46 protein-coding genes and 1 riboswitch (2 of these 47 running past the window's edge) are annotated in these 57,671 nt (G+C 29.9%); of the genes, 41 read left to right on the top strand and 5 right to left on the bottom strand.

Annotated elements, in window-relative coordinates; translation table 11 throughout:
• From brnQ to KQI89_RS05225, 4 genes are all read left to right on the top strand, one after another.
• Positions 1–600 carry the 3' end of a branched-chain amino acid transport system II carrier protein gene (brnQ, locus tag KQI89_RS05240; RefSeq protein WP_216456181.1) on the top strand. It extends 738 nt beyond the left edge of the window, so 600 of the gene's 1,338 nt are visible here — the last part of the coding sequence; its start codon lies off the left edge, out of view; it ends in the stop codon at positions 598–600.
• 86 nt (positions 601–686) lie between these two features.
• Positions 687–842, top strand: a complete 156-nt coding sequence (locus tag KQI89_RS05235; protein ID WP_216456180.1) for a hypothetical protein — start codon at positions 687–689, stop codon at positions 840–842.
• Between the two features lie 282 nt (positions 843–1,124).
• Complete coding sequence (locus KQI89_RS05230; RefSeq protein ID WP_216456179.1) at positions 1,125–1,820, top strand: response regulator transcription factor; 696 nt, start codon at positions 1,125–1,127, stop codon at positions 1,818–1,820.
• On the top strand, positions 1,795–4,047 hold the full coding sequence (locus KQI89_RS05225; protein WP_216456178.1) for a HAMP domain-containing sensor histidine kinase: 2,253 nt from the start codon (positions 1,795–1,797) through the stop codon (positions 4,045–4,047). Before KQI89_RS05230 ends, KQI89_RS05225 begins: the two co-directional genes overlap by 26 nt.
• A gap of 90 nt (positions 4,048–4,137) precedes the next feature.
• Here KQI89_RS05225 and KQI89_RS05220 read toward each other — a convergent pair whose 3' ends face one another.
• The gene (locus KQI89_RS05220) at positions 4,138–4,404 is read right to left on the bottom strand and encodes a DUF1294 domain-containing protein (RefSeq protein WP_216456177.1); all 267 of its coding nucleotides are present in this window, start codon (positions 4,402–4,404) and stop codon (positions 4,138–4,140) included.
• A 193-nt stretch (positions 4,405–4,597) separates the two neighbouring features.
• Here KQI89_RS05220 and KQI89_RS05215 point away from each other — a divergent pair, with 193 nt between their 5' ends.
• The 11 genes from KQI89_RS05215 to KQI89_RS05165 all read left to right on the top strand — a co-directional run bounded on the left by KQI89_RS05215 (position 4,598) and on the right by KQI89_RS05165 (position 20,476).
• On the top strand, positions 4,598–6,634 hold the full coding sequence (locus tag KQI89_RS05215; protein ID WP_216456176.1) for a methyl-accepting chemotaxis protein: 2,037 nt from the start codon (positions 4,598–4,600) through the stop codon (positions 6,632–6,634).
• Between the two features lie 86 nt (positions 6,635–6,720).
• Positions 6,721–6,903, top strand: a riboswitch (cobalamin riboswitch).
• A gap of 191 nt (positions 6,904–7,094) precedes the next feature.
• Positions 7,095–9,407 carry an anaerobic ribonucleoside triphosphate reductase gene (locus KQI89_RS05210; RefSeq protein ID WP_216456175.1) on the top strand — a complete coding sequence of 771 codons (2,313 nt, stop codon included), beginning with the start codon at positions 7,095–7,097 and terminating at the stop codon, positions 9,405–9,407.
• Positions 9,408–9,479: 72 nt separating this feature from the next.
• Positions 9,480–9,989, top strand: coding sequence for an anaerobic ribonucleoside-triphosphate reductase activating protein (gene nrdG, locus KQI89_RS05205; RefSeq protein ID WP_216456174.1), 510 nt, complete (start codon positions 9,480–9,482; stop codon positions 9,987–9,989).
• A 205-nt stretch (positions 9,990–10,194) separates the two neighbouring features.
• Complete coding sequence (locus KQI89_RS05200; protein WP_216456173.1) at positions 10,195–11,217, top strand: N-acetylmuramoyl-L-alanine amidase; 1,023 nt, start codon at positions 10,195–10,197, stop codon at positions 11,215–11,217.
• A gap of 224 nt (positions 11,218–11,441) precedes the next feature.
• Positions 11,442–12,836, top strand: a complete 1,395-nt coding sequence (locus tag KQI89_RS05195; RefSeq protein WP_246582955.1) for an MATE family efflux transporter — start codon at positions 11,442–11,444, stop codon at positions 12,834–12,836.
• A 400-nt stretch (positions 12,837–13,236) separates the two neighbouring features.
• Complete coding sequence (locus KQI89_RS05190; protein ID WP_216456172.1) at positions 13,237–14,172, top strand: carbohydrate ABC transporter permease; 936 nt, start codon at positions 13,237–13,239, stop codon at positions 14,170–14,172.
• Positions 14,172–14,993: a carbohydrate ABC transporter permease gene (locus KQI89_RS05185; RefSeq protein WP_216456171.1), complete on the top strand. Its 822-nt coding sequence runs from the start codon at positions 14,172–14,174 to the stop codon at positions 14,991–14,993. The genes KQI89_RS05190 and KQI89_RS05185 overlap by 1 nt, the downstream gene beginning before the upstream one ends.
• A 79-nt stretch (positions 14,994–15,072) precedes the next feature.
• Positions 15,073–16,422 (top strand): ABC transporter substrate-binding protein, encoded by a 1,350-nt coding sequence (locus tag KQI89_RS05180; protein ID WP_216456170.1) that lies wholly within the window; start codon positions 15,073–15,075, stop codon positions 16,420–16,422.
• A gap of 335 nt (positions 16,423–16,757) precedes the next feature.
• Complete coding sequence (locus KQI89_RS05175) at positions 16,758–18,494, top strand: phosphoenolpyruvate carboxykinase (ATP) (RefSeq protein WP_216456169.1); 1,737 nt, start codon at positions 16,758–16,760, stop codon at positions 18,492–18,494.
• Positions 18,495–18,808: 314 nt separating this feature from the next.
• Positions 18,809–20,167: an MATE family efflux transporter gene (locus KQI89_RS05170; protein WP_216456168.1), complete on the top strand. Its 1,359-nt coding sequence runs from the start codon at positions 18,809–18,811 to the stop codon at positions 20,165–20,167.
• 135 nt (positions 20,168–20,302) lie between these two features.
• The gene (locus tag KQI89_RS05165; protein ID WP_216456167.1) at positions 20,303–20,476 is read left to right on the top strand and encodes an aspartyl-phosphate phosphatase Spo0E family protein; all 174 of its coding nucleotides are present in this window, start codon (positions 20,303–20,305) and stop codon (positions 20,474–20,476) included.
• Positions 20,477–20,796: 320 nt separating this feature from the next.
• Here KQI89_RS05165 and KQI89_RS05160 read toward each other — a convergent pair whose 3' ends face one another.
• The gene (locus tag KQI89_RS05160) at positions 20,797–21,048 is read right to left on the bottom strand and encodes a hypothetical protein (RefSeq protein WP_216456166.1); all 252 of its coding nucleotides are present in this window, start codon (positions 21,046–21,048) and stop codon (positions 20,797–20,799) included.
• Positions 21,049–21,325: 277 nt separating this feature from the next.
• Between KQI89_RS05160 and chbG the strand changes: the two genes are divergently transcribed.
• Both chbG and KQI89_RS05150 read left to right on the top strand, forming a co-directional pair.
• The gene (chbG, locus tag KQI89_RS05155; protein WP_216456165.1) at positions 21,326–22,075 is read left to right on the top strand and encodes a chitin disaccharide deacetylase; all 750 of its coding nucleotides are present in this window, start codon (positions 21,326–21,328) and stop codon (positions 22,073–22,075) included.
• A 167-nt stretch (positions 22,076–22,242) separates the two neighbouring features.
• The gene (locus tag KQI89_RS05150; RefSeq protein ID WP_032122065.1) at positions 22,243–22,506 is read left to right on the top strand and encodes a hypothetical protein; all 264 of its coding nucleotides are present in this window, start codon (positions 22,243–22,245) and stop codon (positions 22,504–22,506) included.
• Positions 22,507–22,738: 232 nt separating this feature from the next.
• Here KQI89_RS05150 and KQI89_RS05145 read toward each other — a convergent pair whose 3' ends face one another.
• A complete protein-coding gene (locus KQI89_RS05145) occupies positions 22,739–23,440 on the bottom strand; it encodes a TraX family protein (protein ID WP_246582954.1) in 702 nt (233 codons plus the stop codon).
• Between the two features lie 144 nt (positions 23,441–23,584).
• Between KQI89_RS05145 and KQI89_RS05140 the strand changes: the two genes are divergently transcribed.
• The 3 genes from KQI89_RS05140 to KQI89_RS05130 all read left to right on the top strand — a co-directional run bounded on the left by KQI89_RS05140 (position 23,585) and on the right by KQI89_RS05130 (position 28,068).
• Positions 23,585–25,402, top strand: coding sequence for a glycerophosphodiester phosphodiesterase (locus tag KQI89_RS05140; RefSeq protein ID WP_216456164.1), 1,818 nt, complete (start codon positions 23,585–23,587; stop codon positions 25,400–25,402).
• Between the two features lie 237 nt (positions 25,403–25,639).
• Positions 25,640–25,849, top strand: a complete 210-nt coding sequence (locus tag KQI89_RS05135) for an aspartyl-phosphate phosphatase Spo0E family protein (RefSeq protein ID WP_032122063.1) — start codon at positions 25,640–25,642, stop codon at positions 25,847–25,849.
• A gap of 341 nt (positions 25,850–26,190) precedes the next feature.
• Positions 26,191–28,068, top strand: coding sequence for a sensor domain-containing protein (locus KQI89_RS05130; protein WP_216456163.1), 1,878 nt, complete (start codon positions 26,191–26,193; stop codon positions 28,066–28,068).
• Positions 28,069–28,092: 24 nt separating this feature from the next.
• Here KQI89_RS05130 and KQI89_RS05125 read toward each other — a convergent pair whose 3' ends face one another.
• Entirely contained in the window at positions 28,093–28,383 is a 291-nt protein-coding gene (locus KQI89_RS05125; RefSeq protein WP_216456162.1) for a hypothetical protein, read from the bottom strand.
• Positions 28,384–28,432: 49 nt separating this feature from the next.
• On the opposite strand from KQI89_RS05125, the gene KQI89_RS05120 reads away from it, so the two are divergent.
• The 6 genes from KQI89_RS05120 (at position 28,433) to KQI89_RS05095 (ending at position 36,385) form a co-directional block, all read left to right on the top strand.
• Positions 28,433–28,900, top strand: a complete 468-nt coding sequence (locus tag KQI89_RS05120) for a hypothetical protein (RefSeq protein ID WP_216456161.1) — start codon at positions 28,433–28,435, stop codon at positions 28,898–28,900.
• A 229-nt stretch (positions 28,901–29,129) separates the two neighbouring features.
• Entirely contained in the window at positions 29,130–30,176 is a 1,047-nt protein-coding gene (gene mnmH / locus KQI89_RS05115; protein ID WP_216456160.1) for a tRNA 2-selenouridine(34) synthase MnmH, read from the top strand.
• A gap of 1 nt (position 30,177) precedes the next feature.
• Positions 30,178–32,133 carry a DNA gyrase/topoisomerase IV subunit B gene (locus KQI89_RS05110; protein WP_216456159.1) on the top strand — a complete coding sequence of 652 codons (1,956 nt, stop codon included), beginning with the start codon at positions 30,178–30,180 and terminating at the stop codon, positions 32,131–32,133.
• Between the two features lie 84 nt (positions 32,134–32,217).
• A complete protein-coding gene (locus KQI89_RS05105; RefSeq protein WP_216456158.1) occupies positions 32,218–35,151 on the top strand; it encodes a DNA topoisomerase IV subunit A in 2,934 nt (977 codons plus the stop codon).
• Between the two features lie 16 nt (positions 35,152–35,167).
• Complete coding sequence (locus KQI89_RS05100; RefSeq protein ID WP_032122056.1) at positions 35,168–35,746, top strand: glycerol-3-phosphate responsive antiterminator; 579 nt, start codon at positions 35,168–35,170, stop codon at positions 35,744–35,746.
• Positions 35,747–35,827: 81 nt separating this feature from the next.
• Positions 35,828–36,385, top strand: a complete 558-nt coding sequence (locus tag KQI89_RS05095; RefSeq protein WP_032122055.1) for a DJ-1 family glyoxalase III — start codon at positions 35,828–35,830, stop codon at positions 36,383–36,385.
• A 97-nt stretch (positions 36,386–36,482) separates the two neighbouring features.
• On the opposite strand, the gene KQI89_RS05090 is transcribed toward KQI89_RS05095, so the two are convergent.
• Complete coding sequence (locus tag KQI89_RS05090) at positions 36,483–36,899, bottom strand: GtrA family protein (RefSeq protein WP_216456157.1); 417 nt, start codon at positions 36,897–36,899, stop codon at positions 36,483–36,485.
• Between the two features lie 91 nt (positions 36,900–36,990).
• Between KQI89_RS05090 and recJ the strand changes: the two genes are divergently transcribed.
• The 15 genes from recJ to KQI89_RS05015 all read left to right on the top strand — a co-directional run.
• The gene (gene recJ, locus KQI89_RS05085) at positions 36,991–38,754 is read left to right on the top strand and encodes a single-stranded-DNA-specific exonuclease RecJ (RefSeq protein WP_216456156.1); all 1,764 of its coding nucleotides are present in this window, start codon (positions 36,991–36,993) and stop codon (positions 38,752–38,754) included.
• Positions 38,755–38,966: 212 nt separating this feature from the next.
• Positions 38,967–41,033: a PAS domain-containing sensor histidine kinase gene (locus KQI89_RS05080; RefSeq protein ID WP_216456155.1), complete on the top strand. Its 2,067-nt coding sequence runs from the start codon at positions 38,967–38,969 to the stop codon at positions 41,031–41,033.
• A gap of 154 nt (positions 41,034–41,187) precedes the next feature.
• Positions 41,188–42,264, top strand: coding sequence for an undecaprenyldiphospho-muramoylpentapeptide beta-N-acetylglucosaminyltransferase (locus tag KQI89_RS05075; RefSeq protein WP_216456154.1), 1,077 nt, complete (start codon positions 41,188–41,190; stop codon positions 42,262–42,264).
• Between the two features lie 179 nt (positions 42,265–42,443).
• Entirely contained in the window at positions 42,444–43,970 is a 1,527-nt protein-coding gene (locus tag KQI89_RS05070; RefSeq protein ID WP_216456667.1) for an MBL fold metallo-hydrolase RNA specificity domain-containing protein, read from the top strand.
• A gap of 265 nt (positions 43,971–44,235) precedes the next feature.
• Positions 44,236–44,661 (top strand): flavodoxin, encoded by a 426-nt coding sequence (locus tag KQI89_RS05065; RefSeq protein WP_032122016.1) that lies wholly within the window; start codon positions 44,236–44,238, stop codon positions 44,659–44,661.
• A gap of 174 nt (positions 44,662–44,835) precedes the next feature.
• Complete coding sequence (nifJ, locus tag KQI89_RS05060; RefSeq protein ID WP_216456153.1) at positions 44,836–48,354, top strand: pyruvate:ferredoxin (flavodoxin) oxidoreductase; 3,519 nt, start codon at positions 44,836–44,838, stop codon at positions 48,352–48,354.
• A gap of 310 nt (positions 48,355–48,664) precedes the next feature.
• The gene (locus KQI89_RS05055) at positions 48,665–49,048 is read left to right on the top strand and encodes a DUF1292 domain-containing protein (protein ID WP_032122014.1); all 384 of its coding nucleotides are present in this window, start codon (positions 48,665–48,667) and stop codon (positions 49,046–49,048) included.
• A 130-nt stretch (positions 49,049–49,178) separates the two neighbouring features.
• The gene (locus KQI89_RS05050) at positions 49,179–49,820 is read left to right on the top strand and encodes an HAD-IB family hydrolase (RefSeq protein ID WP_216456666.1); all 642 of its coding nucleotides are present in this window, start codon (positions 49,179–49,181) and stop codon (positions 49,818–49,820) included.
• A 19-nt stretch (positions 49,821–49,839) separates the two neighbouring features.
• Positions 49,840–50,664, top strand: a complete 825-nt coding sequence (locus KQI89_RS05045; RefSeq protein WP_216456152.1) for an aminotransferase class IV — start codon at positions 49,840–49,842, stop codon at positions 50,662–50,664.
• A gap of 181 nt (positions 50,665–50,845) precedes the next feature.
• The gene (locus tag KQI89_RS05040; RefSeq protein WP_216456151.1) at positions 50,846–52,783 is read left to right on the top strand and encodes a flagellar assembly protein A; all 1,938 of its coding nucleotides are present in this window, start codon (positions 50,846–50,848) and stop codon (positions 52,781–52,783) included.
• A 14-nt stretch (positions 52,784–52,797) separates the two neighbouring features.
• Positions 52,798–53,247 carry a chemotaxis protein CheW gene (locus KQI89_RS05035; protein WP_032122011.1) on the top strand — a complete coding sequence of 150 codons (450 nt, stop codon included), beginning with the start codon at positions 52,798–52,800 and terminating at the stop codon, positions 53,245–53,247.
• A gap of 10 nt (positions 53,248–53,257) precedes the next feature.
• Positions 53,258–53,746: a chemotaxis protein CheD gene (locus KQI89_RS05030; RefSeq protein WP_216456150.1), complete on the top strand. Its 489-nt coding sequence runs from the start codon at positions 53,258–53,260 to the stop codon at positions 53,744–53,746.
• Positions 53,747–53,761: 15 nt separating this feature from the next.
• On the top strand, positions 53,762–54,862 hold the full coding sequence (locus KQI89_RS05025) for a protein-glutamate methylesterase/protein-glutamine glutaminase (protein WP_216456149.1): 1,101 nt from the start codon (positions 53,762–53,764) through the stop codon (positions 54,860–54,862).
• 2 nt (positions 54,863–54,864) lie between these two features.
• Positions 54,865–55,632: a CheR family methyltransferase gene (locus KQI89_RS05020; protein ID WP_216456148.1), complete on the top strand. Its 768-nt coding sequence runs from the start codon at positions 54,865–54,867 to the stop codon at positions 55,630–55,632.
• A gap of 12 nt (positions 55,633–55,644) precedes the next feature.
• Positions 55,645–57,671: the 5' portion of a chemotaxis protein CheA gene (locus KQI89_RS05015; RefSeq protein ID WP_216456147.1), read on the top strand. 64 nt of this gene lie beyond the right edge of the window; the window shows 2,027 of its 2,091 coding nt (coding positions 1–2,027); its start codon is at positions 55,645–55,647; the stop codon falls past the right edge of the window.

Below are 57,671 nucleotides of genomic sequence, written 5' to 3'. Positions count from 1 at the left end.
ATGCTAGCATATTTAGGAGCCGTAAGCCAGGTTAAGTTTGGTGAAGCTACAAATGGGGCAGTGGCATTAACCAATATGGTTTTATACTTATTTGGAAAACCTGGAGCTATACTTTTAGGGGTAATATTTTCATTAGCTTGTTTGACAACATCCGTTGGACTTATTACATCCTGCAGTGAATATTTTACATCATTAAATTCAAAGGTTTCTTATAAAACTTGGGTAATTATATTAAGTGTGTCAAGCATGACTTTGGCAAATATGGGACTAACTAAAATTCTTAAGATATCTGTACCTATTTTAACAGCTATTTATCCAATGGCTATTACGCTTATTTTGCTTTCATTTACTAATAAATTTTTAAAAGATAAATCAAATGTATATTTGTTTAGCATAATATCAGTATCTATAATTAGTGTCACAAAATCTCTCGAACAATTTGGGTTGAAATTAGATTTTATGACCAATTTGTTCAAATATTTACCTTTTTATTCTATAGGCCTTGAATGGATTACGCCTGCTATAACAGGAGCTATTATAGGATTTGTTTTTTCCTCTAATAAAATAGAGGAGATGGAATATGATTCTAATTATGTGTAAACAAAATTAGTTAGATTATTTACCTAAAAAACATCCATACTATTAATGAGTACTTTAATATATTAAAAACTAGGGGTGATAATAGTATGAAGAAAAAGAATAAAAGAGAATGGTCTAAAGAAAATTATTTAGCTAACGGGCATAAAACTCAAAATCAGTGGGCAAAGAATAGACTGCCTACTACTGTAGAAGAGCCTGGAATAAATGACAGTGGAATGGAAGCAAAGAGAAGAGGATATTAGTACTAGATAATATTAATTTTAAAAAGTCGCTAGATAGAAGGTGTTTTAATTACCTTTTATCTAGCACTTTATTTTTTAGGATATATTAGGGTAATAAATTTTACAGGGTGTTTTACAGTAATATTTAAAAGTTTAAGTTAAAACTATGTAAAAGGTTAACCTTGTAAGGAAATTTTAATAATTACAAAGAGGGATTTGTAAGATTTTATTTATATAATTAAAAGGAGATAAAGGAAAAAGGGGATGGTATAATATCTATAGTAGGAAAAGGGGGATAAACATATGGAGCAGTATAACATATTAGTAGTAGATGATGAAAAGGAGATAACAGATGCTATAGAAATTTACCTTAAAAATGAAGGGCTTAAAGTTTTTAAAGCCTATGATGGTATAGAAGCTTTAGATATTTTAAATTGTGAGGAAATCCATTTAATATTAATGGATATAATGATGCCTAAAATGGATGGAATGAGGACAACTATGAAGATCAGAGAGAAAAAGAACATTCCTATAATAATGCTTTCAGCAAAGTCTGAAGATACGGATAAAATTCTTGGACTCAATATGGGAGCTGATGATTACATTACAAAACCTTTTAATCCATTAGAACTTATAGCTAGAGTAAAGTCTCAACTTAGAAGATATGTAAATTTAGGTAATTATAAGGGTACTACAAATGAAATCATAACAGTGGGAAGCCTAAGTTTAAATGAAATTACTAAGGAAGTTTCTGTTGATGGAGAGTTGGTTAAGATAACTCCTTTAGAGTATAAAATATTGAAATTATTAATGACCTACCCAGGTAGGGTTTTTTCTATTGATGAAATTTATGAAAAAGTTTGGAATGAACCTTCTTATAATACGGATACTGTAACGGTTCATATAAGAAGAATAAGAGAAAAAATTGAGATAAATCCAAGTGAACCAAGATATTTGAAGGTGGTGTGGGGAATTGGCTACAAAATTGAAAAGCAGTAAAATATTAAGATTTATAGCTGTTGTTATTTTAACTGCAAGCTTAATTTTATCAGGAATAATTGGGAAAGATCTAGTAAAAAATTATGACAATATAAAAAGAGAAAGTTTTTACGAAACCTATAGATTTAAAAACATTCTTAAGGAACTAAATAATGCATTGATAAATAATTTTACTATTTATAAAGGTGAGGAAGAAATAAAAAACTTAACAGGAGTACCAGAAGCAGAGATTAAAAGAAGGACACAGGAAAACTTAAGGCAATATGAACAAGCGATTAATAATATAGAGGAGCGCTTTAAAGGTGAAATAAGATGGGCTAAAGAGTCTGATGATAAAGAAGAATTAGATTCTCTTTTAAAGTCAAAAGAGAGTGATATAGGAAAAGTTAAAAAAAACATTTTAAAAAGTGAAGATGATATAAAATCCGATATAATAAATGAAAGAATGAGAGAATACAATAATAACTTAAGTGTAATAAATAACCTTTCTAATATAAAGTATGTCATAGTAGATAATGAGGACAATAGAACGAAAACTAATATAGAAGATACATTAAGTGAGGAAGCTATTAATTCACTAAAAGAGAAGAGCGATTTTTACTTAATACTAAAAGGTGGAAATAATAAAAATATAGTTGATAATACAGAGTCAACTTTTACGAAAGAAGAGCTAAAGGTTTTATATGATGGGTATTTTGGTGATGGTTATGGAGAGGAAATTAATAAAAACTTGAGTATTTCTTATTTTATTCCAAAGGATTACTTTTATTATGATAATATTAAAATAGCCAAGTCCCAGTATGAAAGTGTAAAAGAAAGTGTTGCTATAAAATTAACTATCCTTGGAGCTTGTTTTGTATCATCGATTTTATCGTTGATTTATTTAAGAATCTACAGAAAGAATGAAAATGTAGATAAAGGATTTTTAGAGAAGTTATATGGAAAGCTTTGGATCGAAATTCAATTGGGCTTAATATTGTTAGGAGGAACTCTAGTTCTTGTAGCTGCATATCAATCTTTGAGGGAGATAGAAGTCACTATTTTATTAGGAATAGCTATAGTTTTTGAGTATTACTTACTATTCTTTACTTATAAATCTTTCAAAGAAGTAAAAGAAGATCAGTTTAAGGAATGGATAAAGAGAAAAAGTTTAATTTATAAAATAATAAATTTTATAATAAACAAAATGCTTTATAAGATAATAGATTTAATAAAAGGGTCTTTTCTTATAAAATCTACAGGTTTTAAGATAGGTGCATTTTTAATTTTTACCTTTATATTTATGTGTTCCATGGTCTTTTTACATGGTTCCAGCGGCTTTGGAACTTTTGTTTTAATGATATATATATTGACCTATATAGGAGGGGTTACATTATATATCATAAAGTTTGCTACTTATTTGAATAAGATAGTCATTGGAAGCTCTAAGATAGCTAAGGGAGATTTAAACTATACTATTGAAGAACAGGATAAAGGCATATTAAAAACTTTAGCTTATAATATTAACAATATGAAGATTGGACTAAAAAAATCTTTGAATAATGAGATGAAAAGTGAAAGAATGAAAACAGAACTTATAACTAACGTATCCCACGATTTAAAGACGCCATTAACTTCCATAATAAACTATGTGGATTTAATTAAAAATGAGGATTTAACTCCAGAAGAAAGAAATGAGTATATTCAAATTTTAGAAAGAAAATCTCAAAGACTAAAAGTTCTTATAGAAGATTTGTTTGAAGCATCAAAGGCAGCCAGTGGAGAGGTAGAACTTAATATTGAGAGAGTAGATATAGTGGCTTTATTAAAGCAATCCTTAGCAGAATTTGAAGAGAAGATAAAGGTAAGCACTTTAGACTTTAGGGTTAAGGTGCCAGAGGAAAAGCTATATGTAATGGTAGATGGGAAAAAGACATGGAGGATATTAGAAAACCAAATTACTAATATATTAAAATACACTTTAAACAACACAAGAGTTTACATTACTGTTGAAGATATAGAGGATAAGGTGGTTATAACAATGAAAAACATCTCAGCTTTTGAGATAGATTTTCATGAGGAAGAAATATTAGAAAGGTTTAAAAGAGGAGATCAATCTAGAAACACTGAAGGTTCTGGATTGGGGTTAGCTATCTCAAGTAATCTAACAAAACTGCAAGGCGGGGAGTTTAAAGTAAACACCGATGGAGATCTATTTAAAGTTACTATAGAATTTCCTAAAAGTTAATAACTTATAAATTTATATAAAACCATTAATAATTATAAAACTTTAGAACATCACTGGTAAAAAGAGAGGGAAATTCCTCTCTTTTTGCTTTTATCTACAAACTAATAAATAGATAACTATTAATTGAATCAAAATAATGAGGGGAATTCCGTATTTAAATTTATTATGTCTTGTTTTATGTCTAAGAAGTTTCATACCTAAATAAGAACCAATACTTCCTCCAAGGGCTGAGATAAGTAAGAGGGAGCTTTCTTTTATTCTCCATTTAGATCTTTTAGCTCTGGATTTATCTATATACATAGATGAGAAGCCTAATACATTTAAAAATATAACATAAAGCAATATAAGTTCTTTCATAAATATTCTCCAAAATATTATAATAGATTTTTTTATAAAGTTATTATATCACTAATGTTTAATATAAAAAATATTGTGTTTAATATTAAGTAGCAATTTTATTGAAATATAAAACAAAATATGACATACTTATATTAATTTAAAAGTAATTTTAATAATTATGTTAATTTAATTAAAAATGGAGGGAAATGGTATGTCTATAAAAAAGAAGATTTCTATATTAACGGTAGTTTCTGTGCTAGTATCTATTTTATTTGCTAGCGTAATTACTTATATATTTACAAGTAAATCTATCAATACACTATCTAAAGATGATATGAAGGCTTTATCATATAGTGCCAAAAATTCTATTGAACTAGTAGTTGAAAAGGAAAAGGCTAATGTTGCTAGATTATCTAGTCATAAGATGGTATACGACTTTTTTAATTATTATGGAGATAAAAATAGCCAAGAGTATAAGACATTAGGACTTTCTCTTAATAATTTACTAAAGGATCATACCTTAAAGCAAGGAAATCTTGAACATACTTTTATAGTAGATAATAAAGGTATAATAGTGGCAGATGATGATGAAGCACTAATAGGAAAAGATATAAATGATAGATCTTATAGTAAGGCTACATTAGAAAGTAATGGAGCCCAAATAGTAAGTGAAACAATGATTTCAAAATCAACTAATGCCCCTATTGTAGTATTTACATCTCCTATAATGTCTGATGGAAAAATTTTAGGTTACGTAGGTGCAGCTGTTAAAGGAGAAACTTTAAATGGATATTTAAAAGATGTTAAGGTTTCAAGCAGTCCCTCTAGCTATACATATTTAGTTGATGAGAAAGGTAATATTATTTATCACCCCATTAAAGAAAAAATTTCAAAACCTGTAGAAAATGATAAAATAAAAGCTTTAGTAGGGAAGAAAGAAAAAGATATGGAAGGCTTAGATAATATAGTTAATTATGTTTTTAAAGGAAATAAAAAAATAGCAGTTTATGATATAGTTCCTTCAACTAATTGGATATTAGTTATAAGTGCAGATGTAGAAGAAGTTAACAAACCGGTTTTAGTTTTAGAAAAGATACTGTTAGGTGCAAATGTGTTTATAGTTATTATTGTTGTTTTGATTGGGTTAATGGTATCTACCAAAATATCTAAGCCTATATTAGAAATATCAAAATTAGTGGATAATACAGCTAAATTAGATTTAAGCTACAAAAAAGAATATGATAAGTATTTAGGTAGAAAAGATGAAATCGGATTGATGTTTAATGCTATTGCTAACATGAGGACATCCTTAAGTGAAATAATAAACAACTTATTAAAAGCATCTAACTCAATAAATTCAAATGCTATATTAGTAAAAGATTTAACTGATGTATTAAAGAGAGAGGCTGATAAGACAGCAGAAGAAACTGAACAATTATCGGCAGGAATGGAAGAGAGTGCCGCCACAATTGAAGAGATATCTGCCTCTTCAGGGGAAATGGAACTTGCAGTGGTTACCATGGCTGATAAGGCAAATGAGGGCGCTGAAAAAACAAATAGTATTTCAGAAAGAGCAAATGGACTAAAGGTAGAGACTATAAACTCAAAGAAACATTCTTCAGAAATTTATCATAAGGTGAAGGATGACTTAGAAAAGGCTATGGAAGGATCTAAGGCTGTAGGTCAAATAGAAGTATTATCTAAAGCAATTCTAGAAATAAGTAGCCAGACTAATCTTTTAGCTTTAAATGCAGCTATAGAGGCAGCAAGAGCTGGAGAGGCAGGAAAAGGTTTTGCTGTAGTTGCTGATGAAGTAAGAAGGCTAGCAGAGGAGTCAACAAGGATAGTTGGAAATATTCAAAGTGTAGTAGAAAATGTAACAAGATCCGTGGAAAATTTGAATATAAGTTCAATTCAGATGCTAAAGTATATAGATGAAGAGGTAAGAGAGGATTATAATAAATTTATTGGTGTGGGTGATAAGTATAATGAGGATGCAGACCACTTAAATAAGTTTATGATGGATTTCAGTTCTCTATCGGAGGAGTTAAATGCATCTATAAGTGGAATAGTGAAGGCTATAGGAGAAATGGCAAATACAATAAATGAAGGTGCAACAGGTGTTACTACTATATCAACTAAGACAATGGATATAGTAGAGAGTATACAGGGGATAAAAAATAGTGCAGAGGATAATCTAAATAGTGCAGAAATCCTTAAATCTATAACAGAAAAATTTATATTATAAAGAAATATTTTAATAAAGTCTACTACAAAGTGGTAGACTTTATTTTATTTGACACAACATATGGTATATGGTAAAATTTCTATAACTAAATATTGTATCATATAGGTGATTGCATTAAGTATGCAGTTTAAAAGGGAAGCAGGTGAAAGTCCTGAACGGTCCCGCCGCTGTAATGGGGAGAGGTTTTACTATTACCACTGGTTTCTCGGGAAGGTGTAAAACATTTATGATCCTAAGTCAGAAGACCTGCCTATAGGTATACACCGTTAACTCTACGAAGGATAGGGGGTGTGACAAGGGTATAATTTCGTATTTTATGCATTATCCTTCTGTTGCTGTGCTCGGAAGGATTTATTTATTTTATAGGGTATTGATTTAATTTGTGAAATGATTTATCCTATGAAAGTTGATAATTTGAAATAGGATAATATAAATGCTCTAGTGGAAGGGAGAAATTTTTATGATTACTAAGATTAAGAAAAGGGATGGAAGGGAAGTTCCCTTTAATATAGAAAAGATTGCTAATGCTATATTTAAAGCTTCAAATTCTATAGGTGAGTATGATTATAATAGGGCTTTAAACTTAGCTAGCCAGGCTATAAATACTTTAGAGAAGAATACTGAGGATTTTATACCTACAGTTGAAGATATACAGGATATTGTTGAAAAAATTCTTATAGAAAATGGATATGTTAAAACTGCCAAGGCGTATATATTATACAGAGCCGAAAGAACAAGGGTAAGAGAGATGAATACAAGGCTCATGAAGGTATATGAAGATTTGACTTTTAAGGAAGCTAAGGATAATGATATCAAACGTGAAAATGCAAATATAGATGGAAATACTGCCATGGGAACAATGCTTAAATATGGTTCAGAAGGATCAAAAGAGTTTTATGAGATGTTTGTTTTAAATCCAAAACATTCAAAGGCTCATAAATCAGGAGACTTCCATATACATGATTTGGACTTTTTAACCCTTACTACTACCTGCTGCCAAATAGATATTGTTAAGTTATTTAAGAATGGATTTAGTACAGGTCATGGTTTTTTAAGAGAGCCTAAGGATATTCAAAGTTACTCTGCTTTGGCCTGTATTGCCATCCAATCCAATCAAAATGACCAACATGGAGGACAAAGTATTCCAAACTTTGATTATGGTATGGCAAAAGGTGTAGCTAAAACCTATGCAAGACTCTATAGAAAAAACCTTATTAGTGCACTAGAATTATTAACTTCTAAAGAAGGAATATCAGATTTTGTAGAAGAAATGTTTAGGGTTATCGAGAAGGATTATGATATCATACCTTCTTTAGATAATCATGAAAAATATATTCACATTGAAAAGCAACATTTATTAAAGAATATAGAGTCTATTGAATTAATAGAAAAAGCCCAAGACTTTGCTTTAGAAAAAGCTTATATTGAAACAGATAGAAGTACCTACCAGGCTATGGAAGCTTTTATACATAATTTAAACACCATGCATAGTAGGGCTGGAGCACAGGTGCCTTTTAGTTCAATTAACTATGGTACAGATACCTCAGCTGAAGGTAGAATGGTAGTAAAAAATCTTTTATTATCTACGGAAAAAGGGCTTGGAAATGGTGAAACACCTATATTCCCTATTCAAATATTTAAAGTAAAGGAAGGAATAAATTATAATCCAGAAGATCCTAATTATGATTTATTTAAACTTTCTTTTAGGGTTAGTTCCAAAAGGTTATTTCCTAACTATTCTTTTATAGATGCGCCTTTTAATCTTAAGTATTATAAAGAAGGGCATCCAGAAACAGAAATAGCCTACATGGGATGTAGAACTAGGGTTATTGGTAATGTACATGATCCATCAAGAGAAGTAGTTTATGGAAGGGGTAATCTAAGCTTTACTACTATAAATCTTCCTAGAATAGCCTTAAAAAGTAATGGAGATATAAAAGTATTTTTTAGTGAATTAGATAAACAAGTGGATCTTGTTATAGAGCAACTAAATGAAAGATTCGAAATTCAAGCAAGAAAAAAAGTAAAAAATTATCCGTTCCTTATGGGGCAAGGTGTGTGGATAGATTCTGATAAGCTCAACTTAGAAGATGAAGTTTATGAAGTGCTTAAACATGGAACTTTAACAGCAGGATTTATAGGGCTTGCTGAGTGTCTTAAGGCACTTGTAGGTAAGCATCATGGAGAATCAAAAGAGTCTCAAGAATTAGGGATTAATATTATTTCACATATGAGAAAACGAATGGATGAGGCGGCAGAAAAATATAAGTTGAACTTCTCTCTTATTGCTACTCCAGCAGAAGGTACAGCTGGTCGTTTTGTAAAAATTGATAGAGAGGCCTTTGGATCTATTGAAGGAGTTACAGATAGGGATTATTACACTAATAGTTTCCATATACCTGTTTACTATGAAATAAGTGCTTTTAGTAAAATAAATCTTGAAGCTCCTTACCATGAACTTACAAATGCTGGACATATAACTTATGTTGAATTAGATGGAGATCCAAGTCAAAATCTTCAAGCTTTTGAAAAGGTAGTTAGAACTATGAAGGAAAGTGGTATAGGTTATGGATCTATAAATCATCCACTAGACAGGGATCCAGTTTGCGGATATACAGGTATAATAGGTAATGAGTGTCCATCCTGTGGTAGAAAAGAAGAAGGCGTTAAATTCGAAAGAATTCGTAGAATAACAGGCTATCTTGTAGGAACTTTAGAAAGATTTAATGATGCAAAAAAAGCAGAAGAAAAGGATAGAGTTAAACACTTATAATTCTGGTGTAAGCTATAATTAAAGTTATGGATTGTGTGTTAGAAATGATTTTGTTATAAAGGAAGGGTATATATGAGTAGTAAGTTAAGAATTGCAGGAATAATAAAAGAATCTATTGTAGATGGTCCTGGCATAAGGCTTGTGGTTTTTGCTCAAGGGTGCAAACATAACTGTAAGGGATGTCATAATCCACATACTCATTCCTTTCAAGGTGGGGAACTTGTAGAAGTAAAAGATATTATAGAAGAATTGAAAGGTAATCCATTATTAGATGGCATAACATTAAGTGGAGGAGAACCTTTTGAACAAGCCAAAGCCTTTAGAGAACTTGCAAAAAAGGCAAAGGCCTTAGGCTATAATATAATCACATATACAGGTTATACTTATGAATATATCTTAAATAAAGGTAAAAAAACAGAAGAATGGTTAAGATTTCTTGAAGAAATAGATATACTTATAGATGGAAAATTTGAGATTTCTAAAAAGAATTTATTATTAAAATATAGAGGTTCAGAAAATCAGCGAATAATTGATGTTAAAGAAAGTCTCATTAAAAACAACATAGTATTAGAAGATATTTAATAAAATAAAAATATCATAATCATTAAAAAAAGGTTAGGTTTAATATAAGATTTAAGCCTAACCTTTTTGTATATTAATAATAGTTGAATATTTATATTTACTGCATATTATAGCATTGAGACAATTATTTATCCAAAGATAAGTTAATAGAAAATTAACTATAGATATAAAAAACTTTTAAAAATTTAAAGTGGGAGATGATTTTATGGTAATATTACCAGTAGGATCAATAATAAGCGGAGATGCAGGTCATAATTGCAGTCCAGATGTTGGAGCTGTGGGATATAGAAAAGAAGATGATTTAACCAAAGAGGTATGGCTTTTAGTTAAGTCAAAGCTTAAAAGTGCAAAATATACTGTAGTTGATTGTACACCCTATGGAGTAAAATTTAATAGTGTTAATGGCTCTCTAGCCTATAGAGTTAAAATAGCAAACAGTAGTGGATCCAAATTTCACCTATGTATTCACTTTAATGTTTATAATGGTACTGCTAATGGAGTTGAAAGTTGGATAAGTGGCTTAGGTGGGTTAGCAGAAGTTATAGGCAAAAGTTTATGTAATGAGATAGAAAAACTAGGTTTTGTAAATAGGGGAGTTAAAGTAGGAAAGCTTTATGTACCTTTATATACTAATATGCCTTGTGTTCTTTTAGAGTGTTGTTTTTGTGACTCTAAGGTAGACATGAGTATCTATGAAAAAAACAAGATGGCAGATGCTATAGTAGGTGCTTTAGTAGGATTTACTATCCCTTCAACACCCACTACTCCTGAGAAGCCAGATGTGGATATAACACCACCTGAAAACACTGAAATAGTAGCTAATGCAAAGGTAGTTAATGATTGGTTTTATGTAAGAGATGCAGTAGGAAATATAATAGATGGAAGAATAGATATAGGTGATGGGATAGAAGTGCTTGATATTAGTTACTCAAAACAATTAGTTTTAGTTAAATATCCAACGCCTAATGGTACTAGGACTGAGTATATAAAAAATGTACCAAGTCTTATAAAGTATTTATATGCCTACCAATATGAAAATGGATCAACCAGTGAGACCATATATCAAGATTCTACTTGCACCCAGATAATAGGTTATTTAAATCCTCATGAAAAAGCCACGCCTTTATATAGGAGGAATGGAATACTTCATGTAGCCTATGATACAACTTTAGGAAAGCATACAAAAAGCGGCTATGTGAAATATAAAGGTAATTTTACTAAGTTTTAATTAAATACAGTAAGACTTTAATATAAGAAATTAATTTTGACATGATTTATTAATGCTGATATAATACTTTTTAGGTTATTTTAATGATGTTTAAATTTAATAGTATGTTTTTATAGTCATTTAATTCATGATTATAAAAGCCAAGTGTTTGATAATCCACTTTGAAAAAACTCAGAGGGGATTATCTTTTTTGTTTGAATTTTAATATTAAGGAGGAAGTTAATTTGAACATTAGTACAAGATTTAAAGAAATATTTTCTGATAGAGGTTTTTATAAGGGAGTCTTTATCTTGGCTTTACCTATAGTTCTGCAGTATCTTATTGCATCATCACTTAATATGCTTGATACTGTAATGATAGGTATGGTAGGGGAAGTAGAGCTTGCTTCTGTTGGAATAGCAAATCAGTATTATTTTTTATTTAGTCTAATTGCTATGGGAATAAGTTCAGGTTGCTCTGTAATTATAGCTCAATTGTGGGGTAAAAAAGATGAAGAAAATATAAGAAAAGTTTTAGGGATAGGATTAATAAGTGGAATACTTGTAACCTTCATATTTACAATAATAGCTGCAATATCACCGGAAAGTATAATGTCTATATTCAATAAAGATAAAAATGTTATAGCTATTGGAAGTGAATATCTTAGGATAGTTTGTATAAGTTATATATTTACCACAATTACATTTAACTTTTCTTCAGCTTCTAGAAGTATAGAAAATACATTACTTCCTATGATAGCTAGTCTTGTTGGACTTATAACTAATGGAGTTTTAAATTATATTCTTATATTTGGAAAGCTTGGATTTACAGCTATGGGAGTTAAAGGTGCTGCTTTAGCTACTTTAGTAGCAAGAATTTTAGAATGTGTTGTACTTTTATCTTATATATATATTTCAAAGGGTATATTAGCGGCAAGATTAAAGGACTTTATTGGGGCTTCTAAAAAGCTAATATCAAGCGTTTATTATATCGTAATTCCAGTGGTTTTAAATGAAGCTTGCTGGGGTTTAGGTAATATAACTTATGCAATTATATATGGAAGAATAGGAACAAAAGCTTCAGCTGCAATACAAATATGTACTACAGTACTTAATTTATTTATGATAATAACTTTTGGACTAGCTAATGCCTCTGTGGTAGTTGTAGGAAAAGAAATAGGAGCTGGAAATGAAGAGAATGGTAAGCTTTATGCTAGAAGGCTATGCATGATTTCACTTGGGGTAGGGATGTTATTATCTGTAGTTTTATTTGCTACAACTCCTTTAATATTATCAGTGTTTAATGTTTCTGCTGAAGTAAGTAAGGATGCTAAATATATACTATATATCTATGCTTTATTTATGATGATAAAGGTCTATAATGCTATGGTTATAGTAGGAATACTTAGAGGTGGCGGAGATGCTAAATTTGGAGTAATAGTCCAAGGAATAACTCTATGGCTAATAGGTATACCGGCGGCTTTCTTGGGAGCCTTTGTTTTTAAACTGCCAGTATATATGGTTGCGCTTATTTCTTCTATAGAAGAAATAGTAAAAGTATTTATACTTATAAAAAGATTTACATCAGGTAAATGGATAAATAATATGGTTGAAGATTTAGAGGTTCAGGTTGGTGCTTAATGGAAGATTTGCCCCATTACTAGCATTGCTAATGCTCTTTTAAAGAAACTTACCTTCTAAAGGCTTTTATAAGTTTAACTAACCTTGATGCGGAGTTACAAAATCCACATCAAGGTTAGTTTTATTTTATAGATTAATCTGTGATAAGAATAACCTTATGGTAAGAATCAAACTATAACATAAAATTTACAATAAAAGTAATTTTATGTTTCAAAACTTTATTTTAATATGTTATAATTTAGTTAAAATTATTAATATTTACAAAATTAGGTTAATATTCTTAAGCTTTTAGTGACTTACACATAAGGATAGGCTATAACTATAATTAATGAATATTAAATCAAGTCAGTGCCAGTACCTTTTCATAAGAAAATATTTAAATGGTATTAGGAGGTTAATTATGCAAGACTCAATTGATTCTATTAACTCTAAGGTAGCTGAAAATATTACTCACAAGGATCTAATTTATGTAAAACCCAAACAAAAGTTTTTAATAGAACCCTATCTATATTTAATTCCATGTCTTTTAATTTTTGGAGTTTTTGTTTATTTTCCATTTTTTAAAACCTTATTCTTAAGTTTCACATTGACTAATGCTAGAGGCAAGTTTGTAGAGATGGTAGGGTTTCAAAACTATGTTGATATCTTTAAATCACCAGAGTTTATTAATAGCCTTAAAGTAACTCTTAAATTTGTACCTATGATAGCTATTCCTGCAATTATTGTTGGGTTTATTTTAGCTTTATTGGCTAATCAAAAATTAAAGGCTAGTAGGATTTACGAAATCATGTTTTCTATGCCTATGGCAGTTGCATCAGCTCCAGCAGCTATTATATGGTCTATGTTATTTCATCCCACTATAGGTTTTATGAACTATATATTAGGTACAAACATAGGGTGGCTTACAGATGAAAGATGGGCTTTAATTTCTGTGGCTATAGTAACGGTTTGGCTAAATATAGGAATTAACTTTATATTCCTTACTACAGGTCTTAAGAATATACCAGAAGAGCTAAATGAAAGTGCTGCCATAGATGGAGCAAATTTCTTCCAAAGGTTGTTTAAGATAACTATACCTATGGTTTCACCTACATTGTTTTTTGTCATACTTATTAACGTAATTAACGCTTTCCAATCTTTTGGACAAGTTAAGTTGATGACAGCTGGAGGACCAGGACAAGCTACCAATGTTTTAGTTCATTCTATTTACAGAGAAGCCTTTTTTAACAATAGGTTTGAGATGGCTTGTACTCAGTCTATAATTTTATTTTTAATAATGCTTACAATTACACTAATTCAGTTTAAATATGAGAGGAAGGGAGTGCACTATCAATAATGATTAATAAGAGACAAAGAAAAATTCTATATATAGTAAATGTTCTAATAGGTTTAATTATTATATTCCCACTAATTTATGCTTTATTTTTAAGCTTTATGAATCAGGGAGAAATATTTCAATATCCTCCTAAGATATTTCCAGAATCATTTCAACTTTCTAATTATAAGAGCGTTATAAGTTCTGTGCCTATATTTAGATTTATATTAAACAGCTTTATAGTTGCTACCACAGTAACCATAGGTCAAATCATCACGGCTAGTCTTGCAGCCTACTCCTTTGCCTTTTACGAATTTAAGGGTAAAAAGTTTTTGTTTATAGCTATACTTTCCACCATGATGATTCCAGGAGAAGCTATAATAATTGCAAATTATCTAACCATGACTTCTTGGCAGTGGCTAGATAGCTATAGGGGACTAATTGTGCCTTATTTGACTTCTGCTATGGGGATATTTTTAATGAGACAATTTTATATGACTATTCCAAAGGAACTTAGAGAGGCTTCCATTATAGACGGATGCAATAGTTTTCAATTTTTGATTAGAGTTGTTATGCCTATATCAAAACCAGCTATTGGAGCATTAGGTGTGTATGTGTTTTTATCCACTTGGAATCAATATATGTGGCCTTTATTAATCACTAATGCTCCTGAAAAGAGAACTGTACAAATAGGTATAAGTATGCTCCAGTTTGCTGAGTCACAATCTTATGGAGTAATACTTGCAGGTATTGTGATGATATTACTACCCTCTATATTAATATTTATACTTGGACAAAAACAGCTAATAAAAGGTATGACCTCTGGAGCTGTAAAGGGCTAGACATTTACTGATTAGTTTAATAAATGTTTGTAATTATCATTTTATTATAAATTATGGTTCATAGAAAGGAGTTTTATAATTGAAGAAAAAAGTTATTGCAAGCTTAATTTTAACAACTTTAGTTTCCTCTTTATTTGTAGGTTGTAGCAAAGAAAAGGATACAAGCGCTTCGGCAGGCGGGAAGACTACAGAAATTGTATTTTGGCATTCTATGGGGGGAGTAGGGGGCGAATCCATTAACAAAATGGTAGAAGACTTTAATAATTCCCAAAGCAACATAAAGGTAACATCTCAATATCAAGGTTCCTATGATGATGCTATTAATAAAATGAAGAGTGCTCAACAAGGGAATGCAGGGCCAGATGTTATGCAACTTTATGATATAGGAACGAGATGGATGATAGATAGTACCTATGCAACTCCTATTCAAAAGTTTATAGATGCAGAAAAATTTGATATTTCAAGTCTTGAACCAAATTTATTAGGCTATTACACTGTGAATGATAAGCTATACTCTATGCCTTTTAACTCTTCAACACCAATTTTATATTATAACAAGGATGCTTTTAAGGAGTCAGGTTTAGATCCAGAAAAGCCACCTAAAACCTTTGATGAAATTAAAGAAATCTCTCAAAGGCTTACTAAAAAAGATGCTGATGGAAAAGTAAGTCAATATGGTTATTCTATGGCTATATACGGGTGGTTTGTGGAACAATTAATAGCCAAACAAGGACAAACCTATGCAAACAACGAAAATGGAAGAAAAGACAAGGCTACTAATGTAGATTTTGATAAGAATGGATCAGCAGTTAAGGTGTTTAAGCTGTGGAAAGAGTTATTTGACTCCGGAAACTTTGGAAATTTTGGAAGGAAAACTTCTGATACACAAAATGCATTTATAGCTGGAAAAACTGCTATAATGATAGATTCTACTTCTGTTTTGAATTCTGTGATGAAAGGTATAAATGGTAATTTTGAAGTTGGCACTGCATTTCTTCCTAAGTTAAGTGAAGGGGATAAAGGAGGAGTTTCCATAGGAGGAGGATCTCTTTGGATAATGGATAAGAAAGATGAAGCAAAACAAAAATCTGCATTTGAATTTGTAAAGTTTATGGTATCTTCAGAGCAACAAGTTTTCTGGAATAAAAGTACAGGCTATTTCCCGGTGACCAAGAAAGCTTATGATAGTGCAGAACTTAAGGAAACCTTAACTAAATATCCTCAGTTCCAAACAGCTATAGATCAATTACATGAATCACCATTAGAATCAAGAGGTGCGTTACTTGGTGTATTCCCAGAAGCAAGGCAAACTATAGAGACCAATATAGAAAGTATGCTTCAAGGAAAAATGAGTCCAGAAGAAGCCGTTGAAAATTCAGCTAAGACTATAAATGCAGCCATTGAAAAATATAATAAGACTAATAAGTAATAGCTTTAAAGTATAATAGATAATTTGAGATTAAAAGATTATTATGTAAAAGATTAAAGATTTTTAAACATAATAATCTTTTTTATTTAAAGCAATATCAAAGGAATAAAAACCAGTGGCTAGGTGTAGGATAAAAATTTTATGTTTATTTAAAGATAGAATTATTGATAGTAATAAATAATCAAGAGAATACTATTTACAATATAGGTTTAAAGGTTTACTTTTTGAAATATGAAAGTTTGATAGAAAGAATAATTCAAATACGTGTGATATAATTATAAAAAGATGATTTAAATGAAGGAAATACTATTATAAATTTCAGATTGAGGTGTGATATGCAAAAAGAATTTTCATTAAGTAACGGAAAAGCTATGATTAACTTTACTGCTAAATATTGTAATACCACAGAATCATTATTAGATAGTTATGGTTTTAAAACTGTACTTCAGCATTACTTAGATAATATCAGGAAAAAGGAAAGCAACATATATAGGTATATAGTAAAGAGTTTAGAAAACTATGAAGAAGTATGTAAAGATTTAATAAAGGTTTTTAAATTTCTTATGGTTTTAAAAGTTGAAGAAATAATAAATATAGACATAAAATATGAAAAACTTTTAGAGGATAGAGATAAGTTCATAGCCTTTATAGAAGATTTATATAACTTTTGGAGAAAGATAGAAAGATATACTATAGTTCAAAATAACAAAATAGGAGAAGGTCTTCAAAGTGTAAACTTTATAGACGCTAATAATGATTTTTCAAAACTTATATTAAACACTTATAGAAAAATAGAGGAGAATGTTCTAGGGGTTAAACCTAAAATATATAGACAATTACCTGCAGGAGGAAATGCAGGGCTTATATTAAACCATGTTAGTTGGCCCCATGGAAAAAGCTATGAGGTTCTAGCAAATATACCTTTTATAGAATCTATAGTCTTAGATCCTCCTTTTATAACCTATCCTAAAAAAAATACAAGAGATGGTATGTTTACAAAAACTGATGAAGATCCACTTAAATCATGCTCCATAAATGTTAATCATTGGTTTTGTTATCCTGCAAAGGTTGGAAGTCTTTTAGCTTATATCTATTTTCATAGAGACTTCATGGCTCATGGAGTAACTTTATGTAATCTATTTGAAATAGCAAAAGAGGAAGAATGTAGAGATAAAAAGCCGGACTTGATTTATGTGTTTGGAGCTAGAGATAATGAGGAAAAGGTAAAAACAGTATTCTATGAAGATAAAGAAAATGATATTATGCTAGGATATGTAAACTATCATGAAGATATAGATTATTTTGGTTATATGAAAAAAATGACATTAACTCTTCATAATTTAATAATGATAAAAAGAGGAAATCTTCCTGTGCATGGTGCTATGGTTAATATAGTTACAAAAGATAATAAGGTGGCTAATGTAGTTATAATGGGTGATAGTGGAGCTGGAAAGTCCGAAAGTCTTGAGGCTTTAAGAGAGCTTGGAGAAGATTATATAAGTGATATGACCGTAATATTTGATGATATGGGAGTGGTAAAACTAAATCCTAAGGGTAAGCCACTAGGTTATGGAACGGAAATAGGAGCCTTTGTAAGACTGGATGACTTAGATACGGGATATGCTTTTAAACAGATAGATAGAAGTATATTTATGAATCCGGATAAAATAAATGCAAGATTAGTTATGCCTGTAGCTAATTATAAAGAGATTACCTCAGGTTATGAAATAGATTTATTTTTATATGCTAACAACTACGAAGATGGAGAAGAGTTAGAATTCTTTAATACTCCAGAGGAATCAATAGAGGTGTTTAGAGAAGGAGCTAGAATGGCAAAAGGTACCACTACAGAAAAAGGACTTGTAAAATCATACTTTGCAAACCCCTTTGGACCTGCTCAAAAGAAAGAGGAGATGGATAAACTTATTCCACAATATTTTAAAGAATTCTTTAATAAAGGAGTAAAGGTAGGTCAACTAAGAACAGGTCTTGGTATAAGTGGCAAAGAAAAGGAAGGACCTAAAAAAGCAGCTATAAAATTATTAGAAGTTATCAAAAACTTATCTAAATAATTTTAGATACTAAAAGACTAAGGAGTTTTTTAATTGTTCTTCATAGGGGATAGATTTTAATCTATAACTACGGATTCTAACACCCCTTCAAAATTAAACTGGTATTTATAAGTTCAGATGAGTAAAAGACTATGACCAAATCTATGGTTTGGCCATAGTCTTTTAATAATTATTATAAGTAATATTAAGCTTTTTACTATAATTTTTCACACCTGTACTGTACCAGATTATATTTAATATTGTATTTTAATAGAGGATTAAATGGTATAATTTATTTGTTATATTTTTAAGAGGATGACACTAGGGGGAGTTTCATGAATTCAAAAGAAAAAAGAAATCTTATACTTAATGGTGATTTATACAAAGTAATAATCACACTATCCTTACCTATTATGATAAATAACCTAATTCAAACACTTTATAATTTGGCAGATGGAGTTTGGGTAAGTAAAATAGGTTCTGTTCAATTTGCTGCCACTTCTTTTGTATGGCCAGTAAATTTTTTATTTATCTCTATAGGAATAGGACTTTCTATTGCAGGTACATCTATATTATCTCAATTGGTTGGAGCATCAAAATACGAAGAGGCGAACAAATACTCAAGTCAGCTTATTGTAATATCTTTAATATGCTCTATTGCTTTTGCAATTTTAGGATATATAATAAGTCCTTTTGTTATTAGACTTATGGGTGGTACTGGGGAGCTTGGAGTATATAGCAATATTTATCTAAGAATAACTTTTTTAGATATGCCCTTTATGTTTTTATTTTTTAGCTTTAATTCTATTATGAATTCTCAGGGTAATACCTTAATGCCAACTATACTTAGTGGTATAAGTGCAATACTGAATGTAGTATTAGACCCTATATTTATATTTACCTTTGATATGGGAATAGCTGGTGCTGCTATTGCTACTTTAATATCTAAGGCATTACTAGCTTTGGTTGGTATGGTTATTCTTATGCGATCTTCAGCTATAATTAAGCCAAGCTTTAAAAATTTTAAATTTGATAAGGAGATAATAAATAAAATTGTAAAAGTGGCTTTGCCATCTTCAATTGGACAATCGGGTTCAGCTTTAGGTTTTATGGTTCTTAATGGATTTATAGCTTCTTATGGAACAGCAACTATAGCAGCCTTTGGTATGGTTAATAGAATAACTTCTTTAATAATGCAACCTGCTATGGGAGTAGGTGCCGCTTTAACCTCTATAGTTGGACAAAATCTAGGATCTAACCAAATAGATAGGGTAAAGGAAGCCTTTAAAAAATCATTAAAACTTACCATCTCATTTTCTGTAATAGGATGTATTATTTTGTTGTGGCAGAGCGATGCTATAATTAATTTCTTCATACAGTCAAGAGATGATGGTGAAGTTATAGTTCAAGGAATAAATTATCTTAAATATATTGCGGTTTCTACGCCGCTTATGGGGATCTTTAGTGTGTTTCAAGGTATTTTCCAAGGCTCAGGACATACTAAATACTCTATGGCTATGGAAATAGGAAGACTTTGGTTTGTAAGGTTGCCTATGATATTGATATTTAAATACTTTACAAACATAGGACCATCAGGTATATGGTTTTCTATGAGTTTTAGTAATTTGATAGTATGCTTATATGGACTTTTAATTTATAGAAGAGACAACTGGCAGAGAAAAGTTATTGCTTAAGGTAAGCTTTAATGCCCTGTGATTTTAATCACAGGGCATTAAATATATTTTTTTATATGCAATAATTATAAAATAAATAAAAAGTGAAATTAAAATCACCTCTTGGATAAACTATATATCAAGGAGGTGTTTTAAATGTCTGAATTAGAAGATTTACTTAAAGATGTAGATATCTTAAGAGAAAAGTTAGAGTATTTAATAAATGAAAAAGACGGCAATCTAATAGATCCAGAGGTTGTTGCTGCAAGCAAAGTTTTAAATGCTGCATTAAATAAATACAATGAGTTTATAGAAGAAAAATTCAAGTAAAACTTTTATAGGAAGTATGGTTCAATTTAAAAGATAACTATGTATATGCTTTAGAAATCTAATATAATTAAAAGAATAGTATTGAAACTATTACCCCATGAAATAAAGTATGTAAGGAAATTCAGGGTAAAACAGAAGATATTATTAGTGACTTAGAAAAACATATTAGTATTTCAGCAAAAGATAACATAGTGGTTAGACTAATAAAAAGCACAATGATATTTGATAAATTGTTAAAGTTTATAAATATTTAAATAGGTGCTAAGAAGATATTGATATAGAATTATATAAATTAAGAAAATAGCTTGTAAAATTACAAGCTATTTTCTTAAAGAATCTTTTATATCTCCTTTTCTTTTATAATACTCAGCTTTAGCTTCATGATATTTCTCTTTTGCATCATCTTTTAAATCTCCAAGGCCACTTTGAAATTCGTGCTTTATATCATCATATTTTTCTGTTAAATTTTCTTTAAATCCGCCATATCTTTCATTTAAATCTTCTCTTGCATTTCCAAAATTATTTTTTATCTTAGAAGTTTTTTCTTTAATATTCTTTTCAAATTCATCCATAAATAGACACTCCTTTTATTCAACATTTTAGTAAAGAATCAATATTTAGTATTCCTATTTATTAAATATAATATTAGTCTATATAAAAATAATATTTGATTAAAGTTATCTATAGAATTAATTAGTGAATATATACTATTTTTAATAATTAATAGAAAAAAAGTGTGATATAATGTATTAAAAGAAACAAAATGTTAGGTTGTTAGAGGTGAAAATATAAAATTGATATAAATGCTAAAAATTTATTTTAAATATGTAATTTAGGGGGAGATTTTATATGAAACTTATAATAAATGCTGATGATTTTGGTTTAACTAAGGGCGTTACATTAGGTATACTAGATGCTATGACAAAGGGTATTGTAACAGATACTACAGCTATGGTAAATGGATTGTTTTTAGAAGAAGGAATGAAGGAAGCAAAGAATAGAGGAATAGATAGCATAGGAATTCATCTGACTTTAACCTGTGGAAAACCTGTGTTACCCCCAAAAGAAGTAAGTTCTTTAGTGGATGACAATGGGGATTTTTATAGAAGAATAGGAAACTTAGAAGATTTTAATTATGAGGAAATAAGAAAAGAGCTGAAAGCTCAAATGGAGAAATTTTATACTTATGGAATAACTCCTAGTCACATAGATGGACACCATCATTTCTTTGGATATAATAAAGAATTAACAGAAATAGTTATTGAATTAGCAAAAGAATATAAATTACCTTTAAGGGTACTAAGTGATAATATGATACAGTATTATAAATCAAAAGGAGTAAAAACCACAGAGGCTTTTTCTATGGAGTTTTATCAAGATAATGTTAATGAAGCTTTTCTTAAGGAACTATTATTAAGATACAAAGATGCAGATTCTCTTGAAATAATGTGTCATCCTGCATATATAGATGAAGAGTTAATGAGAATTTCTAGTTATAATAATTTCAGAGAAAAAGAATTTGATATTTTAACCAGTGATAAAATTAAAATTTATATTAAGGAAAATAATATAAAATTAATTAGTTTTAAGGAGATATAGATATTACAAATAATTAAAAAAATCAGGGTTACTATCTTGGAATATTGAATAATGTTTTAGAGGTAAAGAGAACATATAATAAGGTGATACTATGAGATATACAGAATTAAGAAATCTGTTTATGGTATAATTATCTGGATACTAGGTATCTGAAAGGGGACATAATAATGAATAAATTTGAATTCTATGAGCGTTTTAAAGATTTAGAACATATGAAGAATGTAGTAGCTGGAGAGAAGAGAATTGAAGAAATAATTGAGGATAAACAAAGCTGCTTAGGTCATAGGAAAGTAGGAGAGAGAAACTATCATATCTTTTATTTAAGTCCATCAGAGTTTGCGGTATTTTATCATGGTGGAGGTATAGACTCTATATATACATCTGAAAGTTTAGGAGATGTATTGAATTATGTAAATACTATTGAAGAGTAATAATATTAAAAGTCAAGTGATTTTTATTTAGAGACTAGTTGCTATATATAATTTAAGCAGATATATAAGATCTATGATTTTGTATTAATATCTTCCAGAGAGTGGCTGTAGGTATTAGTGTTTGTAGCAAGGATAAATATATATAAGCTGTGCAAAAATTCTTGGGTTTTTGCACAGCTCTTTAACTTTTTATTAGCTTGTTAAAATATAAAAGTTATTATAAGTTCACTTATCACTTAGACATATAATAGCTTATTATATACAATATCCAGATGTGTATAGGATAAAATATATAGAAAAAATATTTTAAACCTAAGCCCTTTTTCCCATTATACATATGAATAAATAAAAGGGAGAACACCATCATCCATTGAAAATTTTCTGATAACAATGAAGTTAATGATATGCTTCCAAATAAAAATATGGTGGACAGTGATAAGAGTATATATAGAAGATCTCTTATTAATATTTTTTCTTTATAAAAATAGAAGATAAGAACCATACCTAAACCTAAAAAGCTAGCTTCAGAAAACATAGATAATATTGAAATTAATAATATTGAAATTAGGTTAGATTTTTTATCTTCATAAGAGATTTTATATTTTTCTATACTGTTTAGTAGCATAACACCCCAAAATAGAGATAAGAAGATATTATTATGTATACCTATGTTTTTAGCAGGAAAAATTAAGCTGTCTAAAAGTCTATTTCCTATTAACATAATTAGAGCAAATATAAAAAGCCTTTTAGCATAAGCAGTTTTGTTCTTAGTGTGAAAGTATCCTTCAATAAGTAAAAAGAAGAATATAGGGGCAACCACTCTTCCGATATATCTAAACCATAGGGGAGTTCCAGGAATGAATTCAGCCATATGATCCATAAACATAAATATACACATGATTATTTTTAGTTGAAAACTGTTTAATATCTTCATAATTCCTCCTAAACTATACAACAAATATGTATTTATTATATAGTATACTATATAATGATAAGAAATAAAAAAATAGAGTTATAATTAATCTAAAGAAAAATCATGAATAGTTTTTATTAATTTTATTGTTGGGGTGGAGATATTTTGCAGAATTTAAAAGTGAAACAAAAAAGTGTTTTTAAATTGGCTGGGGAGAGCTATAAGGATTTTAAAAAAGATTTTATAAAATATATGTGTTTTGAAAGTATTTTTAAAGTAGTTACAAGTTTTGTTTTAATGCCATTAATGGTCTATATTTTCCATAGAATAATTAAATCCTTAGGAGAATACTCCTTATCTAATGCTCAAATATTTAAAATAGGATTGAGTGCCAAGGGAATGGCAGGTCTTATTGTATTGACGCTATTAGCCACAATTATAGTTTTTATAGAATTTGGAGTTCTTATTTTAATATCTCAAAAAAGGCATTATGGAAAAAGTATATCAATTACAGGAGCTGTGATGAATACGGTAGTAAAAACTCCGAGAATCATAGGGTTTGGAAGTTTATTATTAAGTCTTTACTTACTGTTTCTAATGCCTTTTTCAGAATTTAATATAAGTTCATCACTTATAAGTAGTATAAAAATTCCTAAATTTATTGAAGAAGAGATATTCAAATCCTATTTATATACATTTTTATATTTAGCTTTTTCAATTTTATTATTATGGCTATTTGTAAGGATGATTTTTACAGTTCACTGTATAATAATTGAGAATAAAAATATAAGACCTGCTATTAAAAAGAGTTTTATTCTTACTAAAAAAAAGAGTTTGAGGATACTATTTGGTATAATAATTTTTAACTTAATGGCATTTATAGCTTTTGTATTAATAATAGGTGTCATATTAATATCTATATATTTATTATTTAAAGCCGCAGGGGTAGGCTTAGATTTAGATTTAGTCGAATATTATTTAATTATATTTTTAAGTGAAGTATTTTTCATATTTTCTTTAGTAGCAGCACCATTTGATATGACTTTTATTACTAGACTGTACTACAATAGGAGAAGAGAGCAGGAGGATGATTTAAAAGATGAAGTAACCGTAATTGAGTTTCCTAAGTTAGAATTTATAGATAACAAAGTTTATAGTTTTGTACTGAAAAGAAAAAGAATTATTACCTCTTTTACAGCCATATTTATATTAGGGAGTTCTGCATTGGGATATTTTATTAGTGATGATATAATGCTGCTTACCAAAAGTACTATGATAGCTGCACATAGGGGAGATAATAAATACGCTGTTGAAAATTCAATGGAATCTATAAAACTTTCTATAGAGAAAGGTTATGACTTTGTGGAGATAGATGTACAAGATACAAAAGATAGGGTAGTAGTATTAGCCCATGACAAAAGTCTGAAAAGGATAGCTGGAGTGAATGAAAATATAAAGGACTTGGATTATGAAGAACTTAAAAATATAAATATAAATTATGATTACTCAAATGGCAATGAATTTCAAAGGATTCCTACCCTTGAAGAGGTGCTTAAAGAAAGCAAGGGTAAGATAAAGCTTCTTATTGAGCTAAAACCTTATGGAGACAAGAGAAGGTTGGCAGAAGAAGTTATTTCCATATTAGAAAATTATAAAATGGGGGATCAATGCTATATACAATCTTTAGATTATGAGATATTACAGGAAGTAAGAAATATAAATAAAGATATAAAGCTTGGGTATATAATGTATTTAGCGGTAGGAGATTTAAGTAATTTGGATGTGAACTTTTATTCTATAGAGCAATCTTTACTTAATGAAAAATTTGTTAATAATGCTCATAAATTAAATAGACAGGTTTGGGTATGGACAGTAAATACAGATGAAGATATAAAAGAGGCATTAACATTTGGTGTGGATGGATTAATTACAGATAATCCTGAAGATGCAAAGGATATATTATCAGGGAAAAACGTAAATTAAAGAGAAAATTAAGAGGACTTTCAAAGGGGTTACCTTGGGAGGTCCTTTTAATTATAATCACAACACTGTTTTGTAAGAATCTTAATAAAGTGCATAGATAAATATGTAAAATATATGATATAATTACATAAAAGTAAAGTTATATTATTTCATCTAAAAATAAAATAAAGTTATATAATGACATGGATTTAATCATTTAAATCGTAGACATATAAAAGAGTTTGTGGAGGTGTTATTATGTATAATAATTCTATTTTAGAAAAAAATATTATGGTTCTAATAAAAAAAATAGAAAGCCTCAGAATAATTTTAAATGAAGCATTTATAAATGATGAAATAAGCTATGATGAAAAATTAAATATTAGTAGAGAAATGGATAAACTTATTAACGAATATTATAAGTTAAATAATAAGTATTTAAATATTGTAACAACCCATATAATTTAAAATTATATATACTATATATTTTGAAAGTCATACTCACACCTTAGTATGAAATTTTTGTGAAAACTATAGTTATAGTAATTTATTAATCAGTTCTATAATTTATCTTTCTTTAAAGCTGCAAGTTTGATTACATTATATAAAAAAGTTTGTTTTAGTAATCTTAAAAAGTCATTATTTCTATAGTAAATAATTCACTTAAAATAAAACCTTACTCTAAGAATCACTTAATTAAATGTTAGATATAAAAGTTTTCATAATATTAATATGATAAAGTTAATGGAAATTTGCCATTTATGGTATATAATAAACCTTGTAGGTATTACAATGAGGAGAGTTACAACATGAAAGACATTAACTATATTTTTAATGAGTCAAAAAGTAAGAGTAAAAATAAAATTTATAAAAAATTTTTAAAATTATATACTCCTACCCTTTCATTGGTTTTTGTTATATTAGTAATGATGATTACTATTGAGTGTAATAGAGTAATGCACATAATTTATTTTGCTATTTTAATTATAATAAATTTAATTATATGTTTTTATATGTTTAAAAGAAAAGAAGATAATTATAAACTTCAAATTGCATCAGATATATTTGAAAATTCTAGAGAAGCTATATTAGTTACAGATGGAAAACAAAATATAATTGTTGTTAATAAGGCTTTTCAAAGAATAACAGGGTATAGTATAGAAGATGTTATAGGTAAAAAACCTTCTTACTTTAAGTCTGGAATCCACGGAAAAGAGTTTTATAAGAAAATGTGGAATGATATAAATGAAAAGGGTATGTGGACAGGAGAAATATATGATAGAAGAAAGAGTGGAGAGTTGTATCCTAAATTTCTTACCATAAGCCTTATAAATAATAAGGAGGATAATAGTGTAAATTATGTAGGGATATTTGAGGATGTAACAGAAATTAAAAAGAAAGAGACTTATATAGAGCAGCTAAAGAGGTTTGATGAGGTAACAGGACTTGCAAATTATTTTCAACTTATAAATATGCTAGAGGACATGAGTAGAGAAGAAGAAGGAATTTTAATATGTATCAATATAGCAAATTATAGTGATTTAAATGCTATTTGTAGCTCAGAAAGTTTAAATAGTATAATGGTTTCTATTTCCAAGGAAATAATAGCTGTATTTAAGTATGCTTATGTAACTGCAAGGACAGATAAGGATGAATTTATATTAGTTATAAAAAATAGATTGGATTTAGATCAATTAATAAGTTATATTAATAAGCTTATAGACAAGCTTAAGGAACCTATACATATAGAAAATGAAGAGATTTTTATAAGTTTTTCTATGGGTATTACAGAAATTAAAAAAGAAAATGAGGAAGCAATAGAAGACTTTATCCAAAATGGTAGAATAGCAATGGAATTTGCTAAAAGTCAAGGAAACTATAATTATAAATTTTACTCTAATCATTTGAAGGATAGATATTTATATGAGGTAAAGATAGAAAATAATCTTAGACGTGCCATAGAAAATAACGAGTTCCATATAAAATATCAACCACAGGTAGATATTTATAATGAAAAAGTAGTAGGAGCAGAGGCTCTTTTAAGATGGGAAAATCAAGAGTTGGGTACGGTAACACCAGATAGATTTATATCGGTGGCAGAGAAAACAGGACTTATAAAAGAAATTGGAGAATGGGTAATTGATAGTGTGTGTAAATTTATTAAAGAGGACATGGTATCAATAAAAAGTAAGGTTCCTATATCAATTAATATATCGCCAGTACAATTTAAGTCACAGGACATACACAAAATAGTAAAAGGTTATGTAGACAGATATAATATACCAGCTAATATGTTGGAAATTGAAATAACTGAAGGTGTTATAATTGAAAATAGAGAAGAAATAAATGATAAACTTATTAAATTAAAAGAAATGGGTATAAACATAGCGTTAGATGATTTTGGTACAGGATATTCTTCATTAAGTTATTTAAGAAAAATGGAGATAGATAAGATAAAGATAGATAGAGAGTTTATAAAGGATTACCCTAAGGGGGATGACGGTGCTATTTCTAAAATAATAGTTAATTTATCTAAAGAACTAGGTACCAAGGTTATAGCTGAAGGAGTCGAAACAGTAGAACAACTAGAATTTATGAAAGAAATAAACTGTGCATTAATCCAGGGATACTACTATAGTCCACCTTTAGAGAAAAAAGAATTTATAAAATTTATAGCAAAGCACTAATATGAATAAAAGTAAAATTTTATTTTAGGGCTTTGCTATAAGCTCTTGAATGTTTTTTAGTAATTTAGTTTTCTTTTCTATTTCGTATTTTAAGTGTTCTATCTCATCTTTTTTTAAGATATTTTGTGACTTTAGCAATTTAAGCTCCTCTTCAAGGGGAGAGATTTCCTTCCTTTTTTCATTTATAATATTTTTATACATTATTCCTAGGGTATTACGCTTATTTATGTTATATTTAAATTTATATATGGTGTTTTTAAAATAATCTTTTAAGTTAGATATTAGATTTTTCAGCATATCAATAAATTTATCCATAAGAATTACCTCCTTGTAGTAATTTTTATGTAAAGCAAAGGAGAAAAATATGAGTTTATTAGATAACCTGCTAACTAAGATAATTAGATTATACAATAATTATAAGAAAGATGAAATAAAGTCATTAGAAAAACATAAGGATACTCTATTAAATTCTATAGAAAAAGAGAATAATAATAAGGTGATATTAGAGCAGGAAAAGGATATTTGGATAAATCAACATAAGTCTTTAGAAAATTCTTATATCATGCTTATTGAAATATTAAAAAATCAAGGAGTAGTATTTGAAATCCCAAACAGAGTACAAGAGGTAGAAGAATGGGACAACCTTGTTTTTAAGTATATAAATTCAAAATATTATTTTGTAAATAAAAATAGAGAGATAGTATGTGAAGTAGAAGACAAATATAAAGAAGCTATAAGACACATAGTGGACAACTATAAATATAGCCTCTTAGTAATAAGAAAAGATAAAAATAAGCTTAAGCTGCAGCTAAGGATAATTTTATCAAGTTGAGAAAGAACCTTGAATTTGAAGTTTTTCAAGGTTCTTTCTTTTATTTCTTTAGTAAAGAACTTTTGTACACAGCATAAATAAAGTTGTGATATAATAAAAAAATGTCATTTAGTTAAAGGTGTTTAACAAAGAATAGTATAAGAACATAAGTTTGACATGATTTTAATTAGGGTTTATACTATAAACCGTTAGCTATTAGAAAAAAAGATTGGTAATTTATGGAGGGAAAATGATTAAGTTTGTTGAATATAATGAAGTATTAGAGAATCCAAAAGAATATATACTAATAGATGTAAGATCTCCTAAGGAATTTAATGAAGCTACCATACCTGGAGCAGTTAATATACCTTTGTTTACCAATGAGGAAAGAGAAAAAATAGGATATGTCTATGTTAATGAAAGTGTAGAAAAAGCAAAACGTATTGGAATAGAAGCTATTTCTGCAAGACTTCCTTATATATATGATAGAATAGTATCTCTTTATAAACCTCATAAAAGATTGGCTTTTTTTTGTGCCAAAGGAGGCATGAGGAGCGGAAGTATAAGCTCTTTGATAAATTCTTTGGGATTTAACTCTTATAAGCTTAAAGGAGGATATAAAGGGTACAGAGATTTTATTAATAAGCAATTACCTCTAATAAATGAAGACATAAAATATATAGTGATTCATGGAAAAACAGGTACTGGGAAAACAGAAATATTAAGTAGGTTAAGGGAAAAAGGTTTTGATGTTCTGGATTTAGAGTATGCTGCTAATCACAGAGGATCTCTTTTAGGAAACGTAGGACTTGGGGAATGTAGAAGTCAGAAGATGTTTGAGTCTTTAGTTTATGAAGAATTAAGTCTTAGAAAAAGCAAGTATGTTTTTGTTGAAGGTGAAAGTAAGAGGATAGGACGTATAATAATTTCCCAATGCATTTTTAACAAAATGAATGAAGGGTATCATGTATATTTAGAAGGTGATGTCTCTTTTAGAAGAGAAAATTTATTAAGGGAATATACATCTCCTGATAATGCTGATATGGAAATAATTGAAGATTTAGAAGCCATGAAAAAACATATAAGTGAAAAAAATATAATTAGATATAAAGATATGATAATGAATAGGGAGTATGATAAGGTCTGTGAAGAGCTTATGATAAAATATTACGATCCTATGTATATAAATTCCATGAAAAAACATGAATTTGTGGAAAAAATGTATATAGAAAGCATAGAAGATGGAGTAAATAAACTCCAAAAATGGTTTGAAGATAATTTACAGCTGGAGGGGTAAAATGGATAGGGAATTAGAAAATGGCATAAAGTACGATGTAACGGATTTAACTTCTCTTGAAAAACTGGAACCAGTAAGGGTAAGACCTGGTATGTATATTGGTTCAACTGGTACTAAGGGATTACATCATTGCATATGGGAAATATTAGATAATGCCATAGATGAGATTACTAATGGCTATGGAACCACTGCTACTATAATTTTAAATAAAGATAAAAGTGTTACTATAATTGATGATGGTAGAGGAATTCCTACAGGTATTCATCCTTTAAAGAAGAAGTCTGGTGTAGAAATGGTGTTTACTGAGCTGCACACTGGAGGAAAGTTTGACAATAAAAATTATAAAACCTCAGGAGGACTTCATGGGGTAGGAGCCTCTGTAGTTAATGCTCTATCAGAATGGATGGAAGTTGAGGTATATAAGGATTCTAAAATATATAGACAAAGATTTTCTTATGCTTTTGATAAAGAGTTAAAGAAAAATATGCCTGGAACTCCTGTAACTCCTTTAAAAGTAGTAGATAAATGTAATCATACAGGAACTAAGGTAACATTTTTACCAGATAAAGAAGTCTTTAGTACAGTGGATTTTAAGTTTGATATAATAGACGAAAGACTTAGAGAATTGGCATTCCAAAATAAAGGCATAAGACTAAAATTTATAGATAACAGAAAAGAAGAGACAATGGAAAAGGAGTATTTCTCAGAAAGAGGGCTCTTAGATTTTATAGAATATTTAAATGAAAGCAAAACGGCAATTCACAATGATCCTATTATTTTTGAAGGTGAAAAGAATATAGAAAACATAAATATGTATGCAGAAGTATGTATTCAATTTACTGATTCAACTACAGAGCATATAGCAAGTTATGTAAATAACATACCTACCACAGAGGCTGGTACCCATGAAACAGGATTTAAAACTGGTATGACTAGAGCCTTTAAAGAGTGGGCAAAAAAGTTAAATCTTATAAAAGATAAGGATAAGGAATTTGAAGGAGACGATCTTAGAGAGGGTATGACTGCAATCATAAGAATAAAAATAAGCAACCCTATATTTGAAGGTCAGACTAAAACTAAACTAGGTAATGCTGAAGCATATACTATGATGAATGAATTAGCTTACACAAAGCTCAGTGAGTGGGTAGAGGATAACAAGGAATTAGCTCAAAATATAATGAGTAATGCTCAAGAAGCAGCTCAAAGAAGAGAAAAGATAAAAAAGATAAATGAGGCAGAAAAGAAAAAAATAGGTAGAGGTACAGCACCATTAGCAGGCAAAATAGCTGTATGTACCTTGAAAGATAAAAGCTTTAGTGAATTCATTGTGGTGGAAGGAGATTCTGCTGGAGGAAGTGCAAAACAAGCTAGAGATAGAAGGTTTCAAACTATAATGCCTTCTAAAGGTAAAATAATGAATACTGAAAAACAAAAGCTAGAAAATGTTTTAGCTAGTGAAGAGCTAAAAATATTTAATACTGCCATAGGAGTAGGTACTTTGGATAACTACAAAGAAGGAGATCTAAAATATAACAAAATAATCATCCTAAGTGATGCGGATGTAGATGGATATCATATCAGAACCCTTTGGATGACTTATATATATAGGTACATGAGACCACTTATAACTAATGGACATTTGTATATAGCTCAGCCACCTTTATATAAGGTATATAGGATGGCTAAAAAAGGAGAAGTACATAAATATGCCTATAGTGATGAAGAATTAGCTCAGGCCAAAAAACAAATTGGTAAGGGAGCTCTTATCCAAAGGTACAAAGGTCTAGGAGAGATGAATCCAGACCAATTATGGGAAACTACTTTAAATCCTGAAACAAGAACTCTTCACAAAGTAACCATAGATGATGCAGCAAAAGCAGAAAAAATGGTTTCACTACTTATGGGAGATATAGTAGAACCAAGAAAAAATTATATGTATAAATACGCAGAGTTTTAAAAAATAAACTGGTTATCAGTTTATTTTTTAACTGTACTTTATATTTTTCTATTTAAACATTAGATTAAAGCGAGGTTGAAATATATGGCGAAAAAGTTTAATATTCCACAGGATAATAATATAGTGGAGATTCCTCTAGAGGAAGCTATGCCAGAAAATTATTTGCCCTATGCAGTGGAGGTGGCAAAGGATAGAGCTCTTCCTGATGTAAGGGATGGGCTTAAGCCTGTTCATAGAAGAATACTTTATGGCGCATATCTTTTAAAGGCTTTTCCTGATAAGCCTTATTTTAAATCTGCAAGGATAGTAGGGGATATTCTAGGTAAGTTTCATCCACACGGAGATACTTCTGTATACGATGCCATGGTAATATTAGCACAGGATTTTAGTACTAGATATAAATTAATAGATGGTCACGGAAACTGGGGGAGTACAGATGGTGATGGTGCTGCAGCTATGCGTTACACAGAGGCAAGACTAGCTCCATTAGCCCTACAAATGATTAGAGATATAGACAAAGATGTAGTGGATATGGTTCCGAACTATTCTGACACAGAAATAGAACCTAGTGTACTGCCTTCAAGATATCCCAATCTTTTAGTAAATGGGACTTTTGGTATAGCGGTTGGATTAGCTACTAATATACCACCACATAACCTTAAAGAGGTTATAGATGCTAGTGTAGAGCTGATGGAAAATCAGGATATAACTACTAGGGAGTTAATGAAATACATAAAGGGACCGGATTTACCTACAGGAGGAATTATTCTAGGACGTGAATCACTTTTATCAGCTTATGAAACAGGGGAAGGTAAGGTTACTTTAAGAGCGAAGACGTCCATTGAAAAATTAGATAATGGAAGGTTTGGTATAGTTATAACAGAATTCCCTTATAGGAGAAATAAGGCAAAGATACTACAAACTATATCGGACATGACAGGAGATAAGAGGCATGCAAAATATTTAGATGCTATAGCAGATATAAGAGATGAGTCAGATAGAAATGGTATTAGGGCTGTAGTAGAATTAAAGAAGGCTGCAGATTATGAAATTGCAGAAAAGATATTAAAATATCTTTTTAAGAAAACGGACCTTCAATGTAATGTTAACTTTAACATGGTAGCTATAGCCGATGGTAAGCCAGAAACACTAGGATTAAAGTCAATACTAAAACATTATGTTAGTCATCAAAAGGAAGTAGTAAGAAGAAGGACAGAAAAGGAATTAGATATAGCGGAAAAAAGATTCCATATAGTTGAAGGTTTTATAAAGGCTATTGGAGTTATGGATGAGATAATAGCACTTATAAGAGCTTCAAGTTCTAAAAAGGATGCGGGAAACAAATTAATGGAGAGATTCTCCTTTTCTAAAGAACAGGCAGAAGCTATATTAGAACTTATGTTATATAGACTTACTGGTCTTGAAATAAAAGTTTTTGAAAAGGAATATAAAGAACTCTCAAAGATTATAAAAGCTTTAAGAAAAATACTGGAAGATGAAAAAGAACTTTTAAAGGTTATAAAAGAGGAACTTTTAGAAATAAGAGATACCTATGGAGATAATAGAAGAACAGAAATAATAGAAGATGATAGTGAGGCTAAAATAGATATAGAAGAACTATTAGTGGTGGAAGATATTATGATTACTATTTCAAAGGATGGATTTATAAAGAGGGTCCCAATGAAGTCCTATAATAGAATAAATAGTGACATGACAGATATAGAATATAGAGAAGGGGACTACGGCAAATTCTTAATATCTTCAAATACAAAAGATACCATACTATTGTTTACTGCTAAGGGCCAAATGTATCAAATAAGAGGTAATGATATACCAGAATGTAGATGGAAAGAGAAAGGTGAAAGGCTGGATTCCCTAATAAAAGGACTAGATCTAGAAGAAGAACTCATAATAGATGCTTACTCTATTGAAAATTTCACTGCTAGTTTAGACTTTATATTTTTCACTAGTAAAGGAAATATAAAAAAGACATCTTTAGACAAGTTCCAAACAAATTACTCCAAGTATTTAGCTTTAAAATTAAAAGAGGGAGATAATTTAATAGATGTAAAATTAGTAGAAAAGGAAAGAGAAGAATTATTTATTAATGTAGCTACTAAGAAAGGACTTCAATTTACCCTAGAAGAACCAAAGTTGGAAGCAGTAGATAGAAATATTTTAGGGCAACAGGTATTCTTGTTATGTTCAGATGATGAAGTAATAAAAATAGAATATGTTAAAGAAATGAATTATTCAGAATTCATAATAGGGGTTAATAAAAATGGGGACTTAAAATTATTCCAAAGAAATAGAGAAGAGTCCTATAAAAAGACATTTACTAAGAGCAATGAGTTTATAATTATTTTTACTGATAGGGCAGTTGCCTATAAAATACCGGCCTTTATGATTCAAAACATAGGGGATAATAAAGTGAATCTTCAGGATATAGTGGATGGGTTTGTTAAAGGAAAAGAAAAAGTTATTAATATAATATCCTTAAAAGATTTTACTGAGGAAATCTACATGTATTTCTTTACTAAAAAGGGTATGGTTAAAAAGACTAAGCTTAAAGAGTTAGATGATGAGTATATGGAGACACAAGTATACAAATATAAATATGAAGATGACGCTCTTGTTGCTGTAGAGTTTGGAAAAGGAGATACTGAAGAAATAATAATAATTACAGAGAAGGGAATGGGTATCAAATTTTCATCAGAAAGTATAAAAGAAATGGGTAAGATAGCATCTGGAGTTACAGGAATAAGTTTAAAAGAAGAGGATAAGGTTATTTTCGGAATTTTGACAGAAAAATATGAAACTTTAAGCAAAAGAATATGCTATAATAATGAAATAGCTTTAACATCCAATACAATAGAGAGTATAATATTAGTATCTGCTAAAGGCGAAGATAAGAAGTTGCAGATTGAAGATATGAAACTTCAAAACAGAGCAGGACGAGGAAATAGTCTTATTATGATAGTAATGGGGGACTACATAAAAGACATAAAATTGAAATAATAATGGGGAGATTCAAATGAGAAAGATATCTTTTACTGAAATTGAAGAATTGTTAATTGAAAATCCAGTAGTAGCAGCCATAAGAAATGATAATGATTTAGAAGCGGTACTTGAAAGTAAAGTTTTAATAGTCTTTGTACTTTATGGTAACATAATGAACCTAGCAGACATATGCAACAAATTAAAAGATAAGGGCAAGATAGTATTTGTTCACCTTGATCTCATTGAAGGTTTAAAAGGAGATCATATAGGTATAGAATTCATTAAAAAGTATGTGGATCCATTAGGGATATTAACAACAAAACCTTCCAATGTAAAGCATGCTAAGGCTATTGGGCTTTATGCTATACAAAGAGTTTTTATGGTAGATTCACTTTCTTTGGTAACAGGTATAAAAAATATTAACGATGTTAAGCCTAATGCCGTAGAGGTAATGCCAGGAATAGTAAATGATATTATAAGTCATATGGTGAATAAACTAAATGTACCTATAATTGCAGGTGGGTTGGTAAGTGATAAAAAAGATGTAATGGGAGCCCTGAAATCAGGTGCTCTTGCTATCTCAACTACCAAAAGAGAATTATGGAGTCTTTGATTAGTTATTTATTTTATAGCGTCTTAATTATAACTTAATATAAAAGTGAGGTGAGGCTTCCTGATAAATCAGGAAGGGTTTATGAAAAAAGTTTTAGTTTTTTTAGCAGAAGGATTCGAGGAAATAGAAGCATTAACAGTAGTAGACGTTCTAAGAAGGGCAGAGGTTACTTGTGATACTTGCTCTCTTAATGATGAGTATATAAAAGGTGCTCATGGAATTGAGGTAAAAGCAGACAAAAATATAATGGATGAGGACTTAAAAACTTATGATGCAGTTATTCTTCCGGGAGGTATGCCTGGAGCAGAGAACCTAAAAAATAATACAAGGGTATTGGAAACTATAAAAGAGTTTTATGCTAATGGTAAGTTAGTAGGAGCTATATGTGCAGCGCCTATAGCTCTAGAAGAAGCTGGTATAATAAAAGGAACTAAGGTTACCTCCTACCCGAGCTTCAGAGAAAAACTTGGAAATTCAATATATAAGGAAGAAGCGGTAGTAGAGGATGTAAATATATTGACAAGCAGAGGCCCTTATACTGCTTTAGAATTTGCCTATGCCATATTAACTAAACTGGGAGAAGAAGAAAAAGTAGATGAATTAAAAGATTCAATGCTCTATAATATGTATAAAAAGTAGATATAAAAATAAAGTTGTTCAATGGGGGTTGAATAACTTTATTTTTATTTAATATTAGTTCTTATCTTAATATTAGGGAAGTGTAGAAAGACTAGAATTATTCTTTAAAAATTATAAACTTATTAATAATAAAGCAGGCTGTTCCAGTAACCATGAAGGAAAAGAGCTTTACTATATTAGCCCAAAGAATTTTATTTATATTGAATATATTATATAATGTAAGGGTTGATAATATTAGACTATCTGCTAACATGGATATACCAAGTACTGTTACATATTTTACATAGGAACTATTATGGCTTTTAAAAGTAAATGCTCTATTTAAAAAATATCCTGTAGTAGAATATGCAAAAAAAGATATTATATTAAAGAGAGCTAGGAATTTACCACTATAAATTTTAAATAAATACATTAAAATATTAACTATGCTAAAGTCTACTAAAAAATTAACAGTACCTACTAAGGCATAACTTATCATTTCAGTAAAAACTTTTTTATTTGTAAAAAATTTCATGTTTATCACCTAAATATAGTATAGCATTAAGAAGCAGAAAATACACATTAATTTACTAAAGCTAAGAAATAAAAGAGGGGAGAAGGATTTATTGAAAAAATGGTATATAAAAAATAAAAAAATAGATTATAAAATCATATCTCAAAGATTTGGTATTAGCGAAATTATTAGTAAGTTGCTTGTTAATAGAGATATTGTTGAGGACAATTTATTAAAAAACTTTATACATCCAAGCTTAGAAAACCTACATAATCCAAGACTTATGCAAGATTTAGAGAAAGCCGCTCAGATAATAAAAGATAAAATCAGTTCAAAAGATAAAATTAGAATTATAGGAGACTATGATGTGGATGGGGTCATAAGTAGTTATATACTCTTTGAGTCTCTAAAAAGATGTGGTGCAGATGTGGATTATGAAATTCCAGATAGAATAAAGGATGGCTATGGTATAAATATAGACATTGTAAATAAATCAAAAGAAGATGGAATAGATACAATTATTACCTGTGATAATGGTATTTCAGCTATAGATCCTATAAAACATGCTAAAGATTTAGGTATAACTGTAATAGTTACTGATCATCATAATATTCCATTTGTAGAAAATGAAAGTGGTAATAGGGTATTTATAAGTTCAAAGGCCGATGCTATAATAAACCCTAAACAAGATAAATGTAAGTATAAGTTTAAAAGTTTATGTGGAGCAGGTGTAGTATTTAAACTAATAGAAGTTCTTTATGAAGAATTAGAAATAGATAAAAAAGAATGTTATAAATTCATTGAATTTGTTGCTATTGCTACAGTTTGTGATGTTGTTGATTTAGTAGATGAGAATAGAATTTTTGTTAAAAATGGTATTGAGATGTTAAATAAAACAGAAAATATAGGACTAAAGGCATTAATAAAAGAAACAGGCATAGAGAATAAGACCATATCTACTTATCATCTGGGTTTTGTTATAGGTCCATGTATAAACGCTTCTGGAAGACTTGATAATGCTAAAAAAGGTCTTAGATTACTTATTACAAAGGATGAAAAAGAAGCAAATATTCTAGCAAAAGAGCTTTATGAATTGAATCAACAAAGAAAAGACATGACTCAAAAAGGTGTGGAAAAAGCTATTGAATTAGTAGAAACTACTGATATAAGAAAAGATAAGGTATTTGTTATACATATTCCAGAGGTTCATGAAAGTTTAGCAGGAATAGTGGCAGGAAGAATAAGGGAAAAATATAATGTCCCTACTATTATAGTTACAAAGTCTGAGGATAAATCTAAAGGCTCAGGAAGATCCATAGAAGGATATGATATGTTTGAAGAACTACTAAAGTGTAAGAGTTTATTAGATAGATTTGGGGGACATCCTATGGCTGCAGGATTATCCTTAGAAACTTATAATATAGAACCATTAAGAAGAAAATTAAATGAATTAACAGAGCTTACAGAGGAGGATTTAACACCTAAAGTTAATCTAGATATGCAATTGCCATTGGATTGTGTAAATTATGACTTAATACAGGATTTAAGGACATTAGAACCTTTTGGTAAAGCTAATCCTAAGCCATTATTTGGAGAAAAAAATATTAGGCTAATAAGAGGGAGTATTTTAGGACAAAATAGAAACGTATTAAAATTAAAGTTACTAACTAGAAATGGAAGTTGTATTGATGGGATATACTTTGGGGATATTGAAGAATTTGAAAAAGTGGTAATAGATAAATATGGAGCAGATGAATTAGATAGGTTATATCAAGGAAAAAATAACAATATTAATTTAGATATAGCATTTTATCCAGATATAAATGAATATAATGGAAATATAAGTATACAGCTTGTAATTGAAAATTTTAGATAAACTGTTCAAGGGTAGCCATAAGCTACCCTTATTTATTAGATTTTATTTAAAATAACCTCAATTTAATAGATAATTTGTTGATATTTGATAAAATTTACACTTTTATAAAAGAATTTATGTATAAAAATAAAAGGGCATTAAGAGGAAATAAATGTCTTTTAAAGAATTATGTTATATACATAAAGGAATAAATTTATAGAGGAGTAATTTTGATGCAAATATATAACAATAGTACAATTCAAATAGTAATAGAAGCTTTACCTTATTATGTAATTATAATAGATGAAAAAGGTGAGATTACTCACTTGAATAAATTAGCTGAGAAAAATTTTCTTAATTATAATAAGGATTTGATTGGTGTTAATATATTTGATATTTTCCATTACCATAATATAAAATTATTAAATGACTTTGTTATTTTTAAAGATATAAATCCAATAAAAAAGACTATAGATGAGGGGGTTGGAGTAAAAGATTTTAGTATTAAATATGATAAAAAGGATAAAAGCATAATTTTTAATATGAATAGCCAACCTTTAATAGATAATGGTGAAATAAAAGGAGCTTTACTCTCTTTCTCAGATATTACAGAAGAGTATATAAAAAATGACAGGATAAGTAAGGAAAGAGAGCAATTTATAAGCCTTTCTACAGAATTAAAAGCAAAGTGCAATATAATAGAAATACTTAGGTCTAGAGAAAAAGAGCATTTAGTGTATCTAAAAGATGTTATAAGTAATATATCCGAAGGACTTATAGTTTTAGATGCTAATGATGAATTTAATTTTTGCAATAGGGCTATCTATAGAATCTTAAATGTAAAGGATGTAGATAGCATTGATTTAAGAATATTAAAGGATAAGTTTATCTTTGAAGATCTATATACTAAGGGATTTGAGCCTACAGATTATTTTAAATATTGTATAGTAAATCGAAAAATGGTTAAAAATGTTATTTTTAGACTTATTGATAAGGTAAATAAAAGGATAAAATATATAGAATACAATAGTAATCCTATAATGAATAAGAATAGAGAAGTTTTGTACACTATAATTACTATAAAGGATGTTACAGAAATAAAAGAGCATGAGTTTTTTATAGAAGAGCAATCAACCTTTATAAAAGATTTGGTAAATGCTGTGGATATACCTATGGCAGTTATAGATTATCCTTCATTAAAGATAAAGCTTGCAAATAAAAATTTTGAAGTGTTTACAAAGTATATACTAAAAGGAGAAAAAAATATAAACATTAACCATAATTACTGGAAAGATTTATTTTCTGAGGTAGAAGATAATACTATTATTGAGGCTTTAGAATACTGTGGAAAGATAGGAAAAGAGTATACCTGTTCACCTTATGCTATAAAAGATTTTAATGGTAAGGACAGGTTTTATAAGATTAAATTTATGCCCTATAATCTTAATGGGGATTGTACAAGTGGTATATATATTTATGCCTCTGATATTACAGAAGAGATAAATCATAGTATTGAATTAGAAAATGTAACTAGGTTAAAAGATGAGTTTTTTACTGTAATATCTCACGAATTAAGAACTCCTCTTACTATAATCTATTCTTCCTTGCAGTTAGCTTATAATATATATTTCGAAGAAATAACCCCAAATGTAGATAAAACTTTATCTAGAATAAGCCAAAATTGTGGAAGGCTTTTAAAGCTAGTAAATAATATACTTGACATATCTAAGGCAGAGGCTGGATTTTTAAATTTAAATCCTTTAAATTTTGATGCGGTGGTTATTACAGAACATGTAGTAACCTCTGTAAATCATTACGCTAATTGTAAAGATATAAATCTAATATTTGACACCTCAGATGAAGAGTATACAGTAACTATGGATAAGGAAAAATACGAGAAAATATTACTGAATTTAATATCTAACGCTATGAAATTTACACCAGAAGGAAACACAATACTTGTGGAACTTAATTTTATTAATGGGGATATGTATCTTACTGTAAGGGATGAAGGTATAGGAATACCAGAGGATAAGATTGGCTTTATATTTGATAGATTTGCTCAGGTAAATAGTTCTCTATCTAGAAGAGCAGAAGGGACAGGTATAGGATTGTCTCTTGTAAAAAAGTTAGTGGAACTTATGGGAGGGAGTATTGAGGTAAAAAGTAGAGTAAATATAGGCAGTGAATTCACTATAATGTTCCCAAAGAATATAATAGAAATTAGAGGAGAAAACAGTTATACTATAATAGATGAATATATGAGTGATAAAATTAACATAGAATTTTCTGATGTTTAAGTCATAATGATCCTTTTTTAAACCTCATCTTAAATTATGAAGGTTAGCTTTTCAATAGTATTAGAATTAGTAAACATCAGATAAATAATAAATATTGGATTTACAAAGGAACTAATTTTATTTCTATGTAGCAACATATTAAGGAGATGATTCTTTGCAGCATTATAAAATAATTATGACCGGTGGTGGTTCCGCAGGACATGTGACACCTAATCTTGCCTTGATTCCAAGGCTTAAATCCTTGGGATATGAAGTAAAGTATATAGGCAGTAAAGATGGTATAGAAAAAGAAATCATAAAAAATAGTGGAATTCCTTATTATTCTATATCTAGTGGGAAGCTTAGAAGATATTTTGATATAAAGAACTTTTCAGATCCTTTTAAAGTTATAAAAGGTATATTTGAAGCTATTGAAATAATGAAAAGAGAAAAGCCTGATGTAGTTTTTTCAAAGGGAGGATTTGTTTCCGTTCCTGTGGTTATAGCAGCTCACTTCAATAAAATACCTGTAGTGGCACATGAGTCTGATATGACACCAGGACTTGCAAATAAATTATCAGCGCCCTATTGTACAAAGCTTTGTCTTACCTTTCCAGAATCTTTAGATCAGGTTAAAAAGGAAAAAGGAGTATTAACTGGGACACCTATAAGAGAAGAACTTTTTAGAGGAAATAGTAAAAAGGCTTTAGAATTTTGTAATCTTACTGGAGATAAGCCTATACTTTTAGTTATAGGAGGAAGTCTAGGTTCTAAGTTTATTAATGATAATTTAAGAGCGGAGTTAGAGGAAATTTTAAAAACCTACGATGTGATTCATATATGCGGAAAAGATAATATAGATAAAAAATTAGAATCTAAAAAAGGTTATAGACAATATGAGTTTTTAAGTGAAGAATTACCTGACTTATTGAAGGCTTCGGACATAGTCTTATCAAGGGCAGGAGCTAATGTAATATATGAACTTTTAGCTCTTAAAAAGCCAAATCTTTTAATACCTCTTTCAAAAAAATCTAGCAGAGGAGACCAGATACTAAATGCAAGTTCTTTTGAAAGAAGTGGATATAGCATGGTGATTCAAGAAGAGGATATAGAAAAAGGAATTCTGCCACAAAAGATTAAGGAACTTTATGAAAATAGAAAAAAATATATTGAGCATATGGAAAAAAGTCCAGTGAAAAATGCAGTGGAAAATATAACCCGTATTATTGTGGAAAACACTAAAAATAAATAAGTAAAGTAAAAACTTCTCAAAGCCATCTTTTGAGAAGTTTTTGCTTTTTAATTCTTGAATTTCAAAAGTAAAAGCTTTTGTAACATACTTTCAAAGATTCGTATAAATATTCTGACTTTATGCAAAGATATTACTATGCTATAATTTAATAAATATTTTGTTGAAAAGGAGGGATTTTTCTGTATATTGAATTTTATGGTGCTGCAGGCTGTGTAACTGGTTCTTGTCATATAATGGTAGCAAATGAAAAAAAGATTTTATTGGATTGCGGACTTTTTCAAGGAAGAGATGAGAAGGAGATGGGTAATGAGGAGTTCCCATTTGATCCTAAGACTATAGATTATGTTATATTGTCACATTCTCACATAGATCATAGTGGAAGATTACCTCTGCTTTATAAAAAAGGATTTAAAGGAGATATAATAGCAACAAAAGCTACAGCAGATTTATGTAGATCAATGCTTATAGATAGTGGTCATATTCAAGAGATGGAAACAGAATGGAAAAATAGAAAAAGGATGAGATTAGGACTTCAAAAAATAGAGCCTCTTTATACTGCAAAACTTGGAGAGCTAACTTCCTATCTTCTTAAAGGTATTGATTATGATGAAAAACTAGAATTATTTGAAGGTTTTCAAATAAGATTTAAAGATGCCGGACACCTTTTAGGATCTGCTATAACAGAAATATTTATAAAAGAAAAAGAGAAAGAAGAAGTTAAAATAGTTTATAGTGGAGACATAGGTAATATTAGAATACCTATTTTAAGAGATCCTAGTATTATAGAAGAGGCGGATTATATTATAATGGAAAGTACTTATGGTAATAGAAACCATGAGATAATAGAACAAGAGTTTGAAGGATTGGCAGAAATAATTGAAGAAACCTTTAAAAAAGGAGGAAATGTAGTTATACCTTCCTTTGCAGTAGGAAGAACTCAAGAGGTTATATATATATTGAATAAATTTGTAGAAAATAAAAGGTTAAAGGATATTAAAGTATATGTAGATAGTCCTTTAGCAGCGGAATCTACTAGAATATTTGAAAAGCATATAGATTACTACGATGATGAAGCAAAAAGCTTAGTATTAAAAGGAGATAACCCTCTATCTTTTGATGGGCTTTATTTTACATCTTCTGTAGAGGAGTCTGTAAAAGTAAATAAAATACAAAAAGGTGCAGTAATAATATCAGCTAGTGGCATGTGTGAGGCTGGAAGGATTAAGCATCATTTAAAGCATAATCTTTGGAGAAAAGAAAGCTCAATAGTGTTTGTAGGTTATCAAGCGGAAGGTACCTTAGGGAGAAGTATTTTAGATGGATCAAAGAAAGTAAGTATATTTGGAGAGGATATTGCAGTAAATGCAAAAATATATAATCTTCCAGGCTTATCAGGTCATGCAGATAAAAAGGGATTATTAAATTGGGTTAAAGGTTATAAAAAGGGTCCAAAGGAAATACTTTTGGTTCATGGAGACAAGGATGCACAAAAAGCCTTTAAAAAATTATTAGAGGAAAACGGCTTTAAAGCAAGAAATATGGGGATAGGTGAAAAATACTATATCAATGAAGCTGATGAAAGTGCAAAAGATACAAAAGCAAGGCTTATAAAGTATATAAGTTCTATAAGAGATATGGATAATATATCTAGGGATGAGATTTTGGAGAAGGTTAAAAATATACTGTATGATGATGAAATTATTTAAGTGTAGATAAGTGCTGTTATAAAATAGTTGATCTTTAAATAAGTTTCAATTTTACCGTAAAATCTACATATTAATATAAAATTTTTACTAATCTTTTTATTTACAATGGTGAAATAAGAAGAATAATGATTAATTATCATCTTAATGGAAATATTTTAACTTGAAAAATACGATGTTTAGTATATAATGGATATGTAGATAATTATTTTCCTTTAATTTAATACTAGTCTGATTTTTCCTAAAAATAATGTAAGAGGGTGGATTTATGAGAAAAGTATCAATAATATACTGGAGTAATGGAGGAAATGTGGAAGTTTTAGCTGATCACATATTCCAAGGAGCAAAAGAAGCTGGAGCTGAGGTAATTGTAAAACATGTAAACGAAGCCTCTTTAGAGGACGTAACTTCAGCAGATGCAGTAGCTTTTGGAAGCCCATCTATGGACAATAATAGAATTGAACAAAGCGAGATGGAACCTTTTATAAATCAATTCAAATTGTTGTCAAATGAAAACAAAAATCTTGTACTTTTTGGTTCTTTTGGATGGGACGATGGGGCCTTTATGAAAGAATGGATAGTTAGGATGCAAGATTATGGATTTAACGTAGTTGGAAACATAACAGTAAAAGAAGCCCCAAATGGAAAAGAGTTAGAAAAGGCAAAGGAATTAGGAAGGATGCTGGTTAAATAGCATACACTGAAAATAATTATTAAAGTTTGCTAAATCTATTATTTTAGTAGTAAGAAAGTATTGCTAGTTAGCTTTAAAAGAACCCTTTTAAAGCTAATTGTTCTGCAAAGACCCATAATATTACTAAAATATTCTAATAATATTATAAAGAAATCGAAAGAGAGGTCAGAAGCAATGAGAAATATGAAAACAATGGATGGAAATACCGCTGCAGCTCATATCGCATATGCATTTACTGATGTGGCAGCAATATATCCTATCACTCCTTCTTCTCCAATGGCAGAGAGTGTTGATGAGTGGTCCGCACAAGGAAGAAAGAACATATTTGGTCAACCAGTTAAGGTTATGGAAATGCAATCTGAGGCAGGAGCAGCAGGAGCAGTTCATGGATCATTACAAGCTGGAGCTTTGACAACTACATTTACTGCATCACAGGGATTATTACTTATGCTCCCTAATATGTATAAAATGTCTGGAGAATTATTACCAGCAGTATTTCATGTATCTGCTAGAGCATTAGCAACTAGTGCTTTAAGCATATTTGGAGATCATCAAGACGTTATGGCGGCTAGACAAACTGGCTTTGCTTTACTTGCAGAAGGTTCCGTACAAGAAGTTATGGATCTATCAGCAGTAGCTCACTTAACAGCAATTAAATCAAGAATACCTTTCTTAAACTTCTTTGATGGATTTAGAACATCTCATGAAGTTCAAAAGATAGAGGTTATAGAATATGAAGAACTTGATAAATTAGTAGATAAGGATGCTGTTGAAGCTTTCAGAAGAAGAGCTTTAAACCCAGATCATCCAGTAACTAGAGGAACAGCTCAAAATCCAGATATCTACTTCCAAGAAAGAGAATCTGTAAATAAATTCTATGATGTAATACCAGAGATGGTTGAAAACTACATGGCAGAAATAACTAAGATTACAGGAAGAGAATATCATTGCTTTGATTATTACGGAGCAGCAGATGCTGATAGAGTAATAATAGCTATGGGCTCAGTAACAGATGTTATCGAAGAAACTATAGACTATCTAAATGCAAATGGACAAAAGGTTGGTTTAGTAAAAGTTAGATTATATAGACCATTCTCAATAGAGAGATTATTAAAGGCAGTACCAAGCACTGCTAAGAAGATTGCTGTTTTAGACAGAACTAAAGAACCAGGTGCTTCTGGAGAACCATTATACTTAGACGTTAAGAATGCATTCTATGAAAATGATAGAACACCAGTTATAGTTGGTGGAAGATATGGACTTGGATCAAAAGATACAACTCCAACTCAAATCATGAGTATATATGAAAACTTAGCTAAGGATGCACCTAAGAATGGATTTACAGTTGGAATAATAGATGATGTAACTAATACATCCCTTGAAATGTTAACACAAGATATAGATACTACACCAGAAGGAACTAAGGGTTGTAAGTTCTGGGGTCTTGGATCAGATGGTACTGTTGGAGCTAACAAGAGTGCTATAAAGATCATTGGAGACCATACAGACATGTATGCTCAAGGTTATTTCTCCTATGACTCTAAGAAATCAGGTGGAGTTACTGTATCTCACTTGAGATTTGGTAAAAAACCAATTAAATCTCCTTATTTGATAAACAGAGCAGACTTTGTTGCCTGTCACAATCAAGCTTATGTTTATAAATATTTTGTGCTAGATGGATTAAAGAAAGGTGGTACTTTCTTATTAAATTCAATCTGGACACCAGAGGAGTTAGAGGCTCATCTGCCAGCTGAATATAAGAGATATATAGCTGAAAATGATATACATTTCTATACATTAAATGCTATTAAGATAGCACAAGAAATAGGATTAGGCGGAAGAATTAACATGATAATGCAATCAGCATTCTTCAAGTTAGCTAACATAATTCCGCTAGAAGATGCAACTAAGTACCTAAAAGATGCTGTTGTTAAGTCCTATGGAAAGAAAGGACAAAAAGTTGTTGATATGAATAATGCTGCTATAGACAGAGGAATAGAAGCATTAGTTAAGATAGATGTACCTGCTTCATGGAAAGATGCTAAAGATGAAGTAGTTAAGGAAGAAAAGAAAGTTCCAGCATTTATAAAAGATATAGTTGAGCCAATGAATAGATTAGAGGGAGATAAACTTCCAGTTAGCTCATTCGTTGGAATGGAAGATGGTACTTTCGAAAATGGAACATCTGCCTTTGAAAAGAGAGGGATAGCTATAAATGTTCCAGAATGGCAAATAGACAAATGTATACAATGTAACCAATGTGCATATGTATGTCCACATGCTGTAATAAGACCATTCTTATTAGATGAAGCAGAAACAAATAATGCACCAGAAGGATTCCAAACTAAGAAAGCTGTAGGGGGAAAATCCTTCGAAGGATTAAACTTTAAAATTCAAATAAGCCCACTTGACTGTACTGGATGTGGAAACTGTGCTCAAGTATGCCCAGCACCTGAAAAGGCATTAATAATGAAGCCAATAGACAGCCAGTTACACGAAACTGAAAATTGGGATTATGCTATAACAGTAGCACCTAAGGAAAACCCAATGAACAAGAACACAGTTAAGGGAAGCCAATTTGAACAACCACTTCTTGAGTTCTCAGGAGCTTGTGCTGGTTGTGGAGAAACTCCTTATGCTAAGCTTGTTACTCAATTATTTGGTGATAGAATGATGATTGCAAATGCTACAGGATGTTCATCAATTTGGGGAGCATCAGCACCAGCAACAGCATATACTAAAAACCATAATGGTAACGGACCTGCTTGGGCTAATTCATTATTCGAAGACAATGCTGAGTATGGAATGGGAATGTACCTTGGAGTTAGAGCTATGAGAGAAAAACTAGCTGAATCAGTTAAATCTGCTATGGAAAGCGGAGTTTCTGATAATACAAAAGCAGTACTTGCTGACTGGCTAGAAAACATAAACAATGGTGAAGGTACAAGAGATAGAGCAAACAGAGTAATAGCTGCTTTATCACAAGAAAAACAAAATGAATTTGTTAAAGATGTATTAGGGAATAAAGACTTCTTAGTTAAGAGATCACACTGGATCTTTGGAGGAGACGGTTGGGCTTATGATATAGGATACGGTGGATTAGACCACGTGCTTGCATCTGGAGAAGACGTAAATGTACTTGTATTTGATACAGAAGTTTACTCAAATACAGGAGGTCAATCATCAAAATCCACTCCAACAGCTGCTATAGCTAAGTTTGCAGCTTCAGGTAAGAGAACTAAGAAAAAAGACCTTGGAATGATGGCTATGAGTTATGGTTATGTATATGTTGCTCAAATTTCTATGGGAGCAGATAAGAACCAAACATTAAAGGCTATAGCTGAAGCTGAAGCATACGAAGGACCATCTTTAATAATAGCTTATGCTCCATGTATAAACCATGGTATTAAGAATGGTATGGGTAACAGCCAATTAGAATCTAAATTAGCAGTAGATAGCGGGTACTGGGCACTATATAGATACAATCCAACAGTAAAAGATGCTGGACGTAATCCATTTAGCCTAGACTCTAAAGAACCAACAATGGCATTTAGAGACTTCTTACTAGGAGAAGTTAGATACGCTTCACTACAAAAATCTTACCCAGACTTTGCAGAAGAGTTATTTGCAAAGACTGAGAGAGATGCTATGGAAAGATTAAATAACTATAAGAAGCTTGCTAATCAACAATAGTAATTATTTATAGAAAAGACTACCTTAATAGGTAGTCTTTTTAATTAAATTTAAAGATCAATAAAAACATTGAACCTAAAATATTGGAAAAAATACCCTATAATTTTATAAAGGATATGGATGTATCTTAATCAAAGTAAAAAAAGGATTTTTAATAGAAAGTTACTATAAGTAAAAAGAAAGTATATAAAATTTTAAAAACCCCTTTTATTATTTCTGAATTAAGGTTAAAATGGATACATAATACTTTAAGGAGGTGAAGATCTGAACTTCTATTATGATACCTTTCTAATTAGAGGTCAGAGATTACATGAATAATGACGAATTAAAAAAATGCGGTTGCGGCTGCGAAGAAAATAGTGATTGCGGTTGCGAAGAAACTAAAGAGTGTGGATGCGAAGGACATGATCATGATCATGAGCATGAATGTGGTTGTGGATGTGGAGATCATAGCCATGAATTTGAATCTTTCGTAGTAGATTTAGAGGATGAAGAAGGTAATGTCACACCATGTGAGGTGGTAGACGGATTCGAATATAAAGATGGTCAATATGTATTAGTACAAAATCCAACTGATGGATCAGTGTACTTGTTTAAAGCAGTAGGAGAAGATGGTGAATTAGTTATACCAGAAGACCAAGAGTTTGAAGAAGTTTCAAAGTACTATGAAACTTTATTAGAAGAAGAAGAATAGAATATTAAAACTGCTGCTATTGCAGCAGTTTTTTGCTATAGTTTTCTAAAAATTAGCATTAAAAAATCTAAGTAAAACTTAGTATTGGATAGGCTTTATGATCTATACTAAAATAAAGGAGTTGTATGCTATAGTTAAGCTTGCTATATTTGATGTGGATTACACTTTAACTAGAAAAGAAACATTAATGGAATTGTTTAAATTTATGATAAAAAAGAATCCTAAAAACCTTATATATATTCCTAGGGCTATATTTTCAGGTCTTATGTTTGTATTTGGAATTTTTGATGAGAAAAAAACAAAAGAAACTTTTTTAAAATTTATTGATGGAATCCATGAAAGAGACTTGGATGTTTTAGTAAAGGAATTTTATAAGAGTAGATTGAGCAATATAATATATGAAGATGCTATTAATATGATAAAAAAGTTAAAAAATGAAGGATATCTTATATATCTAATATCTGCCTCGCCGGAGTTCTACTTAAAAGAACTTTATAATATAAAGGAAGTAGATAAAATAATAGGCACAAAATATCTTTGTAGAGATGGGATTCATACTAGATGTATGGATGGTCTGAATTGTAAGGGGGAGGAAAAAGTAGAAAGATTGAAAGAAGAACTTAAAAAGGAAAATATACAAGTTGATTATGAAAATTCGTATATGTTTTCAGATTCTCTTTCAGATAAGCCTTTATTTGATTTGGTAGGTAAACCTTATCTTATAAATTTCAGAAAAACTAGCAAGGATATAGAAATATTAAGATGGAAGTAAACTATTTAGGAGGGATTTTATGGCGGATTGCATACATGAGTTTTTAATTCAAAATGGAGAGGTTAAAAAATGTCATGATTTTCACAATAGCTTAATTTATAGTGATATTAATGTGTATGAAGTTATAAGGATTATAAATGGGGTTCCTTTATTTTGCGAAAAGCATTTAGAAAGGATGAAAAAGTCTATGGAATTAATCCATATGGATTTTCCATACAGCTATGACTTTTGTAAAGAAAATATAATTAAACTTATAGGTGCTAACAATAAAATAGATGGCAATATAAAGCTAGTTATAAATGCTGATAAGCCTAAGAAAGATTTCACGCTTTTTTATATAAATCACCATTATCCAGAGGCGGAGCTCTATGAAGAAGGGGTAAAAACTATTCTTTATCATGGAGAAAGAGATAACCCTAATGCGAAAATAGTAAATGATGATTTTAGAGAAAAAATAAATGAAAGCATAAAAAAGGCTAATGCATATGAAGCTATACTAGTAGATAGAAAGGGGAGGATAACTGAAGGAAGCAGGTCAAATATTTTCTTTGTAAAGGGAGATAAAGTAATAACTTCACCTTTGGCAGATGTATTGCCTGGTATAACTAGAGAAGAAATATTAAGGCTTTGTACAGAAAATAAAATAAAAGTTGTAGAAGAAGGTTATAGTTATGAAGAGATAAAATTTTTAGATGGTGCTTTTATATCAGGGACTTCTCCTAGGGTTTTGCCTATAAGTTACATCGATGAAAAAGCACTAAATTCTCCACAAAATCCTATTATAAAAATTATAATAAATAAATATCAGGAAAGAATGCAAAATTATATAAATTGTTGGACGTAAAGAACGATAATAAATAGTAAGGCTTCTTTGTTAAAAAATGAAGAAGTATAGACTATTAATAAAAAATAAAGTAAGATTAAAATAATTATTAAAGTTAACCTATGGAAAATAATATATATGAAAAACATTTCCAATGTGGTATACTTAAAATGTAAAATTTTAATATATTGAGGAGAGGAAAATGGTGGGAAAAGTTTATTCAGCTTCAACTCTTGAAAAATGTCTTTTCCAAGCCAGTAAAGACCTTAATATTCCGCAAGGAGATTTAATTTATACTATAATTGAGGAAAAAAAAGGTCTGTTCAGCAAGAAAGTTGTAATTAAGGTTACAGTAAAGGAAAAAGACAAAGAGCCAGAGCAAATTGAAGACAAAGATGGAATTATCGGTATAAAGGATAGGAAAATTTATGTTTTAGATCCTAAAGAAGGAGGGAGGCCTGCAAAAATCACTCCTTCAGAAAAGGTAGTTATCAAAGTTGATGGAGAAGAAATAAAGGAAGAAAAATTTGTGCTTAGTAGTAGCAATATTGAGGTAACCATACCTGAAGATGATACTGTGCCAAAGAGAATTTTGGATATCAAGATATTTCCAGATAAGATGAAGGCTTATGGAAGCACAGAATTTGTACCTAAAAAGATTTATAGTCTTAAAGATACAATAGATAAAAAGATTTTAAATATTGAATTAAAAGAAGAAAATGTTTATTCTCCATTATATACCTACGAAGAGGTAAAGGCAGCTTTAGAAAAATCAGGAATTGTTTTTGGTATAAAAGAAGAAGAGATAGATAAACTTATAAATGAAAAAAACCAAAACAATATACTTTTAGCAGAGGGACTATTGCCAGTAGATGAAGAGCAGGATTACATCGATTTTAAATATGGTCAAGATATCAACAAATTCAAAGAAGATAAAAGGGGTCGAATAGATTATAAAAGTATAGGTGCTGTACAGGCATTTAAAAAAGGGGATGTTATTGCTGAAAAGATAAAAGGCAAGCCTGGAATGGAAGGAAAAAGTGTAAAGGGCGACACTCTTTCCTATAAACCTGCAAAACCTATAGTATTTAGAGCGGCAGATGGATGTAAGCTTTCTGATGAAGGAGATAAGATAATATCTACAATAGAAGGGAAGCCTACATTTAAAAATGGAACTTTCTATGTAAAACCAGTACATGAAGTTTTATCAGATGTGGATTTAAAGACTGGAAACATTAAGTTTTCAGGAGACATAGTGATAAAGGGGAATGTTAAAGAAGGTATGAAGATAGAAGGCGGAAGTTCAGTTTTAATAGAAGGTGCTATAGAATCCTCAGAGATAATAGGTAAAGGGGATATAGATATAAAAGGAAATATATTGTTATCCAGGGTTTATGGAGGAGGAAATGATGTTTTAAAGCTTCAATATTTAAATGACTTAAGTACACTTTTAAATGCACTAGAATCAATGATGACCAGTGTAATGGAAATTAAAAGATTTAATCTAGTCAATAAAGATGTAGCAGATGGTGAAATTATTAAAGCTTTAATAGATAATAAGTTTAAAACTCTTCCAAAAATTTGTGCTAATATTTTAAGAGATTCTATGCTAGAGGACGATATTAATACAGAAGTTGTAGATATATTGAAAGAGAAAATAATTGGATTTGGCCCTTTAAAGATTAAACATTTTAGTGAAATAGATGATATAATATCTATTGTTAAAAGAAAGATTGAAATATTAAACAATAATTTAACCTTGCCAGTAAATGTTACACTGAATTATTGTCAAGATTCAAATATTCAGAGTTCAGGAAATATATTTTTTAAAGGAAAAGGAGAATATATTTCAAACATTTCATCAAATAATGGAGTATATTTCGAAGAGCCAGGGAGTATAGCAAGAGGTGGCACTATAAAAGCTAAAAATGAAATAAGGGCAAAAACTGTAGGTAGTAGTGGTGGTGTATCCACAAGACTGGCAGTGGAGTCTAAAGGACATATATATGTAGAAGTTGCTTATCAAAACACTATTTTTGCTTTTGGTGAAAAAGAAAGTGTATTAGATGTACCAAGTAAAGATGTACATGCCTATGTTGATGAAGATGGAGATATAATTATAGACAGACTAAAATTATAGGAGGATTCAATACCATGAATGAAAAAGAGATTAAGATTTTAATCTTTAGCCTAAATGGAGAACATTATGCAACAGATATAATGGAAGTTGAAAGAATACTAGGCTATGAAGAGCCTACAGTGCTTCCAGATGCTCCTGATTTTGTAGAAGGGGTAATAAACTACGAAGGACATATATTACCTGTAGTAAGCCTTGCTAGAAGATTTAATCTTCCACAAGGAGTAAAAAATGCAGAGTCCAAGATAATAGTAGTAAAGCAAAAAGAGCAAAAAATAGGTATGATAGTAGATGTGGTGTCAGAAGTTAGAGATATAAAATCAGAAAATATAGAAAATCCTCCAGATATAGCAACAACTATTTCCAAAAGATATATAAAAGGTCTTATAAAATTAGATAAAAAAATAATCATATTCTTAAACTTGGGAAGCATTTTAACAGACGAAGAAAAACAATCCATGATGTAAGGGTGAAAATATGGAAATTAATGAAGTCAGAGTAGGTATTGCAGATCTTAATATTGTATATTCACCAGGAAAAATAATTACTGTTGGATTGGGCTCCTGTATAGGTATTGCATTTTATGATAGGACAGCATCTTTAGGTGGACTTGCTCACATTATGTTGCCAGATAGTACTCAATTTAACAATGTGACTAATCCCTTAAAGTTTGCTGACCTTGCCATACCTTTACTTTTGGAAAGAATGGAAAAACAAGGAGCGAGAAGAAGAAACATAAAGGCTAAAATAGCTGGTGGAGCTTCCATGTTTAATTTCTCAGATAAGAGCATGATAACGGATATAGGAAATAGAAATGGTATAGCTGTAAAACAAACCTTAGAAAAATTATCTATACCTATATTAGCTATAGATGTGGGAGGAAACAAGGGTAGGACAATGATATTAGATGCTTCAAATGGAGTTGTTCAAATAAGAACCGTTGGCATGGGTATTAAAGAATTATAATGGAGTTGATAATGCTTGAGTAAAATTAAAGTTATTGTAGTAGATGATTCAGCTTTAATGAGGAAGATAATATCTGATATGCTAAATGAAGAGTCGGATATAGAAGTTATAGACATAGCACGAAATGGAGAAGAGCTACTATCAAAGCTAGAAAAACATAGACCTGATGCCATAACATTAGATGTTGAAATGCCTAAAATGGATGGTATAACAGCTCTAAAGGAACTTAAAAGAAAAAATATACATATACCTGTTATAATGCTAAGTAGCATTTCAACAAAAGGAACGGAATTAACAATGGAGTGCCTTGAGGCAGGTGCCTTTGATTTCATACCTAAACCTTCAGGCACTATTTCTTTAGACATAAATAAGGTTAGAAATGATTTAATAGAAAAGATAAGGGCTGCATATAATAAAAGTTCTGCACAGGTAAATAGAAATTTTAATAAGTTTGAGAAAAGAACTCAATCTTTAAAAGAAGAGAGAGAAGCTAAACGTGAGGCTTTAAGAAAGAGAAAAGAGGCTGAAACTGATGCTTTAGGAAAAATAGATGCAGTGGTTATAGGGGCATCTACTGGTGGCCCAAAGGCTCTTTATACAGTTGTTACAGCTTTGCCTGTTAATTTAGGTGTACCTGTTATAATTGTACAACATATGCCAGCAGGCTTTACAAAGGCTTTTGCGGAAAGATTAAATAATAATAGTGACATAAAAGTTGTAGAGGCTTTTGATGGGCAGAATATAGAAAAAAATGTAGTATATATAGCACCAGGTGGATTCCATTTAGAAGTAGGAGGGGATGGCAAGCTTCATCTTAATACAGAACCTACAATTTGGGGAGTTAGGCCTGCTGTGGATAAGTTATTTATATCTGCTTCAAAGCTATATGGATCAAGACTTATGAGCGTAGTGCTTACAGGTATGGGAAGAGATGGTGCAGGCGGTACCGTTGAAGTTAAAAGTAGAGGCGGATTTACTCTGTCAGAAGATGAATCTACATGTACTATATATGGTATGCCTAAAGCTGCCTATGAAACAGGCAAGGTAGACCTTGTGTTACCCTTAGAAGAAATTCCTGTGCATATTGTAAAAACTGTGATGGGGGTTAGAAGATAGAAATGGATTTAATACAATTCGAGCAATGGGTTTTAAAAGATTTTGGCATAGATTTATCAGCCTATAAGTCCAATCAGCTTCATAGAAGAATTCAAAGTTTAATGTCTAGAGTAGGGGTAAATTCTGTTGATGAGTATGTAGCTTTACTTAAAAAAGATCAGGGTCAAAGACAAAAATTTTTAGATTTTATAACTATAAATGTTACAGAGTTTTTTAGGAATCCAGATATTTTTAATGAGTTTAAAGGAAAGCTTCAAGAAGAGTTAAGGATAAATAAAAGACCTCTTAAAATATGGAGTGCTGCCTGCTCTATTGGTGCAGAGCCTTATTCTATAGCAATGATATTAGATGAGATATCTCCTGGAGTAAGACATAATATTATAGCTACAGATTTAGATGCTACTATACTTGAAAAGGCAAAAAAGGGAGAATATACTTATTCAGATGTTAAAAATATAAAAAAAGAATATATAGACAAGTATTTCAAAGTAATTGGAGAAAAATACATACTGGATAATAAGATAAAAAGTATGGTAACCTTTAAAAAACATGATCTAATTCTAGATAGATATGATAGTGGATTTGACGTTATAGTCTGTAGAAATGTAGTAATATATTTCAATCAAGATATAAAAAATGATATATATAAAAAATTCAGCAGTTCTTTGAATCGAAGTGGCATATTATTTGTAGGAGCCACCGAAAGTATATATAATTATAGAGATTTTGGATTTGAAAAGGCTTCTACTTTTATATATAAGAAGCTATAAGGAGGTAAATATATGGATACACAACAATATTTATCCATGTTTTTAGAAGAGTCTATGGATAATCTTCAAACTTTAAATGAGTCCTTATTAGAACTTGAACAACAACCAAATGATATAGATAAGTTAAATGAAATATTTCGTGTAGCTCATACTATAAAAGGTATGGCAGCCACTATGGGTTATAATGATATGGCAGAATTAACCCATAAAATGGAGGATGTCTTATCAAAATTTAGGGAAGGCCAACTTAAAGTAACTCAAAGGGTTGTAACTGTACTTTTTGAATGTTTGGATACTCTTGAAAAAATGGTAGATGATGTAGCTGAAGGCATAGAGGGAGAGAAAGACATAGCAGATATAATGAAACAACTAGAATCTATAGCAGAAGGTGAAAGTATAGAAGAGGAAGAAGAAAAAGAAGTTGAAGCTCAAGAGATGAAAGTTGAAGATAATTCAGTAAAAGACAGACTGCAGCTTAATGAATATGATATTAATGTAATTAAGCAAGCAGGAGAAAAGGGGTTTAACTCTCAAGAGATAAACATAGTTTTAGATGAAAATACCCTACTGAAATCTGCAAGAGCATTTTTAATATTTAAATCTCTAGAAGAAAATGGAGAAATAATAAAATCCATACCAAGTGCAGAAGATATTGAAAATGAAAACTTTGACTTTGAATTATCCTTGGTTTATATAACTACTAAAGAAGATAAAGAGGTATTTGATATTGTATCTAATATATCTGAAGTAAGCAAGGTAGAAGTTAGTGAAATAGATTTAAGTTCTAATAAAATAAAACAAATTGCAGAAAATAATGTTAAAGTTGTAACAGAAAGTGAAATAAGAGAAAAAGAAATAGAAGAAACGTCAAAAAATTCAGAGCCTAAGCATGAAGTGAAATCTTCAGAAGAGGTTAAAAAGCCTAAGGCAAAAGAAGAACATAAAGAAAGAGAAAATAACGGTATTCATAAAAAAGCACACCAGTCTGTAAGAGTTGATCTAGAAAGATTAGACAAATTTATGAATATGGTGTCCGAACTTGTGATACATAGAACAAGATTAGAACAGATAAGTACAAGCTACAAATTAGGTGAGTTAAATGAAACTTTAGAACAAGTAGCTAGAACTACATCAGATCTGCAAGATTTGGTAATGAAGATAAGGATGCTACCTCTTGATGTTGTATTCAATAGATTTCCAAGGATGATAAGAGACCTTTCTGTAGAGCTTAATAAAGAAATGGAGTTTGTAATAGAGGGTCAGGACACTGAATTGGATAGAACTGTTATAGACGAAATAGGAGAACCGCTTATACATCTTATAAGAAATGCAGCTGATCATGGAATAGAGTCTAAAGAAGATAGGATAGCTAAAGGAAAAAAACCTGTAGGAAGAATTAAATTAAGTGCTTATCAAGAAGGTACTAAGGCTGTTATAAAGGTAGAAGATGATGGAAAAGGAATAGAAGTAGAAAAAGTTAGAATTAAAGCTGAAAGAATGGGAATCAGTACAGATGGAATGAGTGATAATGACATTAGAAATCTCATATTCCTTCAAGGATTTAGCACTAATGAACAGGTTACAGATATTTCAGGTCGTGGAGTTGGAATGGATGTTGTTAAGACGAAGATTGCAGCTTTAGGTGGAACTGTAGATGTTATAAGTGAAATAGATAAAGGTTCCACATTTATAATTAAACTACCATTAACTCTACAAATAATTCAAGCTCTCCTTGTGAAAGTTGGTAGTGAAACTATGGCTATATCTTTAGGATATATAGATAGAGTAATTGACTATAGTGAGGAGCTGCTAAAGAAAACTAACGGAAAAGAAGTTATAATTTACAGAGGTAATGTTATTCCATTAGTTAGAGTGAATGAGAATATAGGACTTGAAGTAGGAGAAGATGAAAAGAGATTTATAGTAATAGTAAATGTAGGAGAAAAAACTGTAGGCCTTTTAGTGGATGGTCTATTAGGACAACAAGAAATAGTTATAAAACCTCTTGGAAAAACTCTTCAAGGATTAAAAGAGTATAT

The sequence above is a fragment of the Clostridium simiarum genome, from assembly GCF_018919175.1.
Lineage (GTDB): Bacteria > Bacillota > Clostridia > Clostridiales > Clostridiaceae > Clostridium_L > Clostridium_L simiarum.
Note: the sequence above shows the minus strand (reverse complement) of the source record. Positions and strands in the feature narration are given on the sequence as shown.

Bases quoted from the DNA above. Each gene is read 5' to 3' on its own strand.
- KQI89_RS05235 (WP_216456180.1), top strand. From the start codon at position 687: ATGAAGAAAAAGAATAAAAGAGAATGGTCTAAAGAAAATTATTTAGCT.
- KQI89_RS05230 (WP_216456179.1), top strand. From the start codon at position 1,125: ATGGAGCAGTATAACATATTAGTAGTAGATGATGAAAAGGAGATAACA.
- KQI89_RS05220 (WP_216456177.1), bottom strand. From the start codon at position 4,404: ATGAAAGAACTTATATTGCTTTATGTTATATTTTTAAATGTATTAGGC.
- KQI89_RS05215 (WP_216456176.1), top strand. From the start codon at position 4,598: ATGTCTATAAAAAAGAAGATTTCTATATTAACGGTAGTTTCTGTGCTA.
- KQI89_RS05210 (WP_216456175.1), top strand. From the start codon at position 7,095: ATGATTACTAAGATTAAGAAAAGGGATGGAAGGGAAGTTCCCTTTAAT.
- nrdG (WP_216456174.1), top strand. From the start codon at position 9,480: ATGAGTAGTAAGTTAAGAATTGCAGGAATAATAAAAGAATCTATTGTA.
- KQI89_RS05200 (WP_216456173.1), top strand. From the start codon at position 10,195: ATGGTAATATTACCAGTAGGATCAATAATAAGCGGAGATGCAGGTCAT.
- KQI89_RS05190 (WP_216456172.1), top strand. From the start codon at position 13,237: ATGCAAGACTCAATTGATTCTATTAACTCTAAGGTAGCTGAAAATATT.
- KQI89_RS05185 (WP_216456171.1), top strand. From the start codon at position 14,172: ATGATTAATAAGAGACAAAGAAAAATTCTATATATAGTAAATGTTCTA.
- KQI89_RS05175 (WP_216456169.1), top strand. From the start codon at position 16,758: ATGCAAAAAGAATTTTCATTAAGTAACGGAAAAGCTATGATTAACTTT.
- KQI89_RS05170 (WP_216456168.1), top strand. From the start codon at position 18,809: ATGAATTCAAAAGAAAAAAGAAATCTTATACTTAATGGTGATTTATAC.
- KQI89_RS05165 (WP_216456167.1), top strand. From the start codon at position 20,303: ATGTCTGAATTAGAAGATTTACTTAAAGATGTAGATATCTTAAGAGAA.
- KQI89_RS05160 (WP_216456166.1), bottom strand. From the start codon at position 21,048: ATGGATGAATTTGAAAAGAATATTAAAGAAAAAACTTCTAAGATAAAA.
- chbG (WP_216456165.1), top strand. From the start codon at position 21,326: ATGAAACTTATAATAAATGCTGATGATTTTGGTTTAACTAAGGGCGTT.
- KQI89_RS05150 (WP_032122065.1), top strand. From the start codon at position 22,243: ATGAATAAATTTGAATTCTATGAGCGTTTTAAAGATTTAGAACATATG.
- KQI89_RS05145 (WP_246582954.1), bottom strand. From the start codon at position 23,440: ATGAAGATATTAAACAGTTTTCAACTAAAAATAATCATGTGTATATTT.
- KQI89_RS05135 (WP_032122063.1), top strand. From the start codon at position 25,640: ATGTATAATAATTCTATTTTAGAAAAAAATATTATGGTTCTAATAAAA.
- KQI89_RS05130 (WP_216456163.1), top strand. From the start codon at position 26,191: ATGAAAGACATTAACTATATTTTTAATGAGTCAAAAAGTAAGAGTAAA.
- KQI89_RS05125 (WP_216456162.1), bottom strand. From the start codon at position 28,383: ATGGATAAATTTATTGATATGCTGAAAAATCTAATATCTAACTTAAAA.
- KQI89_RS05120 (WP_216456161.1), top strand. From the start codon at position 28,433: ATGAGTTTATTAGATAACCTGCTAACTAAGATAATTAGATTATACAAT.
- mnmH (WP_216456160.1), top strand. From the start codon at position 29,130: ATGATTAAGTTTGTTGAATATAATGAAGTATTAGAGAATCCAAAAGAA.
- KQI89_RS05110 (WP_216456159.1), top strand. From the start codon at position 30,178: ATGGATAGGGAATTAGAAAATGGCATAAAGTACGATGTAACGGATTTA.
- KQI89_RS05105 (WP_216456158.1), top strand. From the start codon at position 32,218: ATGGCGAAAAAGTTTAATATTCCACAGGATAATAATATAGTGGAGATT.
- KQI89_RS05100 (WP_032122056.1), top strand. From the start codon at position 35,168: ATGAGAAAGATATCTTTTACTGAAATTGAAGAATTGTTAATTGAAAAT.
- KQI89_RS05095 (WP_032122055.1), top strand. From the start codon at position 35,828: ATGAAAAAAGTTTTAGTTTTTTTAGCAGAAGGATTCGAGGAAATAGAA.
- KQI89_RS05090 (WP_216456157.1), bottom strand. From the start codon at position 36,899: ATGAAATTTTTTACAAATAAAAAAGTTTTTACTGAAATGATAAGTTAT.
- KQI89_RS05080 (WP_216456155.1), top strand. From the start codon at position 38,967: ATGCAAATATATAACAATAGTACAATTCAAATAGTAATAGAAGCTTTA.
- KQI89_RS05065 (WP_032122016.1), top strand. From the start codon at position 44,236: ATGAGAAAAGTATCAATAATATACTGGAGTAATGGAGGAAATGTGGAA.
- nifJ (WP_216456153.1), top strand. From the start codon at position 44,836: ATGAGAAATATGAAAACAATGGATGGAAATACCGCTGCAGCTCATATC.
- KQI89_RS05055 (WP_032122014.1), top strand. From the start codon at position 48,665: ATGAATAATGACGAATTAAAAAAATGCGGTTGCGGCTGCGAAGAAAAT.
- KQI89_RS05045 (WP_216456152.1), top strand. From the start codon at position 49,840: ATGGCGGATTGCATACATGAGTTTTTAATTCAAAATGGAGAGGTTAAA.
- KQI89_RS05040 (WP_216456151.1), top strand. From the start codon at position 50,846: ATGGTGGGAAAAGTTTATTCAGCTTCAACTCTTGAAAAATGTCTTTTC.
- KQI89_RS05035 (WP_032122011.1), top strand. From the start codon at position 52,798: ATGAATGAAAAAGAGATTAAGATTTTAATCTTTAGCCTAAATGGAGAA.
- KQI89_RS05030 (WP_216456150.1), top strand. From the start codon at position 53,258: ATGGAAATTAATGAAGTCAGAGTAGGTATTGCAGATCTTAATATTGTA.
- KQI89_RS05020 (WP_216456148.1), top strand. From the start codon at position 54,865: ATGGATTTAATACAATTCGAGCAATGGGTTTTAAAAGATTTTGGCATA.